The following is a 57,671-nucleotide window of genomic DNA, read 5'->3' as shown; positions in this document are numbered from 1 at the left end:
TAGCATGATCACCGCAACAAGTGTAAACAGCAACGCGGTCGACATCGTTCCCCGGTAGCCGAGCCGTTCAGCTATCCAGCCCGCCGGTGCCCGGAACGCATTGTCACCAAAATACTGGAGCGAAAAGGCCAGACCGATGATTCCGGCTGACAGTCCGAGCGTTTCTCCCATATATACCGGCAGGATAGCTACCAGAAGAGATCCCTTCATAAATTCAACCAGAAATACCAGTACCCATAATTCCGCAAAAAAGGGAGACCATAACCGCCGAGGATTTTTTTCTCTTCCGATTTGTTTCATCTGTCCCACATCCTCTACCTTCGTTTTTTCGTCATAAAGTCCGGGTTGTCTCCATGCTCCTCTCATTCACAAATAAAAGCACCGTCAACCGCTTGCATTCCTACTTCAAACTGCTATACTCAATTTTGTTCTATTATCACTTGCCAGGATTGTCGAAATCCTGCACGAAAGGTTGTGACAACACTAATGAATCAAAGCAACACCCCGCTTTTTACTGCTTTGAAAAAGCACGCTCAGAGCAACCCGGTTCAATTTCACATCCCAGGTCATAAAAAGGGAGTGGGGGCAGATCCGGAATTTCGCGAATTTATGGGGGATAATGCCTTTTCCATAGATATGATCAACATCGCTCCATTGGACGATCTGCATCAACCTACGGGTGTCATCGAAGAAGCCCAAAAGCTTGCGGCAGAAGCCTATGGAGCAGATTATACTTACTACAGTGTACAGGGTACAAGTGGAGCTATCATTACTATGATTATGTCCATCTGCTTGCCAGGTGATAAAATTATTGTACCCCGAAATGTACACAAATCTATAATGTCTGCCATTATATTGTCTGGAGCAAAGCCTGTATTCGTATCTCCGGTCAGTGATGAAAATCTTGGTATTCACCACGGGATTACAACCAAGTCCGTACGCCGGGCACTGGAACGCCATCCTGACGCCAAGGGCGTCCTCGTCATCAACCCGACATATTACGGTGTGTGCGCCGATTTGAAAGAAATTGTTGATCTCGCTCACAGCTATAATGTGCCGGTCCTGGTCGATGAGGCCCACGGTGTACTCATTCATTTTCATCCTGATCTGCCGATGTCCGCCATGGAAGCGGGAGCAGATATGTCAGCTACAAGCGTCCATAAGCTAGGCGGCTCCTTGACACAAAGCTCGATTCTGAATGTGAATACCAAAAACGGATACGTCAATCCGCAGCGTGTGCAGACGATTTTCAGTATGCTGACAACGACTTCCACTTCCTATATCCTGCTGGCTTCTCTGGACACATCACGCCGCAATCTGGCTCTCAATGGCTATGAAATAGCGCAACGTGCGCTTGATTTGGCCGAATATTGCCGTGCAGAGGTCAACAAGATTGAAGGATTATATTGCTTTGGCAGTGAAATTCTCGGTACGGAGGCAACCTATAATTATGACGCGACCAAAATCACCATTCATATTCGTCATCTAGGCCTTACTGGGTACGACGTGGAAAATTGGCTGAGAGAAAACTACAATATCGAGGTTGAGCTTAGCGATATGTACAATATTCTCTGTCTGGTGACTCCCGGGGATACGAAAGAGGATATTGAGATTTTATTGAAGGCTCTGCGTGAGCTGGCTGCTATACATTATTCTACAGGTCAGCAGCATGAACTGGATGTAAAAATACAGGAAATCCCGCAGCTCTCCCTGATTCCGAGAGACGCTTTTTACGGAGATACGGAAGTGGTACCATTCAAGGAATCTGCTGGACGCATTATTGCAGAATTCATTTATGTATATCCGCCAGGTATTCCGATCCTACTGCCGGGCGAAGTGATCTCACAGGACAATATTGATTATATTGTCGATCATGTGGAAGTAGGCCTGCCTGTAAAAGGACCGGAGGACCGTACCGTACATCAAGTGAAGGTTATTGTTGAAACGGACGCCATTTCCTAATCCTTCCTGAACCTTAACAAGCCTGGAAAGTCTTACAAGCACCCTAAAAAGCTTAACAAAAAAAGCCCCCAAACGGGGGCTTTTTCATTACCTTACAAAGCTGTAACAACCGTTAGGTCCAATACTATTCGTATTGGGCAACCAGCTCGCTGTAAGCCTCTTCAACACGTTTCCATTCATCTTCATCCTCGATATTGTAAAGCACCATTTCTTCGTTTTCTTCTTCCATACGAAGAATAATGCCATCTGCTTCAGGATTGCCGCGCTCCAACAGGAGAGCGTAAACGTGATTTTCTACGTCAAAGGTCTCTACCAGCACCATTTCTACATCTTTGCCATTTTCATCAGTTAGCGTAAGAACCATTTCTTCATGTTCGTGGTCATGATCGTGGTTGCAGGCTTCACCGTGTTCATGTTTGTGATCACTCATGGAAATACCTACCTTCAAATTGTTTTATTTTCCCCCGTATCGTAACATGATCAAGGGTACAGGTCAATTTGTGGTATGCCTAATTTATCGCTGTAATGACTTTTTCCGACACCAGGGTATAGCTGCTGTCTTTGCTTTCTTTAATGTAGAAACCGACCCGGTAATTCCCTGCTGTTTTGAAATCATACGTAAAGTCGTTTGTACGGAACCAGAAGTTATCCTTTTGTGCTCCGCTGATATCCTGAGACTGAATATCCTTTACGTTACCCGCAGGATCGGTGATCGCTACCTTCACTCCGGAGATATCCGCTTTCAACGTATCAATCTGACTGAATACATTGAATTTCACTTTGTTACCTTTATTCACGTTGCCAAACACCGTATCGCCCTTGAACAAGAACATGTGTACATTCGGTTGGTCGAAAACAACTTTTCCACCGGACGGATCAAAACTGACAATCCCGTTAAAATCTCGAATGGGCACATACGTTTTGCCGTCAATGACAACCGCGCCATCCTTCGACACCTCACCGTTAATAATCAGCTTCACTTGGTCCTTGGCGGATTCCGCCGAAATAACGGTCCCTCCCATTATCGAAAAGGCCATCACTAGGGCCATAACTTTTCTCCACTTCATCGCTAGATATCCCTCCATCATCATCTGTTAAATACTTCTGTCTTACATTTATACCTAGCTCAGTTCCACAAGTTGCGCTGGGCTTCACAAATTGTCCAAAGTTTTTGAAATAGGGTGTAATCTTTAGTTTCAATAGCATCAATGGTAAGATACGACTGTAGAGGATTTATACACATTTGAGTCTGGAGGGTGAAATACGAATGAGCCTGACAATACAAATGCTGGGCACAGGCAGTGCCTTTGCCAAAAACTATTACAACAATAATGCACTGCTGGACAGCGGAGCAGGCAAGCTATTGATCGACTGCGGAACAACCGCTTCTCTGGCTCTGCACCGAATGGGCATTCAATTGCGTGAAATTGACGCCATTCTAATTACCCATATTCACGCGGATCATGTCGGAGGCCTGGAAGAGTTTGGATTCCAAATGAACATCCTTTATGGTCGTAAACCCGTGCTTTTTATCGCAAAACCGCTAATTCATCCATTATGGGAAAATACGCTCAAGGGCGGCATGTCACAGCAAGGCATGATTGACAAGCTGGAGGATGTGTTTGAGGTAAACGTGCTGACGCCTGGGGAATCCACCAGCTTGGTATCCGGCATCAAAGTTGAACTCATTTCTACCCGTCATATCCCCGGTAAAGACAGCTACTCCCTGTTCATTAATGAGCGTCTTTTTTATAGTGCGGATATGACCTTTGATCCCGGCCTGCTGAATCAACTGGTACATGAGCGGGGCTGTCGCAGCATTTTGCATGAGGTTCAATTACAAGGTGCCGGAGAAGTTCATACGACGTTGGACGAGCTACTCAGCTTGCCAATCCCACTTCAAGAGCGGATTCGTCTCATGCACTATAGTGACGACATGGAGCGATTCAGGGAAAAAGCTGGAGTCATGTCCTTTCTGGAGCAACAGCGCGTATACAACATTGTGGAGCTGGAACGCACGGAGCAATAATAATACTGGATACAAAGTGAAATAACAAAAAGCCGCCGGGTTTCCAACTGGAAAAAGAGCCCGGCGGCTTTGGCATATACTTGCGTGTAGTTATGTGCTTAGCGATAGATGCTTGAAATGAACGTCAGAACAACGGCAACTGATCCAAATTATTCGTAGGATCTCCATCAGCATCTCCGCGAATCCGTTTGCTTCCATCCTTGGCTTTGAATACATTGACCCCGGCAATCGAGCCTGCTTCAATTTCATTCAGAGCCTGACTGTAATCCAAAACCCGTCCGGTAGACGTCTGAAATGACATCAGATCACCATCACCGTTTTTACGTACTGCCGTAATTTGTTCCCGTTCTGCATTAGCCATGCTGCATCGCTCCTTATCCATAGTTTTGTGGAGGAACTTTTACTAGCATGCACCCTCTGCAAAATTATATGCATCCTTGTGCCACGAGCTACAGCTTTTTGCGCATGCGAACATGTGGAATCCCGGCATCGTCAAAAGGTTCTTTCGAAATCGTCTCGTAACCGAGCTTCTCGTAAAACTTTTCAGCTTGACATTGAGCATCCAGTAACGAATATCGCAGCCCCAGCTCACGTGCGCGTTCCTCCAGAGCCAGCAGCAATATACGTCCGTAACCCCCGGAGCGATGCTCCTTGAGAACCGCAATGCGTTGCATTTTAGCTGTTTCTTCCTCATAATAGGTCAAGCGTCCCGTTGCCACCATCTCACCATGATCAGAGATCAGCAAATGATGTGCAGTATCCCCCAGCTTGTCATAATGGTCAATTTCAATATCGATAGGAACTTTCTGCTCCTCGACAAACACCTTCGTACGGATCAATAGCGCTGCCTGTAGCTGTTCTTCTGTCGTTACACTAATAATCTCTGCGGCCATCATCCGCTCCCCCTTATCATTGCTTCCATTTGGAAACCCACTAAATTTGAATTATATATAAAACGGTAATGAAGTACAATCTAATTTCTATTTTTCTACTTTACATTTATGGTTAATACATGATATTATCTAATAACCGAAGGACGGTAGCTCAGCGGGAGAGCATTATCTTGACAGGGTAAGGGTCATGGGTTCGATCCCCATCCGTCCTATATGTTGAAAGCCTTGATGATCAAGGCTTTTTTGTTTGCCTGAAAATAAAACAAAGTCTCATTGCTAGAAACAAAACAGGTCTTTGGTCAAAATTTGGCCAAATATCTGTTTTTAGTTATTCCAAAAAACACCGCTCCAAGTGACTTATTGTGTATATCCTCCCCTCTCTTCTTCATTCACTTTATCCAGCTGTTATAAAAATCTCTTCCTGACTATGAAAAGAAATAAATTCTAAAACTTACATTTAATAAAAGTTTCACGAAAATATAATGAAAATTAAATGAAATTTTCAGAGAAAAATAATTGAAAAACGTTTTCATTTTCATAAAATTTCATATGTAAACACTTATATAACCATTTTTCACACAACATACTTGTTCACTTGGTTTAAAATAAGGCGTATACTTGTTCACGAAATGTTCAAGGTTTAACTAAATGTAATTTTTTAGAAAGAAGGAATTAGAAATGCGTGCTTTTCAATTGACTGAAGATGGTTCTATCGAAACCAAATTAACGGGAAAGGAATTGCTGGCTAATCCACTGCTGAATAAAGGAGTGGCTTTTACTCTTGAAGAACGGCAACAGCTTGGACTCGACGGTCTCCTTCCTCCTACCATATTGACTATTGAAGAACAGGTTCAACGGGTTTACGAGCAATTTCGGAGCCAACCGGATAATTTGCGCAAAAATATTGCGTTAAACGACCTTTTTAACCGAAACACGGTTCTTTACTATCGACTGCTTTCTGAACATCTGAGCGAGATGCTTCCGATTGTTTATACGCCAACGGTTGGTCAGGCTATACAGGAATACAGTCATGAGTACCACAAACCCGGCGGTATGTATTTATCTATCGGTAACCTTTCCGCCATTGAAGAAGCTTTTAAAAATTTGAATCTGGGCCCTGAGGATATTGACCTCATCGTAGCCACGGATTCCGAAAGTATTCTGGGAATTGGGGACTGGGGAGTTGGCGGAATTAATATCTCCATTGGTAAATTGGCCGTTTATACAGCCGCCGCTGGTATTGATCCTAGCCGGGTGTTGGCTGTTGTTCTTGATGCGGGTACGAACAACGAGAAGCTGCTGCAAGATCCTTTATATATGGGGAACCGTCACAAACGTGTTCGCGGAGAACAATATGACCAATTTATTGATACTTATGTTCAAACTGCACTGTCTTATTTCCCGAATGCGCTACTGCACTGGGAAGACCTGGGCAATATCAACGCCCGGAACATTATCAATAAATACGGAAGCAGTATCTTGACATTTAATGACGATATTCAAGGTACTGGTGCAGTTACGCTGGCAGGCGTTATGTCTGGTGTTACACTGTCCGGAGTCGCACTGAGCAAACATCGAGTTTTGGTATTTGGTCCAGGAGCCGCCGGTATCGGAAACGCAGATCAAATTAGTGCAGCCATGATGCTGGAAGGACTATCGGAAACCGAAGCAAGAAGTAACTTCTGGGCTTATGATTACAGAGGTCTGCTTACGAATGAAACAGAGGGTCTTTTCCCATTCCAGGTTCCTTATGTACGGGATGCCGCAGAATGCCGTGATTGGGAGCGTGCGGAAGACGGCAAAATCCCGCTTCTCGAAGTCATTCGCCAGGTGAAACCTACCATTATGATCGGAACCTCCGGTGTCACCGGGGCATTTAGCGAGGAAATCGTTAAAGAAATGGCCAAGCATACAGAACGTCCAATTATTATGCCTATGTCCAATCCGACTCCACTGGCTGAAGCAACTCCGGAGGACTTGATCCGCTGGACTGAAGGAAAAGCACTGATTGCAACAGGCAGCCCTTTTGAACCGGTAACCTATAATCATGTGAAGTTTGAAATTGGACAATCCAATAATGCTTTCGTGTTCCCTGGTCTTGGTCTTGGCGCGATTGTAGTGAAATCCAAGATCATCACAGACAGCATGTTTGCCGCCGCTGCCCATGCAGTAGCCGATAGGGTTGATTTGTCACAGCCTGGAGCTTCCCTGCTGCCGAAAATCAGCGAGCTGCGTGAAGTGTCTGAAGCTGTAGCTGTAGCAGTTGCAGAGGCTGCGGTTCAGGACGGCGTCGCACGTCACCAGCCCGATGATATCCGCCAAGCGGTTCGGGATGCAATGTGGGACTGCAAGTATAGACCGATCAAACAGAATGGCAAAGAAACTGTCCTGGTTTAAGATTAGCGAACAACGTCAGGTTGTATTTGCATACAAGCAAAGTAATTATTGATTACCCGATGTCCGCCAGCCATTTGGCGGACATCTTCATTGGAGGCGACATTATGGCTACGGGTCATATTTTTATCATTTTAATTCCTATTTTCTTTGTCATTTTAATTGGTTATTTTGCAGGTTTGTTCAAAGCATTTAATCCTGCTTCTTCCAAAGGACTGAATACACTGGTAACCAAATTTGCGTTACCTGCACACTTATTTATTGGTATTACGACGACACCAAGGGAAACATTGATTCAAAAATGGCCTTTTCTGGTCGCCCTGCTTCTTGGGGTTATCGGCTTTTATATCGTCTTGCTCGTAGGATATCGCTTAATCGCCAAAAAATCTCTGACCGAATCCTCCATGTTCGCTTTGAATTCAACTCAGCCTTCTTTTGCGTTTATGGGAATCCCGGTTCTGGGCAGCTTGTTCGGGAGCGCGGCTGTCGCCATCCCGATTGCGATCACTGGCATCGTCGTTAATGCGATTCTTGATCCGCTTGCAAGTATTTTAGGAACAGTCGGTCAGCGCAAAACAACAGGAGCGGATGCTAAAGGCAACTTGTTTAAAGCCACTATGAAATCAGTTCTTCACGGACTAAGCGAGCCACTTGCCTGCGTACCGCTGATCGGTGTCGTACTTACCCTATGCGGATTTCAAGCTCCGAAACTGCTACAATCCATGTTTGATCAACTTGGCAATATCACTTCCGGTACAGCCCTGTTTGCCATCGGGGTAACCATCGGTATCAAAAAGATTACGTTCAGTCCAAAAGCACTTAGCATTGCTGTACTGAAAGCCATCGTCATGCCTATCGTCATGCTAGGTATCGCTGTACTCGTAGGACTGTCCCATGAAGATGTAACCAAAGCTGTACTGCTTGTTGCATTTCCCGGTTCGGCGGTTGCCGCTATGATTGCTACCCGTTATGAAACGCTGGAAACGGAAGCCGCATCTGCTTTTGTCATTAGCTCAGTATTGTCACTTATTTCACTCCCCCTGCTCATTTCACTTCTTATATAAGTGACAGGAATTTTAGAATCCTCGATGTGATGCAGACCTATACATGATCTTAGGGTGCTCATTTGTTCCCTAATATCTTATTTTTTAAATATTGTCCAAACAATAAAATAATATAGTCATGCCGACAAGCGGTGGTTTCACAACGTTATTTCGTTGTAAGCTACCGCTTGTTATTCTGTAACCTCCCATTTTCTTTTCTCCTCCAAGCCCTATTTTTCCCATATGAAAGTGACAAGAATCTTTGTCGGTTTTTGTCACTATATTTCACCAATATGTAACCGATATTCTCCAAATTTAATAAATACCTAACATTTTGAAAGCAAATTGACGAAATATATAAGGGATAGGTTGTATATTAAAAATATATTTTAACTTAAAGGAGAAGAAGCACGTGAAAAACTTGAAGTGGAGCACTATGTCCTTTTTTGGTAAAAATTTATTGATTTCATTCATTAACATCGTATTAATCGGTGCGATTCTCATCACATCCAGCTACATACTTCAAAAGAATATTCTCACCACACAGCTGCAAGACCAGGTTAAGGTGTTAACCAAAAAATGGGCACAAGATGTCGATAAAACACAAGTGCAACAAGCCTTGACCGAAAAAGATTATAATGGCACTGTTCAGCAAGATTTACGCAAATTTCTCGACTCCATTCACACGTTTTATCCTAACGTTGCCCAAGCTTACATATTTGGTACAGAGTTAAAGGAAGGAGACCAAACCTCCATTATTGGCGTTCCCACAAATCTAGTTCAATCATTCCAAGATTCCAAAATGAACATAGGGGATATGTATGCTCTTCCTACTGCAAACGTAAATGCTGTAAATGAAATGTTAAAATCGAAAGAATCGGCGTTGAGCAGCTTTTACACCGACGATTATGGTACATGGACTACCATTGTTTATCCCATTACAGATGCAAGCGGTAAAATTACGAGCGCAATCTACTTTGACGTAGACGCAAGCTCGGTACCTGCCGGACTTCAAAAACTGCTTTTATACGGTGTATCCCTGCTCATTCTGTTCCTTGCTATTTTCTTAACCATTCAATATTTGCTTGTAAAACGTACCCTTTCCCCGATTCGCAGCTTGATGAAGGGCATCGAGGAAGTAAGCGAGGGCAATCTGAATGTTAGCATCAAAACAGGTCTGGATGACCTTGGCATTATCAACCAAAAGTTTAATACCATGATCAGACGTATTAACGATACGATGGTAAAAGTACAAGATACGACGCAAGAAGTTACGGAATCGGCTCAGGAGCTGCTAAGCATTAGCGAACAGAACAGTAACAATACGAATGTTATTAACAGCAATATTCAGGAAATAACCCAGGGACTTGAATCCCAAGATCACGCAGCACTTGAAAGCTCCAGAGCTATGAATGAAATGTCTACGGTTATCCAAACCATTGCCGAAAGTTCCTCCTCCGTAGCAGATCAAGCTTATTCCATGGAAAAACGTTCGGTTGAAGGCAATCAGGTAGCCCAAAAGCTATCAACTCAAATGGATTCTATCTCCACTACAATAGAAAGTACCGTTGATTCCGTTAATGCACTACAAAACCGATCTAACGAAATCAGTAATATCGTAAGCATCATTACAGGTATTGCCAGCCAAACTAACCTGCTTGCACTGAATGCTTCTATTGAAGCCGCCAGAGTCGGTGAAGAAGGCAAGGGTTTTGCAGTAGTAGCGGGAGAAGTGCGTAATTTGGCTGAGCAATCTCAAGAGTCCGCCAAACAAATTGCAGAGCTTATTGAAGAAATTCAAAAGGAAATTGAACAAACCGTAAAAGGCATGAGTCTTGGTACAAAAGAAGTTCACATCGGGCTGGAAGTTACGAAGCAGACAGGCGAAATGTTCTCTGAAATTTTAAATGCGGCTAATAAAGTATCGTCACAAATTCAGGAGGTATCCAGTGCGACGGAGCAGATTTCAGCCAGTACGCAGGAAATGTCAGCAACCTCTGACGAGCTGTCATCCACGGTAAGCAAAACAGCAGACAGCAGCAAACAGATTGAGAACACCATTGGAGAACAGGCTGAGTCGATGGCTTCTATCGTCAAAGCTTCCGACAAGCTTACATTGATGTCCGGGGAGTTGGAAGAGCTTATTTCATTCTTCAAGGTAAACCGGAAATCCTAACAATCTACCTTAAATAAGCCAACGAAAACAAAGAACCTCTATTCTGCATATTGTGCGGATTAGAGGTTCTTTGGCAACTCGTACGTACTTAGTTTATAAAGCCTTCCAGCGCTGAGGTCGGCTTACCGTCAGCCTGCCAAGCACCTTTGTTATAACCCTGATTATAACCTGGGGTTGCAGCCGGTTCCCAATAAAATACCCCCAAGCCTTTGCCGCCCGCGATACTACGAACCTTCGTTTTGATATCGGCAATAAATGCCTTGGAAGTTGCAGGTTCATTATATTCCATTCCGATTTCACTGATGACAATGCCTTTACCATATTTTGCAATGAGGTTATTGGCATTGGTAATCGTCTGATCCACCTTGCCCTGCCAGTCAGAAGGAGACGGGTATAGAGACAGCCCAATGAGGTCGAACTGAGCTCCATTTTCAATCAGTCCACCAATATTCCAGTTTAAAACGGAACTGTTATCCCCGTTAGCTAAATGTACGATCGTCTTGGTACTGCTGCTTACCGATTTTACAGCGTTATTCCCCGTATTGACGAGCCATGCATAGTTTTTCATATTCACCGAGGCTTTGCCGTCATCCCAGAGCATTCCGTTGTTCGTCTCATTGCCGATTTGCACCCAGTCCGGTGTCACACCCTTGCTTTTCATTGTATTCATAACATAGACTGTATGGGACCAGACCGCATCCATGAGTTGTGTAAATGTAAAATTGCGCCATGCATAAGGCTTATTCTGCTGTCCGGGATCTGCCCAGGAATCGCTATAATGCAGGGTTAGCATAACGCTCATGCCCAATTTTTTAGCTCGCTGCGCCAGTTCTGCTGCCTTTTCGGCATTCATGTATCCGCTTGCATAATCCTTCATGTCAGGATTCACCCAAACCCGGATACGCACCGAGTTGATCTGATAATCATCCCGAAAAATTTGCAGTACATCCCGACGAACACCCTTTTTATCCTTCCAGTTCATACCTTGCGCTTCCATTCCTGCTACCCAGCTTATATCTGCTCCTTTGGTAAAAGCAGGGGCGGCCGAAGCCGCACCACCTCCCACAGAGCCAAATGGATACAAAAAGCTGGATAACAAGATCAACATCGCAAATACCATAGTCCGTTTACTTGTTTTCATAAGTCATCCCCCATCTGAATTGTGTACTCCTCATTGCCTCTGACAAATCTACCAGATCCCTCATTCGGGAAAACGTCAGCTATCACACTCTATACTCTTTCCGATTTACACCGCTCTGTCTTTAGTACCTTAACAGCATAGGCATCCAATCGAACCTTGCCGTCTTCTATCACATGATTTTCGAGCATATCCGCATAAATTCGTCCATCTAGCCTAATCTCTTGCGGCTCATGAGTGAAATTCAGTATGAAAATATAATCGTGAACTCCATCAGTACGAATCGCTGTATTCACTCCATGCGGCAACTGAACATCAAGTGCTTTACTAATTCCTGCGCCATCAATCAAACTTCTGTAAAAATGACTGTTGAACGATCCCGTGTTGCGTGAAGCGATGTAATAAGCTTTTCCCTGTCCCAAGCGGTTCACCGTCAAGGCTGGGCGTCCTGCATAAAAGTCTGAACCGTATACAGCCAGTACCTCTGCACCTTCCGTATGAATGAGATCGCACAATTCCACAGCCTCATACTCACCGTGCATATCCAACTCATTGCCTTCAACTGGCAAAATATGATTACGGTCGTGATCATGCAACCCGTCAATCTCTTCCGACCAGATCCCAAGCGTCTTACGAAGCGGCCCAGGAAAGCCTCCAAGAAAGCACAAATCATGTTCATCCACGATACCTGACCAATAGGTTGCTACAAAAATGCCACCGCTTTCAACAAACTTTTGTATTCGCTCACCTACACCGCTACGCACCATATATAGCATTGGAGCTACCACAAGTTTGTATTTGGAGAAATCAGCATCCATATGAATGACATCTACAGGCACGCCCTGCTCCCATAGTGCCAAATAATGCGCCTGGGCTGTCTCCTCATATTTTACACCTTTATTACGTGGCCCCTGTGAGTCATTGACCGCCCAGCGATTCTCCCAGTCAAAAATAACTGCCGCCTCTGCTGGTACAGATGTGCCGATAACCTCCTCCAGTTTTTCCAGCGCGTTGCCCACATTTGTCACATCCCCGAACACCCGAGTATGCTCATGCCCCACATGATCGACGACTGCACCATGCAATTTTTCACTCGAACCGCGGCTTTTCCGCCACTGGAAATACTGGACTGTATCTGATCCGTGTGCCACAGCCTGTAAAGACGATAGCAGATGCATACCCGGCCGCTTCAGCTTGCTAATCTCCTGCCAATTCGTCAAGCTTGGCGTACTCTCCATCAGCATCCAAGGCTTCCCGCCCTTGATTGAACGGATAATATCATGCATCATGGCCACTTTGGCAGCCTGACGGCTATCATCTCCCCCACGGTCATGCCACGTTGGATAGCTGTCCCAGGATACAACATCGAGCAGATCGGCAAACTTCCAGTAATTCAATCCTTCAAAAAACTCCATCAGATTTGTGGTGACCGGAAGCGCCGGGTTTGCAGCCTTGAGCGGTATAATCTCATTTTTGATAAAATCTGCGGTCTGATCGGTCACAAACCGTCTCCAATCCAAATTCATAGCATGGACCTGTGTTTCACCGTGGGGTGCCGGGGACTCAACTTGGCTCCAATCCGTAATCGTATGACTCCAAAAGGTCGTCCACCATGCGTGATTAAGCTTATCCAGCGTGCCGTATTTATCCTTCACCCAGGTACGAAATGCCTCCTGACAATAATCACAGTGGCAATCCCCACCAAATTCATTGGAAATATGCCAACCAATGACAGCCGGATGATTCGCATAGCGCTCGGCCAGCTTTGTATTCATGATGCCTACTTTTTCCCGGTATACAGGCGACGTAGAACAGTGATTATGGCGAAACCCGTGCAGGTTACGGACACGGTTAGCCTCCACACGCAGCACCTCTGGATATTTTTGTGACATCCAGGCAGGTCTAGCTCCACTAGGAGTAGCTAAAAACGCATATATTCCGTTCTCGGCAAACGAATCCAGGATACGGTCCAGCCATTCAAACGTAAATACATCTTCCTCTGGCTCCAATGAAACCCATGAGAATATGCCGACGGACATCACGTTACATTTAGCCAGTTTCATTAACCGGATATCCTCTTTTAGCACCTCGGGATAATGCTCCCATTGCTCCGGGTTATAATCTGCTCCATGCAGCATACGTGGAACTCGCTCACTGATTGGTGGGTATTTGATTATGTTTTGATGCGACACTGTAAATCATCTCCTTTAAATCAATATGGTTTACTCTTTGACAGAGCCGAGGGTCATACCTTTAACAAAAAACTTTTGTAAAAATGGATACACAATAAGAATAGGCGCTGCACCAATAAAAATTTGTGCTGCATTCACTGTCGTTTGTGAAAGTAATTCCATCTCTTTGGGACTCATACTCATGGAGCTCATGTCCTTCTGAATGATTACCGTTTGCAAGAATGTCGCCAATGGATAATCCTTAGCATTGCTCAGATAGAGCAGGCCATCAAACCATGAGTTCCAGTGAAATACCATACTAAACAACGCAATCGTCGCAATAGATGGCATGGATATCGGCAAAAATATACTAAACAAAGTCCGAAAATGGCCTGCCCCGTCAATCAGCGCGGCCTCCTCCATCTCTTTGGGTATTCCTCTAAAAAAGTTCAACATGAGGATTACCAAAAATGTATTGACCGCTCCCGGCAAAACAAGTACCCAAAAGCTGTCCATGAGATGAATCTTTTGAATAACCATATAGAATGGAACCAAACCGCCGTTAAAAATCATACTGAATACGAACAGCCATGAATAGACGTTTCGGCTTCTGAATACAGATGTCTCTTTTGAAAGTGGATAAGCAGCCAAGAAGGTAATCAGCAGCGTTAAGCCAGTTCCCAGCACGGTCCGGAGAACAGAAATCCAGATAGAGTGCAGAAAAATAGGATTATTCATCGTCTTTTTGTAGGCTTCTAATGAAAATTGCACCGGCCACAGTCCAACCAGATTGGCGTCTGCTGCTGATTTGGCGCTAAATGATACCGCCAATACATGAATCAGCGGAACGATACACATGATGGATAAAAATACAAGCAAGCAAATATTAAACACATTAAAGATGCGGTATCCCGTTGTTTTATGATACATGACTCTCCCTCTTTCAGCCTTGTGGAATCAAAATATGCGGTAGCCTGCCCATTTGTATGCAAGTCGATAGGAAATCAGAATGAGAATCATACTGATAACAGATTTAAACAATCCGATAGCGGTAGCAAAGCCCATCTCTCCGTTAATTAGCGCTGTCCGATAAACGAACGTGTCAATAATATCGCCTTTTTGGTATACAAGTGGGTTGTAAAGGTTGAAAATCTGATCGAAGCCGGCATTCAGAACATTGCCGAGTGCAAGTGTACCCACAACCACTACCATCGGAATCAGTGATGGTACAGTAATGTGCAGCGTCTGTCTCCAGCGGCTTGCCCCGTCCATCTCTGCTGCTTCATACAACGAAGGATTGATCCCCGCCAGTGCGGCGAGAAACACGATGGTGTTGTAGCCAAACTCCTTCCATATATCTGATGCAATAACCGTAAAGCGAAACCAGTTATTGTCTCCCAAAAAAAAGATGGGCTGGATCCCAAAATTCCCAAGAATGCGGTTCATAAAACCATCTGTAGCCAACAGGTCAACCAGAATTCCGCCCAAGATTACCCACGACAGAAAGTGTGGCAGGTAAACCAGCGTCTGAATGGAGCGCTGAAGTGCGACCTTGCGAATTTCATTCAGCAGAATAGCGAAAACAAACGGAATCAGCAGATTGAAAAACATCTTTAGTACCGCGATAATTAGCGTATTCCAGACGACTTGAAGACTGTCCTCCCGTTGGAACAAGAAGCGGAAATTATCCAGTCCAACCCACTCGGAGCCGGTTATACCCAACCAAGGTTTGTAATTTTGAAAGGCCATCACGATGCCGCCCATTGGAATGTAGCTGAATACAATTAAAAAAATGATGGCTGGCAGCAGCATGATATGAAATGGCCACGTACGTTGCAGACTTCTCATTGCAGTTCCTCCTGTAACTCTCATGGTATACTTCAATTATAGAAGCGTTCCTACGATCCCAACAGTTCAAAAAACCAATATACATGGCACAAAAGCAATCATTTTTCAATCTCGCCATGCGAATGAAAGTCTATCTCACAAACATAATAATATAACATTTATTTCCAATTCAATCTGATGGTTTGTATTAAAAAGGCTGCCCGTTCGGGACAGCCTGTCTATCAGTTTCAACTGTTTTTACTTTTCAACGCTCTTATACCATTCGTTCACTTCTTTTGTAATTTGTTCACCTCCGGCATTCTTCCACGTCTGTACGAAGGTATCAAAGGCCGAAATCGGCTGTTTACCATAAATAATTTCATTGAAGGTTTGGTTTTCAATCTTGTCCAGATAGTCCTTTTTGGCCTTCATCGTTGGCGTAGTAGGCCCCGTGAACTGATCCTTCATGGAGATATCCTTTTGTTCCATCAATACCTTGGCAGCCGCAGGAGTACCTTTCCCGTAATTAACCATTACATCCTTCTCCAGACGGGTCTTCGCTTCCCCGCCGTTAGCCAAGCTTAACAAAGCTTTCATTTGGGCATCAGGTATACGCGCACCATCACGAACCAGCAAATAACGAACAGAGTTTACATAACCTCCTGCTATTTTGTCGATCGGCAACAGCTGTCCGTTCGCATCCAAATCATAGTCGTAGCCCTTAAACATCCCGTTCGCCAAATCCCCTTCCGATTTGGCATTTGCAAAGTGATCAAACAGGTAATTTTGATAGGTGAAAAAAGCTTCAGGATGCTGCATTTGTTTGTTGATCAGTACGACACCATTCGTATATTGAGTCCCATGGCGCATGGCTTTGTTGTCAGGCCCCACTGGGATCTTGATCGGCTTCCATACAGCGCTCTTCACATTTTTCACCGTATCCTGGAGGGGCCAGCCACTCATCCAGTATGGCCCCGGAATCATACCTGCTGTTCCTGCGACTGTGGGTTCTGCCGTCTTATTCTCATCCCACAATGCTGCTTCCTGCGGAATGTATCCCTTTTTGAGCCACTCGCTAAGCTTTTGCAAACCCGGCTTCATGCCAGGCTGCACGGAGCCATATTCCAGACTGCCGTTCGTGCCTGTGTTCCACTGTTGCGGGAGTGTACCGTATGCCCCAAAAATCCAGGACGGGTCACCCATCCAAGTGTTCATGGACGTTTTGAAACCGATGCTGAGCGGAATAACTTTGTCCGGAGACAATCCGTCCGGATTTTTATTTTTAAAGGCATCCATCACTTTTTCCAGCTCATCCATCGTCTGCGGGGCCTTCATGCCCAGCTTGTCCAGCCAATCCTGTCGTACCCACAACACATAGTCATGGTTATAGGCAAAATCAAGTACAGGAATACCCATTTTTTTGCCATCCCGACTATACTGATTCCATACGTTCGTATCCTGATTCATCGCCTGCTTCCAGGAATCCGAAGCGTACTTGTCAAACAACGGACCCACCTCTGCAAACATACCGGAATCGATCATGTCCTGTGCCAGTTGCTCATTCTCCGTCCCCAGTACAACGACGTCTGGCATCTCCTGACCGGAGGACATAGCCAAACGCAGCTTCGTGGCAAATGCACCATTCGTATCTGTGACGGACCAGAGTGATTTGATATTAATACCGAATTTCTCTTCAGCCCATTTTGTCGCAATGTTATTTTCGATAGATTCGCCATTTTTAAATTTTAAGGCGGGATCTACGCCCCATACCGTGGAAATTGTGACTTCCGGATTGTATTTTTCTTTGTATACGTTTTCAGTTTTAGCTGTGCTATTGGTATCTCCACCACTCCCCGTACCAGAGCAGCCCACAAGGCCAACTCCTAATACCATAGTTGCGGCGAGCAACGACAACAGCTTTTTTTTCGAATGAACTCGCATATTGTTCCCCCTCAAAAAATCATTTTCTACTCTTTTATTATAAGAGGGCTTTACTACGCAGCCTATGTCACAAAATAAATATTTCTGCACCTTTCCCAACTGATCTTTACTATTCTTTTCTTGGTCTCATCTTTACTGGTCCCGAAATTCATGTGGAGTCATTCCGTAATGCTTTTTGAACATCTTACTGAAATATTGGGGATTCTGATAGCCCAGTTCGGTTGTAATCTCGTATATTTTTTTGTTGGAATACTTGAGTAAATAAAGAGCTCGCTCCATTCTCATCCGGATCATATAATCTCCCAGACCTTCTCCGGTTTCAGCTTTATATATTTTCGACAAATAGACAGGATGTAGATAAACCTGATCGGCAATCGTCTTAACAGACAGCTCCTGACCTTTATCCTGGGAGATGAGCTCCTGAACTTGTTTGACCACGTAGCTTTTGGCGCTTTGCTCACTTGCGGACCATTCCGATTTAAGCTTGTTCATCATGGAAAATATCCATTTCTTAAGGTTGGAGAACGATTGAACCATTTTCTGCGCATGCAACGGGTCGAAGCCCGTTTGATCCATCTGCGTAATGAAGCGCCCTTGCTTGTGTGCCGTGTACATAAAGGCGCTCGTAACCGAGATAAACAGCTCATATAAATGTTCGCGGGTATATCCCGCTTCTTCTATCTTCCCAAATACACGGTTTATTTTCGCTTCGGCCTCCTCCCATTGTCTGGACTCCAGAAGATGGGTCAGCGTTGGGTGCACATATAGTCCCTCCAGCAACTTGGCTGAACTGTGCGGCTGTTCTGGCTGCTCATCCACAAATAGCAACGTATCCGTCTCCTTTTGTTGGTTCCAGTATAAGGATCTTATCGCTGTCTGATATGCCTTAGGCAGCTCCTCCGGGAACATAAACCAACCAGTTACCGTGACGTAAATTTCCCCTTTCAAGTAATTGCTCACATTTTTTCGAAAGGTTTCGATAGTCGCCCGCAAAATACTACTACGCTCGTTCATACTAATTTCTGTCATTCGCTTCATATCATGCTGTTCTGGGGCATAATCTGATTCTTCTTCATGATGCATACTATACTTTTCCCGATTGTTATTCGAATTTGCTTCTATTAATACAATTAAGCAATCATGTGGCGCTTTACAGTGCCACACGTGAAAATCGGGTGCGAACACTTCTTCAGCAATATTTCCAATCGCATACTCGATTAAGGATACAGAATGATAATCCATATCAGAAAAATGCTTGCCCAGCTGAATAAGTAGCATACCAGCAGGATGTCCCGTGCGTAACATAATTTCGTACTGGGATAACTTGTCCTCTATCATCTGTACAGACAAATCACGTCCAAGTACCAAGTCGTGCATTAAGTGGGTACGCAGCACACCAAAATCCGTCCTGCGGTTATATTGTAATTGATGAATCTTGTTAAAAGCTTCCCATTCTTCCTTTAGTGAATCGATGGCAGCGGATACACATTTCATAAACTCCTCATCATCCACAGGTTTTAAAATATAATCAAAAGCCTTAAGCTGGAGCGCTTTTTTAGCATATTCAAAATCGGCATAGCCTGTTAGTACCAAACATCGGATATGGGGCCATCGCTCGTTTACCTCAACAATCAACTCCAGTCCCGTCATGCCGGGCATACGAATATCCGTAACCAGAATATCAATATCGCACGCTTCCAGCACATCCACTGCTGCTAGTGCAGAAGCAGCTTGATGAATCCTCTCGATGCCCAGCGTCTCCCACGGAATGGTAGCCGCCATGCTTTCTGTAACATAGCTCTCATCATCTACTAGTAATATCTGAACCATCAGAATCCTCCAATTTAACAATATCCGAATTTGACGAAGACTCAATCAAGCCATTTTCCTGCTCCTCTGCTGTTGACAGCGGCCATTTTAAAATCACACGCAATCCTCCCAATGGAGACAACGAGAAGTCCAGTCCAGCGTCTTCCCCAAAATGTAATCGCATTCGTTGATGCACATTCCATAAGCCGTAGCCACTTTTCTCTTCTATAGGCTTGTCAAGTGCTAATGTCAGGGATGTTATAGCCTCCTTGCTCAAACCAAGTCCGTTATCATCCACAATCAAGCACATATATGAGCCGACACGCTCAGTCATAATACGGATTATGCCATCCTCCGCTTGAGGTTCTATCCCGTGCAGCACCGCATTTTCCACCAGTGGTTGTACCACAAGCGGCGGAATCAGCAAACTGCTGGCTTGCGAGGACATAACAATTGAAAACGTTAACCGTGGCATACGCATCTGCTGAATTTTTAAATAATAATGAACAAACTCGACTTCATCCGATAAAGGAACCAAATCCCGTTCCTGTCTTGTCGTATATCGATAATATTTGGACAAATTATGAGCCATGGCCACGACCGCCTCATGATTGCGCAACTTTGCCATGCTCGTAATAAAGGAAAAACAATTATAAAAAAAATGTGGATTGATTTGTGACTGGAGCTGCTTTAGACGCGCTTCCTTCACATGCAGTTTCTCAACATAAACCTTCTCGAACAGCTCCTGAATCTGTTCAACCATCAGATTGAATTGACGAGACAAGAAAGCAAACTCGTGGCTTCCCCTAGGGCTCAATCGAACAGCATAGTCTCCATCCTTTAATCTCCGAAATGCCCGCACAAGCTGGAGAATCGGCACTTGTACCTGTGAATGAAGAAGATAAGCACCAATGAAGCCTACCAGTAGCGAGCCAGCAACAGTTATATAAAATAGTCGATTAGAGGAGTAAATCGGAGACATCATATCGGACAAAGGTATGTAGTCAATCAAATACCAACCAGTCGTTTGCGAAAGAACGGCGTGAACAAGATAGCTCTCTTCTCCAATTTTCACGGTCAGATTATCAACTTCATGCAGTCCCAATTTCTCCAGTTTCATAATCAGCTTGCCTGACAGCTCTTCATTTGCAGTGCGATTATAAATCACTCCTACGTCTTTTTTATAATAAAAAGGTTCCTTTCGTCCATCTCCTTTGAAGCGGTCAAGCATGTCCTGAATATTGCTGCTGTCAAATTCAACCTTAATAATCGTGTTAGCGGTTTCCGGATTAACAAGTGAAGAAAACGGGGATAATGTATACATTGAAAATATAAATTGATCCTTCCCGTACATTCTTTTTTTGGATACCTGCCAGCCGTTTTTAATCGATTGGTTTAATTCTTTCTGATTATAAAAAACGGCTCCATTCTCTGATACAACACGTCCGAGCGAAGGTGAATAAATACTCAGACCGGTTCTCCAATTAGATGAGCTTTCCTGAAGTCCAAGCTTGGTTTGGATCCGTTTGACAAGGTTAATGCCATCCAGATTGAGAACCTTGTCCTTTAAAAAAATCGCTTGAAAACTGGCTACATCAGGGTCATGAATCAGCAGGTGCGGCCAGGAGGAAATCATTTCAATATTCGTATTCACCTGATTTTGAAAAAAAGTCAACTGGCTATAATTAGACTGATTTAGTTCCTCACGTAACACGCCTGTCGTTGTCTGATTAGAATAGACATACAGGATTAGCACAGGTATAAGCAATACGATAACGATCGAGAGAATTTTAGTATAAAAATTAAATTTAAACATGAGTTCTACACATCCTCTGCACAAAAAAAACAGGCATACTTAAATGGTATGCCTGAGCCCTGACCTTCGTTGCCGTCAGTACATACTATACAATATCAATGGTTGGCGGTGATAATATGTTTGACGCTAAGCAAATGGAATGGTTCAATCAACTATCCGCTGAAGATCTGGCGATATTAGGTGCCGGCTTCACTACACTGGGAGATTTTTTTGCTTTTTTGGCATTGGTTAAAGCCAAACAGCAGCCTTCTAAGGGAAATGAAGTTGTGGCACTGATCAGGGCCACACAGGAGCCTTCTAAGGGAAAAAAAAAGTAACGATACGATCTCATAACATATTATTTGACGACAAATTTTACGCGAGTTCCATCCTTAAACTCATCCAGTTGGTGACTGACCCATGATCCTGCCCCCCGATTATCCTTAGGAGCTATGTATTTGACATTTGCACCTTTGCCACCTTCTGAGCACATCGCCATCGGCCATTCGTCACGATCGTATCCTTTACGAGTGGGAACTCCTGCAAGCGAATGCTTGCGATTTTGCTCGGCTCCTTCGCGGTCAATTGTGCATATGGATGATTTCCCCGCCTGAATGGCTTCCTTGATATGCTGCGCCGTTTCAGGATAACGACCTGACGGAAATTGCAACGTAACCTGAGCCGATGAAGGCGGGTTCTCTCCTGTCGTTTTCGTAAGAAGATTGCCACCTTCAAACCAATACACGCCAGCAGCTAGCAGCACTAGAGTTATAAAACTTAACAGCTTTTTCTTCAATTTCCCTCTTCCCTTCAAGCTATTCCAGTGGATAACCTTCAATCAAGGAAACCCCCGAACTTTATTTTTCTATAACATAACCCGACTCAATGAGATATCCAGCGGACAAACCCGAAGAAGGCACACCACAGGAGAAGACTGATCAATATTCCCCAAAATAAACCTTTAAAAAGCTTCATACCGCACTGACAACCTTTCCGACTGGGCTTTGCTCTAGTATAACATGTCAGAAAGACTGTTGTCGCAACATGCCCCGCATATAGCTTAATCATAAATATTTTAATTTTAAAACATAATAATCTGAGGATAAATTGGAATCATTCCGGAAATTAGCTCCATCTCCATTTGAAATGACAATTATGATATAAAAAAAATCACATTTTAATCAAAATTTAATGAAAATTTTCCGAAAATGATGTATAATTATTGACATAATAAAACGTACGAGGTGATCATCATGGCATTATTAAACAGAGTACAGGAGTTAAAATTGCAACTGCCTAGCGAACATCACAGCATTTCACAATACGTGGAGCATGCGCTGCATTCAATTGACAGTTTTGTTGAGCAACATCGTCAATTTATAGCCGCTCAGGCTTTGTATGGTGAAAAAATTAACGGCACGGAAGAAAGACTGTTTCGAGATACCATTTCCGAGATTAAAGCTCAACTGGTGGCCACGCTGGAAAAGACGGTTGAAGATTTTTCTCACAAAGGCGACAAGCACTGGAAGAACCATTATCAGGACGGCGTAGAATAAGTTGAAAAATAACCCTCGATCATAGACCGGGGGTTATTTTTGCATAAGTGATATATGCAATATATGAAGATTATTTTAACACTCTGACAGAGGTAGCCACTGTCTTACCGTTATAAACCACTTTAATACTTGAATTTCCGTAAGCCAGTGCTTTCACCTGGCCTCCGCTAACCTGTACGATAGAAGGCTTGGAGGAAGTCCATGCCGCTGAACTTGTCACGTTGGCAATTGTGCCTGTATCATAAACCGCATTCACGCTCAGCACCTGAGAGGAACCGTTAGGAAGCTTCAAGTTCTTGTTACTCAATACCAGCTTGAGCAGCTTAGGTGTAACCTTGATCTCAATGTTAAACGACTTGTCCTGGTATGTGCCCGTAATCGTCGCTGTTCCAATCCCAACCGCTTTGATGGCTGAGCCTTTTACAGTCGCCACGGAAGCATTGGATGTTGTCCATTTCACTTTGTTGCTGAGCGTAACTTTTTTACCATCTGTATATATACCGATGACTTTGACCGATTGACTCCCTTTCAAATTCATTTCAGCGCTTGAAAGGCTTGGCGTCAACGTAGAAATCGTTCCTTCTACAATGACAGGCACTTTCACATATTTATTTAAATACATGGCCTTGATTCCGGAGTTACCGCCGCTTACTGCTTTTACCTTGCCATTTCCCACTGTTACGGCCGCAGTAGTAGCCACCCAGCTTACCTGATTCGTAACATCAAGCGTTCCACCACCAGCCATTTGTGCTTTTACCGTGGGAACACTCACTTCTTGTCCTGCTACCAGCACATACTTTTTCTCGGAAGCGGTCAGCTTGAGCACTTTGTATTGCACGGTTACCGGGATATCCAGCTTGATGGCGCCCAATGTAGCTGTCAATGTTGCGCTACCTGGATTCACTGCAACCAGCTTACCGTCTGCGATTTTGACGACACTTTCATTGCTCAGGCTCCATTTAACATCGGATTGGACTGCTTTTTTGGCTCCATTGACCAAGTAAGCAGATATGCTCGGAAGAGCCGTTTTGCTTCCTGTTTCGAGAGATAAGCTAGCCTTGCTTGATACCAGCTTTTCAATGGTCGGCAATACGTTGACCTTCAAGGTCTTGCTCAAACCGTGATAGGAGACTGTAATTACCGAATTTCCTGCGTCCAGCGGGCTGATTTTCCCTTGCTCCACTGTGGCAACCAGCGGATTGGAGGAAGTCCATTCTGCAGTGCTGGTAACATCAGTTTTACCTCCGGTAAGGTTCACATCAGTCGCATTGACCTGAATTGGTGAACTACCCAGGAAGGCCGATTGGGAAGCGGATGGACTCAAAATCAATGCTTGGGAAGAGGAACGTACATACACGATCGTTTGTGCTTTGAGTTCATCCTTGCTTGCTTTAATGTAAGTCATGCCCTTGGCAAGAGGACGAACCAGACCATTTTCTACTGTAGCCACGGACGGATTCGTGGATGTCCATTCCACACCAGATACTTTTTCTGTACCGCCCGCTGTAAGCGTACCTTGAACAGTCAATTGCTTCGAGTCTCCGCTCACCACCAGATTGATGGGACCCGATGGATCTATTTGCAGCTTGCTGTAAGGCGATTTAACCGTAATTGTTGTGCTTACCGTTTGCTGTTCATATGTGGCAACAACCTTAATCTGCCCTTTTGACACTGGAGTAATGAGTCCCTTATCTACCTTTAATATGCTTGAGTCTCCAGAGATCCATGCTGCCTTTTGGGTAACATCCTCTTTATCAGACTCTGTCACATTCCACACTTTTAATTGGGCAGGGCTTCCACCCAGATTCAATGTAGTCGTATTTTGACTGTCCCACTGTACCGTAGAGGTCTTGCTCTCCTCTGCCGCTTGGATCAAACCCGCTGGCAATGCTGCAAATAAAAACATCAGCACAGCAAGTAAGAAGGTACTCCGTTTGCTCATACGTTTCATACGTTTCATTCGTTTCTCTCCCTTAGTTTCAGCTCTATAAATAGGATATAATTAACAATCCTATTACTTTATCGGTAAACAGCTACTTGATTTGAACCCTTAGGAAGAAAAAAGGTGGATTATAACAGTTAAAGCTCTCCGTGTAGCGACCTGACCACGAACAAATGATCCTCCTTGGACAAGGTTTGTCCATCATCCAGAACGACATCGCAATCCGTGTGACTGGTCAATTTTGTGTTGTAGGCAATCAGTTGGTCTTCTTTCCAAACAGTCACCGCCGATTGAAAAAGAATGGCATTATCGAACTGCAATGGAACACTCATCACATAACCGATAGAATTTAGCTTCGCCGGATGACGGCTTCTGCGCTCACGCCCGGGAGGAAGCATCGAAATATACGTAATATTTTCAAAAGGAATAGACAACATCTTCGGGCCTAAAATAACGCACTTGTGCGTGTCATCCCATTTTTCAATCGTGCCGCGCACCTTTTGGGTATGACCGTTGTTGCCGTGATATAAAATGACCTGACGTCCCTTCCATTGACGCATGTCCTCACCTCCAGTGCTAGCGGTTAGGAATCTCCCACCGAATCGCTTCCATTCCATGCTCCAGCAAAAATGCATTGGTTTGCGAAAAAGGCTTGCTGCCGAAAAAGCCCCTATGAGCCGCCAAAGGACTCGGATGGACGGATTTTAAAACCAAATGCTTGCTCGTATTCACAAAGCTTGCTTTCTTCTGAGCATGGCTTCCCCACAAAATGAACACTACCGGCTGCTCACGTTCATTAATCGCCTCAATAACGGCATCCGTGAAACGTTCCCAGCCTATTCCCTGATGAGATTGCGGTTGTCCTTCACGCACGGTCAGCACATTGTTCAGCAGCAGCACTCCCTGCTCTGCCCAAGGAACCAGGTAGCCCTGATTGGGAATGGGAGTGCCGATATCATCACGCAACTCTTTATATATATTTTGCAGAGACGGCGGTGTACGCACCCCTGGTCTTACGGAAAAACTCAAGCCGTGGGCTTGTCCCTCTCCATGATAGGGGTCCTGTCCCAATATAACCGCTTTGGTAAGATGATATGGTGTTAATTTGAGTGCAGAAAACAAATCTTCCTTTGGAGGGTAGACTTTATGTATCTTGTATTCGCGTGCTAATGTATACCTCAATTCATTGAAATAAGGCTTTTCTACCTCTTCTCGCAAAACTTCATCCCAATCATTACCAAACATAACTCCCGTCTCCTCTCGATATATGGGTCCCGAAATGTTTAAACTGTTTATTCACAAAAAAATAAGCTGGTCTCCCTCATCCGGAGCCAGCCTATTTATTCGTTACCTGTGTTACATGCCGAAGGACCAGGATAGAAACCATACGATAACCAGCTACCGTTGGTTCTAAATTCGATTTCCTTATTATAGCATTAACGATAATGGTGTCAAGTAACTGTAAGCCCAAATCCACACGGTACCTCATAAAAATCAAGAGGTTGGCTCAGAATAATCGGTTAAGCCTTATGAGCTTTTAGATATTCTAGCGCGTTATACAACATGACTGCTGCTTCCGCACGTGTAATCTCGCTTTTTGGATTAAATTTTTTACTTGCATCCAAGGTATTGACCTTGTATATCAGCGAACGCTGGATGCTGCCTTGATACGATGGATCCAACTTACTATCATCAGCAATCGTTACAGGTACAATTTTGATCAGCGGCAGGCTACCTGCTTTTTCCATGCCCTGAATCAGCATATGGGTGAACTCTTCCTTGGTCAGCGTTTTTGAAGGATCAATATCTTTGGGAATCTCCACGCCATTATAATGCGCGTTGATAAAGGCTTCGGCATACCATGCTGTATCCTTAACATGGGTGAACAGTCCGCTGGCCTGTGGCGCCTTATTAAAATCAATAGCAGCCAAACTGAGCTGAAACCCGCCGGAGATCAACTGAATGCCTTGGGCAGCAGTCACTCTAGAGGCGGGGAGAAACTGCGTATCAGAGACCCCTTTGAGCAAACCCTGATTTTGAAGGGAAATGATTTTGTCTTTGCCGCTTATGCTGTCCAAATCCTTGAACGGATTGCCCGCCGCAAACATTTGACCTCCAAAAGAGAAGGAAAGAAGCAATACTGTGGTCATGGCTGCGAATGCGCTTTTTCTCATATTCATGTAAGTTCCACCTTGTAGTTGAATTAGGCCGCCTGGCCATTAACAACCTCTTTGACGTAGTTCAGGATGGAAAGGTTGCAAGCGATCTAACAGAGATTCGGATGAAGATTGCGGAACGCTCAATTCTTATCTTTCACGCCAATCACGATGACATCCCCCTCAAAATTATGCATATCAATAACCGTTACATTGTCCTGAAACGCTACCGAAGCTGCTGCAAATCGGCGGTATTCCAGGTCGATAATCGTAAAGTCATATTCTCTGAGATCAGCGTCTAGCTTCAGGACCGTGTTCACCGGCACATAAATAGCAATTTTTTCGAAGCCTCTGGTTGAGGCAACTCGAATCTCTTCCGTGTTCTTAAGTACTATGTTCCAAGGCTGCAAATCTACCAGTCCGTATATCTGGAACAGCCACTTCGCGAATCCATAATCCCACGCTCCCTCAAATTTAAGGGCAGCCTGCCATTCATAGGGGCTATCAAAACCTTCCCCGGTAACTCCAAAGCGTTTCCCTTTTTTGTGCCAGCTCCATATTCCATGTGCTCCGTAGGTTACGCCGGCTCCCGCACCAGACAAAAGACTTTGCCATGCAGCTTTACGAACGTCGGCACGGCCGAAACGACCGTATTCTCTCCGGCTGTATCCCATCATCTCGTAGCAAGGTTCCGAGTTTAGCACAGGCCGTGTTACCCGCTTGTTGTAGAAGTCCAACGCCAAGGTGTAGGCCTTGGACTGAAACTGCGAATTGTGACCTGATTGGTACATGTAAAAGTCCAAATTAGGATCGTTAATGAACTCATCCGGCACCTCCGCCAGTCTCCCCTGAATGTGCAGAGTAGTCAAGCACTCTGGACTATGCGTCTTCACAACGTGAAGTGCGGTGCGGTAATACTCGTTCGCTCGCTCTGACGGGAAGTCGGTATCCCCGCTCACGATATAGATAGGGTGATACTTTGAGAATCGGTCTGCCGCGTAACGCACATACGGTTCTACCGCCTCCAGAGGCATCTTTTTCTCATCACGAAGCTTGGCCGCCCATGTATCCGGGATGTAATTGCACCAAAGCAAAACAAGCGCGGGTACAAATCCCTTGCTCACCGCCATCTCGACCATTGTCTCCACCCTGTCAAAATAGTCTGGATTCAGCGAATAAAAATCGTAGCTCCCGTCCTCAATCCGTTCGAACGGTTCGTAATCCAAATCACTGCCGCTGGCATCCCACTGACGCAGCAAATTGATTTGCAGAACATTAAACCCCTGGCTACTTCTGTAGTCAAGATAATCAGCCCATTCCTCCAGTGAGATGTTGGTAAATGCGCTCCAGACGGTATCCGCCAGATAAAAAAATGGAACTCCTTCATTGATAAAGTAACGTTTGTTCTCCGCTATGCCAAGCTTTATCATACGGCATCCCCCTTATTGCTGTAATGACAGAAAACGGCGAACAGTTCGCCGCTTTCCGTTTTATTGCTCATTTATGAAGTAACGATACTAGCTTGGGCTCCAGCCGTTCCCTCCTGCTCTGACTTCTCCTGTGCTTCGCGTTCCCTGTTCAACGCTTGTTTATCAAGCGTTCTAAAGAACGGATAGTAAATCAACATACAAACGGGAATGAGCAAAAGCTGTGCAGCTGCAAGTCTCCAGCTCCCCTCAATAAAGCCCAGAGCAAAAATAGGAGTGCCAAATGCCGGGTAAATTCCGATGGGTGCAGGCAGCAAGCCCGCAGTTGTCGCAAAATAACCGAGGACCGCGCAGACGATAGGAGCAACGATAAACGGAATAGCCAGGAGCGGATTCAAAACAACTGGAATTCCGAAAATGAGTGGCTCGTGAATCGAGAAAAAAGTCCCCGGAAGACCGAGCTTGCCAATTGTGCGTAATTGCTTACTCTTGGCCAAGAAGACCAGCAGGAGAGCGAAGCCCAGCATCGGCGCATAGTTTGAGAAAATGTACCAGAAAGCCAGCCCGATAATGTTCGGAAGCGGAGCTCCCGCCTGGAAAGCGTCGAGATTGGCAAGATCCAGACTCATCCAGATCGGTTTGACGATGGCAAGCGTTACAATTGCGCCGTGGATTCCGAACATCCAGAGCACCTGCATAATGATGAGGGCGACAATCATAGCCCCCAGTGATCCACCCAGTCCTTCCAGTGGCACTTGCAGATAGGTATAAATAAACTCATGGACCGTACCGAATGACGTATGCATGAACAGACCGGAAACAATAACGAATACCATAGCTACGAGTATCGCCGGAATTAATCCTGAGAATGTTTTGACAACGGTAGGCGGTACTCCTTCGGGCATTTTAATGGTCCAGTTGCGATCGACAATCCAGATATACAATCGGGAAGCGAGCAAGCCAACCAACATGGCGACAAACAAACCCTGCGCACCGAGCCACTGAAGTGGAAGCGCCCGGACTTTATCGAATGTTTGAATCGGCGTCAAAATAAGAAACGAGAGCAGTGCCGTTGCTGCGGGAACCAGCGGGTCCTTGTCAAAAGCTTGCGCCAGTCTGTAGGCGATGAAGAAGACTGCATAGAGGGCGATGATGCCAGTTGTCATCGTCGATCCTAATCCGATAATACCCTTAATGGGTGCGATGAGGTTCTGGTAAGGCTCCCAGGCAAGTGCGGAGAAAAGCGTCGAAAATGCTCCAATAATCAAAAAAGGAAGGGTGGACATCAGTCCATTTGATATAGCGCTCATATAGCGATTTTGCTGAATTTTCCCAGCGTATCTTTGTAATTTATGCGATAGTTTTTTTTCGTTAGCCATATTCCTTCAACTCCTGCTTTAGAGTTTCATCTGTTGTACTATAATCTAGAGAACGCTTCCATTTGAGGAAATCACATTTTTGTACCAATGGAAGCTGTTCTTGCGAATCCGCCGCAATTGTCTCAGGTTGAACTCATCCCGGTCAACATAGACGAATCCGTAACGTTTGCTTACTCCCTGGTGGGTGCTGACCAGATCAATTGCAGACCAAGGACAATAACCAAACAGCTCCACCCCGTCCGTAATAGCCAGCTGGCATTGCTCGATATGTTTGCGCAAGTAATCGATGCGGTAATCATCTCTTACGACATCGCCCTCTTCCAAGGAATCAAAAGCCCCCAGTCCATTCTCGGTAATGATCAGCGGTAGCTGGTAGCGGTCATAGATCTTCCTAAGAGTAACACGCAAGCCTGCCGGATCAATTCCCCAGCCGAACTCCGTTCGTTCCAGGTACTCATTTCCACTCCCAGCAAAAACACCCACTTCTCCAACTGAGATTTGCTGATCCCCCATCCCGCCTTTTTCTGCCGAATTCTGGGTACTGGCTTTGACCGTTGCAGAGCTGTAATAATTAAAAGCGATAAAGTCTGGCTTCGCGGCGGACAGAATACTCATATCACCTTCTTGAATCTCAGGCGTATAGCCTTTTTCCTCGAAGTAGCTCCAGACCAGCGTATTGTAACGGCCAAACACCGCCATATCAAGGTATAACCAATTGCGGATTGCGTTGAAGTTATCAGCCGCCAGCACATCTTCCGGACGCGAAGACGCTGGATATACGCACGAGATGTTAGGGGCCGGTGCCACTTTAGCTTCAGGTAACATTTCTTTGCACAGAATCATCGCCCTGGCTTGAGCCAGAAGCATATGATGATTTTGCTGATACAATTCCTTTTTCGGATTCTTCAGGTTCGGGTCCAACGTTCCCAAAGCGGAACCGTGCAAAATCATCATGTTTTGTTCGTTAATAGTTAACCAATATTTCACCCGGTCCCCAAAGTGTTCGAACAATGTCTTCGCATACGTTTCAAATGCATTGATTGTACTACGGTTCGACCATCCGCCTTCTTTTTCCAAGGCTGCCGGAAGATCAAAATGATACATGGTCACGATCGGTTCGATCCCGTATTTTAATAACTCATCAATTAAATGGTTGTAAAACTGTATGCCTTTCGGATTCAATTCCCCTGTTCCCTGCGGATAAATGCGGGTCCAGGCCACCGAGAAGCGATAAGCCTTGAAGCCCATTTCCGCCAGTAAGGCAATGTCTTCCTTATAGTGATGGTAATGATCGCTTGCCACCTTATAATCAGTGATCCCTTGCCGGGGCGGACGGGTGTCAATAACAGACGGCCCTTTTCCGTCCTCGTTCCATGCTCCTTCAAACTGATAGGCGGAGGTCGATCCACCCCATAGAAAATTGGAGTCAAACGCTTTCAATTTATGATATTTCATTTTGACCACCTTCAATGAAAAAGTGTTGATCTATTTGTACAGACGATTATAGATTTAAGGCTTCGGCAAGTACCTTTTCGCCATTCATCATGCCATAATCCATTCTGTCGATTACGCTTACCTTGATGCCTTTAGGCTCGTATTTGGTTTTAAAATCGTCTTCCAAATAGCTGACCTGCGGTCCAATCAGCAGTACATCCGTTTTGTCCGCATACTCTTTAAAGGAGCTTTCGGAAGTAGCTCTGATCTCAACCTCAACATTTTGAGCCTGTGCAGCCTTCTGCATTTTCTGCACCAGCATACTTGTAGACATTCCCGCTGCACATACGAGCGTAATTTGTTTCATTGGTTATTCCCTCCCCGATAATGGTGTGATGGATACTGATGCTTCGTAACGGTTCAATCTGCTGTAAAGTTCCACGATATGTCTCGCCAGATCCTTGGTCGTAATGGCAGACATGAGATGGTCTTGTGCATGCACCATTAGCAGTGTCACTTCATGAGTTGTCCCACCCGCTTCCTGCTGGATCAGTCGCGTCTGCGATTTATGCGCTTGGACCAGTTCGTTCTTGCATTCTTCAAGACATTCTGCTGCCTGCTCCGCATTACCCTTCTCGGCAAAGCTGATGGCTTCCATAGCTTTACTCTTCGCAATACCCGAATTTGTTATAAGTCCCATTATGATTTCCTGATACTCATCCATTGAATTCACCCCATGCATTTCATCTCTTTAGCTTACAGATTCAGTGTATACGATTCTTGCCGACTTCTAAACGCAACCCTTTTCCACTAGTAGCGGAAATGCTTACAATGGAAAAAATAGCAAAACTCCGCACGATGCTTGTTCAAAATCCAAGCAGATGTCGTGCAGAGCTTTATTTTAATACAGTTTATGTTTGACAATAATTTGAGCAAAATCCCCGTAGGTTTTGCATTCCAGCATTTGCTGGATAATATCGGAGTCGTCGACTAGCCCCATCAGATGCTTATACATTTTCGCCGGAGGCTCGTCGCCATTTTTGTTAATACTGAGCAGGCAGACGAATTGCACGGGCTTACCGGACCAATCTATGGGAGATTTCAGTGTACAGACCGCCCATACCGTCCGGTTGCTTTGCGGAATAATGGGATGAGGAATGGCTACCAGATTTCCGTAAGCCGTAGGAGCAGCATTTTCCCTTTCCAGCACCAATCCGATGAATCCCTCGGAAGAGCGGATCAATCCGGAAGCATGCATTCTTTCTCCCAAAAAAGTAATAATCTCTTCTTTTGTAGTGAAGTTCTGTCTCAGAAATACAAGCTCTTCCATAATGTAGCGGAAAGTAAATTCGCCTTCATCCGTCAGCAGCTCTTCAATCTTATCGATGTCACCGCCGCCAAGCAGAGTCTGAACTACCACGACCGGAACGGATAATGTCTGCGGGATTGGAACTGTGCTTACCACAAAATCAATGCCATGCAAAGGAACCTGCTGCAACTTGTAATACTCGGTCGTGCCAGCAACCTCAAGCCTTTCACCGAACTTGCTACGTAACTTGTAATACAGCAAGCGGGCACTTCCAACACCCGAAGTGCATACGACAAGGCAGCGTTTAGGTCTGTTGTTCATCTGCTGCCTTTCCATGGCGGCCCCGATATGAATCGCCAAATAACCCATTTCCGTCTCTGGTATAGCCAAATTCAGTTTGCTCTCGATCAACTTGGCACCTATGACCCCCGCCTGAAAAGCCAAAGGATAATTATTCTTCACATGATCCAGCATCGGATTACGGATATTCATCCCATATTTTACGCGGTTTAGCGCCGATTTCAGATGAAGACATATGCCCATTAACAGTTCTTGATCCCAGCTTATATTCAGGTTAAAGTCCCTGTCAATTTCATCCAGCATTTCTCTGCCAAGCTCATAAATTCCCCAATCCAAGAGCTTCTGAGGTCCCGCCTCTTCTGTCTGTTGCTCCGTAACTTCCTCAAACCACTTGTTCCCGGCCAGATGCATGGCGATATAAGCAACCTCATCCTCCGGAAAGGTCAAATCCATTTGCTTTTCAATGTGGCTAACAATATGTTCAGCGGCTCGAAATTCCTCGGTAGCCCGAAAATCTTCCCTTTCATCGGAAAGCATCGCAACCCGGTTCCCATCGCGAATACGCTTGCAAGCTATAGCAATATGAATGGACAGGTTGTTGAAAGCAACATCCGACAAAGTGACCCCGTGGTTCTGGATTTGCTCCAGAATAATACCGTGAATGAGTGTCATTTCCCAAGGGGTAACCATTCTCGATGCGGCCTCCACGCCCCCAGTCCTTTCTTCTTCAGAACGGTTGACGATGAATTCAGACATGCAGAAACGTAAGCGAACCTCGTCGCCCCTCAGCTTGACACCGTAATTCGGGCGCTTATCAATGCCGATTCCGTAAGCCTGTAGCATATGCTTAACCTCTTTGAAATCATTTTGTACGGTGGATTTGCTAATGTATAACTCATCCGCCAACTCTTCCAGCTTCAAATAATTTTCTGTAAGCAGGAGGCGCGAGATTAAATAACGCTGTCGGTATTCAGGAGAATTGGGATCATCCGGTTCGTTATACAGGAACAACTGCTGTAGGAGCGTACGAAAGCTGCGGTCGTCCGTGATTTTCAGTTCATACCCCCTTGAACGAACAGGTTGAATCGATGCTCCATGCTTGGCCAGAAATTCATCCAGTTCTCTGATATCGCTACGTACGGTACGTGAAGTAACCTGGATCAACTTTGCCAGATGCTCGCTCTTGACAGGAGTGTCCGCAGCCAGCAAATGCTGTAGAATCGAAACCATTCGCGTATTCATTCAAGGTGACCCCCCGTTCTTTTGTCCAAATCTATCCTCTACTCAGGCCTGCTCGGTTAGCTTGCCTTTAGGTACGAAAGTGGCAGGAGCAGCACAGGAATTGCGCTCTACAAATTTCGTATCCACTGTGATTTTTGCTGTAACCTGCGTTCCCTGCTCAATAGAATCGGTCAGGAGATCGACAGCCAGAACGGCCATTCTTTCTTTTTCTACATGAATCGTTGTTAGCTCCGGCGTAACAATGACCGATTCCGTAATGTTGTCAAAGCCGATAATTGAAGTATCCTGCGGCACCCGGATGCCAAGCTCGCTCATGGTCTTCATAGCGCTGATAGCAATATAGTCGCATTCGCAGAACCAGGCCGTTGGCAAAGTTTTCCCGCTCTCCAGATAAACGGTTAACTGCCGATTCAGATCCTCCTGCGAAGTAAGAATGGTTGGCGCTACAGCCAGCATTTGTGCCTCCGGAATCTTCAGCCCCCGTTCCATGAGTGCCGACAAAAATCCGCGTTTACGTTCCTCAAAATTATGAATTCGTACATTTGAAGCAATATAACCGATTGAGGTATGACCCATGTCGCATAAATAAGCTCCTGCCTGATAAGCACCCATAACATTATTAATCTGGATAAATTGTACGGGAAGCGTATCAAAGCAGGTATCCAGCACAATCAGATTCGGCAGCTTGGCATGAATATCACTGATCTGCTCACGGGTCAGATTGGTTCCCAGAACAATGGTGCCTGCGCTGCGTTTCTCCTCTGCAACCATCTGGATATCCCTCTGGAAAAATTCTACATCGACCGTCGAGAAGATCAACGAATACCCTTTTTGTCGGCAACGTTCCTCAATAAACTGGATTAATTCTTTGAAAAATGGCTGCTGATAGTATTCCTCAAGGACAATGCCCGAATTTGTACACACGAGAAAAAGCAAGGACTTATCACTTCTTGAAGCCGTTATCGTCTTGCTTTTGGGACTGTATCCTGCCTCGTGGGCTACCTGGAGAATACGTTCACGCGTATCCGGGCCAATACCCGGCTTGCCGCTGAAGGCCAGTGAAACAGCTGATTTGGATACGTTGGCCAGCTTAGCGATGTCTTCCATTTTCATGCCCTAATTCTCCATTCTAAATAAGATGAACACAGCAGTGAAGTGAATAAGTGAAGTTTACATCGAATTGAGATGCGATGCAATGATTAGCTGAATTTATTTATATTTGTTTAGTTATTTGTTTAGATTTTCGCAACTAAATATCACCGAATAATTCATTGACACCGTTTTAATTCGATGTTACTATGGCCTCGACATAGAAATAGTCATTGAATTTAGTTTTTACAACTAAACTAATTTAATTTTGTTTAGTTTATTTATTCTATTTTGTTCAGCAAATGTTGTTTATTCAAGTACAAAGGAGACATGATCATGAAGAAATTAAAGTTGGGTTATGCTCCGACGCGCCGATTTACGTTCAGCGCCGACGATGCCTTTAAGTACAAAGTGGAAATTCGCAAGAAAATTGAGAGCTTTGGCATGGATATCGACATTGTAGACCTGGAGGGCCTTAATGAGGAAGGCTTGCTGTATGACGACCATATAAACGCGGATTTAATTGCAAAGCGATTCAAAGAGGAAGAAGTCGACGCAGTTTTTTTCCCACATTGCAACTTTGGTACAGAAGATACTGTAGCTCGTGTAGGCAAGGCGCTCGGCAAGCCTGTCCTGCTGTGGGGACCGCGGGATGAAGCGCCGCTTGCGGACGGCATGCGCCTTCGCGACACCCAATGCGGTATTTTCGCCACAGGTAAAGTGCTGCGAAGATTCAACGTTCCCTTTACCTATGTAACGAACAGTTGGGTGAATGATCCGGTTTTCGAAAGAGGCTTTACCAACTTTGTGGCGGCCGCCAACGTCGTGCGCCAATTCAAGAGCTTACGCATTCTCCAGATTGGCCCCCGCCCTACTTCGTTCTGGACGATGATGTGCAATGAAGGCGAACTGCTGGAACGCTTCGGTATTGAGATTCATCCCATTACCATTGTCGACATTCAGCTTAGAACCAAAAAAATCGCCTCCAGCAATAGCTCCGAGCTTCTGGAAACGATGGATTACATTAAAGAAAAACTCGATTACAGTGAAGTGACCGAAGATGACGTAAGACGGATAGCTGCTTTAAAGGTCGCCATGAAATCCTTCGCCCGTGAGACAGGAAGCAGCGCTATCGCAATCCAGTGCTGGTCCTCTTTGCAGGATGCCATATCCATTATGCCGTGTCTGGCCAACGCAATCCTGACTGACGAACAAATTCCGGTTACTTGTGAAACAGATATCCATGGAGCCATTACTTCCATTATGGTGCAGGCTGCCTCCATGAACACAATGCCAACCTTCTTCGCAGATATTACTGTTCGACATCCTGAGAATGATAACGGCGAACTTCTCTTCCACTGTGGCAATTTCCCGGTCTCGCTCTCTGTAGAGAACAAACCGAAGTTACGCAAGCATTTTCTCTTCGACGACCATTCTCCCGGAACGCATGAAGGCGAAATCCGCGGTGGCGGTATGACCATTGCCCGATTTGACGGCGACCACGGTGAGTACTCCATGTTCCTCGGGCGTGCCCGGGGTATTGAAGGTCCTTATACCCGCGGCTCCTACGTATGGGTGGAAGTAAACGATTGGCCGCTGTGGGAGGAAAAACTCGTAAAAGGGCCTTACGTCCATCATTCCGTAGGTATCCACGCCAATGTGATCCCGGCCATTTATGAGGCCTGCAATTATATACCCGGCCTGACGCCTGATCCGGTCGATCCCACAGAACAGGAAATTCAAAGCTGGCTTAGAGGATCCGATCTCGCCCGTAATAAGCGCCCGAACATTCACGTTTGAGACGTCTAAAGCGACAAAGCCCATCCCTATAATATCTATCTTGAGGAGGACATTATGGAAATCCAGGAACTGAAAGTCAAAGCCGCACAAATCCGCATGGACCTGCTGACCATCATTCACCGCGCCAAAACGGGACATACGGGGGGATCGCTGAGCAATACAGACATTTTAACGGCTTTATATTATGAAATCATGAACGTTGACCCTGCTAATCCAAAATGGGATGACCGTGATCGCTTTATCGCCAGCAAAGGGCATTCCGTAGAATCTCTATGGTGTATTTTGGCCGACCGGGGCTTTTTCCCAAAAGAAGAGCTGGAGACCTATAGCCAGTTCGGTACCCGGCTCATTGGCCACCCGAACAACAAGGTTCCAGGGATTGAAATGAATACCGGGGCCCTCGGCCACGGTCTGCCCATTTCCGTAGGCATGGCACTAGCTGCCAAGCGGGATGACCGTCCTTACCGTGTATTTTGTCTAATGGGAGACGGCGAACAGGCCGAAGGCTCCAACTGGGAAGCCGCTATGGCAGGCTCTCATTATAAGCTGGATAACCTGATCGGCATTATCGACCGCAACCGACTCCAGATCAGCGGTTCTACCGAAGAAGTCATGGGACTGGAGCCGCTGGAAGAGAAGTGGACTGCCTTCGGCTGGAACGTCGTCTCTATCAACGGCAACAATATGGAAGAATTGCTTAAGGCATTCAGGTCCGTCCCTGAAGTAGCGGGAAAGCCAACGTTAATTATGGCCAATACCACCAAGGGCAAAGGCGTATCGTTCGCCGAAAATGTCCCGGCATGGCATCACCATGTGCCTAATGATAAAGAGTTGGAGCTGGCTCTCACAGAGCTAAAGGCAACGATCGAAGAATTGACGCAGAAAGGGCAGGTGCATTAAGCATGAATAAAATTCCTAATCGCCAAGTAATCTGTGACACACTGCTGGAGTTGGCCAAAGACGACCGTGATATCATGGTACTGGCCAGCGATTCGCGTGGTTCTGCTGCAATGGCTCCCTTTGCCAATACGTTCCCGGAGCAGTTCGTCGAGGTCGGCATTGCCGAACAGAATATCGTAGGCATGTCTGCAGGCCTGGCCCACAGCGGCAAAAAACCGTTTGTGACTTCACCAGCCTGCTTTCTCAGTATGCGCAGTATTGAACAAGTCAAAGTTGACGTTGCTTATTCGCGGACAAATGTGAAGCTCATCGGCATTAGCGGGGGGGTCAGCTACGGGGCGCTTGGCATGTCACACCACTCCGTGCAAGATATCGCAGTAGCCCGGGCAATTCCGGGACTGGCGATTGTCCTGCCTGCTGATCGTCACGAAACGAAGAAACTGACCGAAGCGCTTGTAAAATATGACGGCGGCGTATACGTGCGAATCGGGCGTAATCCCGTTGAGGACGTTTACGAAACCGATGATTACCCATTTGAAATAGGCAAAGCTATAACTGTGAGAGAAGGCAAAGACGTTACAATTATTGGTGTCGGTGAAACCGTGCGAATCGCACTCGATGCCGCCAAGGCACTCAACGACGAAGGCATATCCGCCCGGGTAATCAATATGCATACAATCAAGCCGCTGGATGAAGAGGCGATCATTACCGCTGCACGTGAAACTGGACGCATCATTACCGTTGAGGAACATAGCATTTACGGCGGTCTCGGCGCTGCCGTGGCAGAAGTTGTTGTGCAGAATCACCCGGTTCCTATGAGAGTGCTCGGCATCCCGGATGAGCCGGCGATTGCCGGTAAATCGGCGGAAGTTTTCCACCACTACGGCATTACGGGTGACAATATCAAACAAATTGCATTCGAATTGATTAATAAGTAGAGGGCGAAGCATATGGAGCACAATCAACAATATATATTGGCCATCGACCAGAGTACTTCAGGCACCAAAGCACTCCTTGTAGACCATCAGGGTACAGTAATCGCCCGCAGCGGGATGGAGCATAAGCAATATTACCCCCATCCCGGCTGGGTAGAGCATGATCCGCTCGAAATTTATGAAAATGTCAAAATAACGGCCCGCAGCGTATTGGAGCAAGCCTGCGTCCACCCGTCCGCACTAGCTGCGCTGACAATCACCAATCAACGCGAAACGGCACTGGTGTGGGATAAGACGACTGGTCAGCCAATATATAATGCTGTTGTCTGGCAATGCCAGCGTACGGCGGACCTGTGCGCCGAGCTGAAGCAAGCTGGCCACGAGAGCACCATCCACGCCAAAACAGGGCTTATGCTTGACCCTTATTTCTCCGCTGCCAAGTTCAAGTGGATCATTGAACATGCGGAAGGAGCTGCCAACCTGCTGGCCGAAGGGAGGCTACTTGCAGGGAACATGGACAGTTGGCTAGTCTGGAAGCTTACCGGCGGCAAAAAACATGCAACCGACTATACAAATGCCAGCCGTACATCGCTGTTCAATATCCACACGCTGGAGTGGGATGAAGAGCTTGCTCAGTTGTTCTCCGTTCCTTCTTCCCTGCTGCCCGAGGTTAAACCATCCGACGCTATTTTCGGATATACGGCAGATTGCGACCTTTTCAATGAGAAAATACCGATTTCGGGCGTCATTGGGGATTCACAAGGGGCATTGTATGGGCATCTGTGTTTCAAGCCCGGAACAGCCAAAGCAACCTTTGGCACGGGCACCTCTGTATTAATGAACGTAGGGAATCATCCGGTGGATGGCGGTGACGGACTTGTAACCGCTATCGCCTGGGGGGCCGGCGGAACTGTTACGTATGCACTTGAAGCCATCATCCGGACAACAGGTGACAGCATCAAATGGACGCAGGACAACTTAGGACTGTTCTCTACCTTTGAGGAAATGCAGCGCTTAGTCGAAAGTGTTCCTGCAAACGATGGCGTCTATCTTGTGCCTGCCTTTGTCGGAATGGGCGCTCCCTATTGGAATCCCTACGCCCGAGCGGCAATTATCGGTATGAATCGTGGAACTGGCAAAGGACACATTGTCCGGGCTGCGCTGGAGAGCATCGCTTACCAAGTACGGGACGCTATAGAGTTTATTCAGGAACAGTCCGGGATTGAGTTGGTCGGCCTGCGCACGGACGGCGGGGCTTCATCCAACACTTGGCTGATGCAATTTCAGGCCGATATTCTGGGCAACCTTGTGAGCCGATCCACATGTGCCGAGCTGTCGGCCATGGGTTCAGTCTATCTCGGTGGGCTCGGCACAGGCTTTTGGTCCGATCCAGATCAAATCGCTTCCAATCTTAAAATGTATGAAGCATATGAACCAAAGATGGATGACGCTACCAGAGAGAAATATTATACTGGCTGGCAGCGGGCTGTTCAGTCTGTAGTGCAACAACAGCATGAATCTCCCGTTTTATAAATAATCTCTATACTTCATTCCTCATATCTCCCCAAAACAAACCATACAACAGGGCCCTTGCTTTTGCAAAGGCCCTGTTATTAAATTACTCACTCGAACGATATAACTGACTCAACACTTTTACAAATTCACGGGCTGCCGGGGTCGCTTCATCAAAGGAATGCGCGATAATTCCGATATCCCGCGTAATCCGGGGAATAATCTCTTTAACGATTAGTGAATGGGACACCGAGGAAAGCGTAAATTTCGATATAATGCCGATGCCCAGCTTTTTTTGGACCATATGGACTAACGTTTCGGCTGTTTGGACCGTGAGACTCTCCTGGAAAGGAATTTGCTGCTCATGCAAGGTGTTTAATACAGCAGATTCATGTCCTCCTTTACAGAAGATAAGGTCGTTCCTGTTCTGTTTCAGAGAAACCTCGTGTTCTGCTTGCAATGGATGATTCTCCGGTATGATGGCAACCATGGAATCGTGTTCAAGAATGCGGACGTTATAATGATCAAATGGGGAAGCTACTATTCCAATTTCAACAGTGCGATCCTCCACCCATTGTTTAATTTGATTCGAGTTTCCTTCCATCAGTTCAATGGTGACTTCCGGATATTGGGAGCGGAATAAGCAGATCGCTTCTGGAAGCAAGTTCGTAGAGGCCGCCGGGAAGGAGCCTATTTTCACTTTACCGCGCAAAAGCTTATTCTCCTGACACGCAAGCTGAACCATTTTATGTTCGATCTCCTTCATTTGTCTGGCCAGACTCAGCATTTCTTTTCCCACTTCGGTCAGTACGAGCCCATTCTGCTTGTCGCGAATAAACAATTTCACCTGCAAAGTATTTTCAAATTGGATCAAAGCCTTGCTAACCGCAGGCTGAGAAATAAACAGTGCTTTGGCAGCCTCCGTCATATTCATTTTCTCCGCAACCTTCATAAACACTTCAAGATGATTCATATTCACAGACACACACCCTTATAACCATACGGTTATTCCCTATATGAAATAATAGTATTTCAGTTATATCAAAACATACCTTATGATAAAAAACAACTCCTGCTCCTTTTGAGCAGATGTAATGCTTGATTAGAAGGGGATTGGAATATGAATTCAAATCTGAATTTTACCGAACACACTACCAGAGATACAGCTTCATCTAAAGGACTTCCATGGGGCGGGTTACTGGCGCTAGCTATGACCGGATTTATTTGTATACTCACCGAAACGCTTCCCGCTGGTCTATTGTCACAAATCAGCAAAGGACTGGGAATATCGGAAGCTTTGGCTGGCCAATTGGTCACGTTGTATGCTCTCGGTTCGCTCGCTGCCGCAATCCCTTTGACTGCCGCAACACGGGGCTGGCGACGACGGCCTTTATTATTGCTCTGTATCATTGGATTTCTCATGTTTAATACCATTACGGCACTGTCTTCTTACTATATCTTGACGCTGGCTGCCCGTTTCCTTGCAGGCGTAGCCGCTGGTGTGTTATGGGGAATGCTTGCTAGCTATGCCCGGCGAATGGTTCCGGATTCATTAAAAGGACGCGCCATGGCTGTCGCCATGTCAGGAACCCCGCTGGCTCTTGCCCTCGGCGTTCCGTTAGGAACGTTCCTCGGTGCGCTTGTTGGCTGGAGAACGGTTTTTGGTACCATGTCCTTTCTTGCGGTAGTCTTATTCGTCTGGGTACTCTGGAAACTTCCGGATTTTCCCGGACAGGCTTCCCATCAGCGACTCCCGCTGAGTAAGGTTTTCACGATTGCCGGTGTTCGTTCCATTTTACTTGTCGTTTTGGTTTGGGTACTTGCGCATAATATTCTGTACACCTATATCGCTCCTTATTTGAGTCAGGCTGGACTGGCCTCCCGAACGGATGTGGTGCTGCTTATTTTCGGGATAACTTCGGTTGCCGGAATTGGATTAGTCGGGGCATTGATCGACCGCTGGTTGCGTCTATTGGTACTCATGAGTACCCTTGGCTTTGCTGTAACTGCTGTGGCACTAGGAATCGGAAGTCACCAACCTGCCATCGTGTATTTAAGTGTTGCCCTGTGGGGACTGACCTTCGGCGGTGCCGCTACCTTATTACAGACCGCATTGGCCGAAGCGGTAGGCGAGAGTGCAGATGTAGCTCAGTCTATGCTTGTAACCGCTTGGAATCTGGCCATTGGCGGAGGCGGCTTGCTTGGCGGAATTCTTTTAGAGACGCTTGGGGTTCACTCTTTTCCGTGGACGTTGCTTATCCTTATGCTTCTTGCCTTCGTCATTTCGTGGGTTGCCAAGGAACACGGGTTTTCTGCAAGAAGATATGAGTAGACCTGAAACTCAAGAAAAGGTATGGATGGAAGAAAAAAATTGTTTAGAGGTCTGCAGGTGATGGTAGCTTGAAAGTTGCATCATGAGATATGCAGAAGCCAAACAAAACATGGGTTAAGTTACAAAGAACCTTCCAATCCATCTTGATGGACCGGAAGGTTCTTTTACTGGGACCGAGTCCTCTAATATAGCACCTTCTCCAAGCAGCATGCCAATTCATCATCGGGTAGCGGCTTGCGATGCGTATTTTCCAGGTAGATATGTTTCTCTGTTTCCGGCATTACATATTGTTTGTACCACAGGAACATATCGGGACTATCTCCCTGAATCCGGAGAAATCTCCGCATCGTGTCCGCATGAGAAATGGTGTTATCGAGATTGGTCAACCAATCCGCCCGGTAGAAATGCTCCCATCTTCCAGTTCCTGCGAGCAAGAGCGCTTCTTTACCCATCTGGTAGCTCCAAACTGCATGCGAAGCTTGTACAAATGCTCGTGGATAATCTTCTTCAAGAAATAACCCGTAAGCAATGCAGATGTCAGCCAGCCCACGGGAGCCGCTCAGATGCAATTCAATCTGCACAAGAAGCTGATTATAAAGCCTGCGACATTCGTCTTCAGGCAATTGTTTCATAATTCGCAGACACCTCTCTCGCAGTTCAGCCCAGCCGGGGATTGCCGATTCGGCTTTTTCCTTGAACCAGCGTACCTGCTCAGGAAAAGGTCCTTCTCCAGCAGCCCAGCACAGCCGTTCATCACTGCCTTCTTTACCTTGCAGCCAAAAGCCCATCATTTGCCGTGCTGGATGGTGATAGAATTCCTCCCCTGCCCGATCATCCTTGTGCGGACCATAAACGATAGTGCAACGGGAATAATCCTGGTACAATCGGGAAATCTCTTGATGCTGACGACTGTACAAGCGCCCGATAAAATCAGTAAGCTGCTGTTCAGCATCCACGTTACCATACGTCCATAAATTCGCTGCCAAATCCAGAGTATATAAATGTGGCAAAATATTACCTGAATTGACCAACAGATACTCGTCTGCTCCTGCGGCAAATGCTGCCGTTAATTCGTTCACAATCAGCTCGGCTGAGGAGGGAAATTGCGTAAGATGGTTTGACGCCTGCAAGTCGTGGAAGGTCACATGATAATATACACCGTTCTTGCCTTCATCCTCCACCTCGGGCAATGCGGGTACACGATAGTTGAGATTCCCATGGCGCCGGGATACCATTTTACCGTAACCATTGTCCGCCCATATTTTAATTACTCCTTCGGGGACTTCAATGTGACCCTGCTTGTATAACTCGGCAATCTCGCCATACATCGCCATACTGCAAACGGGCTGCTCCACAAATTCGCAGATCATACTGTACTGCTTGCGAACCACATAAGATATTAATTGTCCACGTTTCTCCGGCGTATTAAAGGAAGGATCATTTTCCCAAAAAGGCTTGTCTCCCTGGCCACGAAAAGACAATACCCATACAATTTTCTCTCCCTTTTGCCGTTCAATCGCTTCCTGCCATAGCTGTTCAAACAGTTCGGGATGCTCTTTGTAGCTGGCCTGTTTACCCGGAAAAACACGCAAAAACATCTCCGCACCCAGCGGCTCGGCATGATGGTGAGTAATCCATAATCCCATTTCTGCTGCAAGCTTATGATGGATACCTGTACGCGGTAAATCCGTCCCCGGAATTACCATGTTGCCACCGCAGCGTAGCAATGCTTCAAAAACGGGCTCCCACACCTGTTCCGTCGGCGGATAATCATCCTTCCAGCCAATCAAGCAGACCTCATCATTGACGAACCAGCCCCGATAGCGAACCTTGGACGGTGCACTATCATAATCCTGGCTCGGCAGAACTATAGCATCCCGTCTGTTCGGAGAGAGTTCCGCCCAGAACCAGAATGGCTCCACACCCAAAACGAAGCGACTGTAATGAAGCAACCCATAAATGATTCCCAGCTCATCACGGCCTATGATATGTAGTACCGTTCCCTTCTCACCAGCAACAAAACGCAGACAATAGCCCTCTGGCCACTGTGGGCAATCATCCTCTTCCTGCGCATAACGAATAATGATTGCGGCCTCTTCTTCTGTTTGTAGTGGCTCTCTGCCAAACACTTGCTTATGGTCTCGCACAATCATTCTCCAAGCGTGGGCAATCGGTACACTTCCAACAGCCTGAAAATTGTATCCGCTTTCATTTGAAATGATCAGAGGTTCACAGGGTTTCATGTATTATCATCTCCTATTCAACAATGAAGACTCTTCTTACTTTTATTTTATAGGTCGGTAACATACTTAGATAGTCTTGATATTACTAATATTGCTCAATCATATAAAAGGATCAGACTATGATTACATTTTCCATCATAGCCTGTGATCCAACGGGACATGAAGATTGGTTAGAGTATTGCTTATCCTATTAGAATACACTCCATCTCAAAACAAGCGGATCAAGAGAAGCAGTAAACAAGGGATTTTTAAGATAAATTATCTCGCTACAGCTTCTAACGTTATATGTACAGGTTTGGCATGTATAACCGGTTCAGTAGTAGACCCGTAAAACCGTATCCTCCAAAGGCCTCCAGACGGTACTGTCCACTTCAACTCGCTTGACATTGTCCTGACCATTCGGAACAATGATAGGCGTCACGGTAGAGTATCCGGCCTGACGAATCCTGTCTATGTCGAATTCCAGCAGCAACTGTCCTTTTTTGACCCGATCCCCGTTTTTGACATGCGTTTTGAAGCCTTCGCCTTTAAGAGAAACCGTATTCATACCCACATGAATCAATAGTTGCGTGCCCGTTTGGTGCTGAATTAAAATAGCGTGTTTACTTTTCTCCATAATATGGGCGATTATGCCGTCAAACGGAGCAATAACCTTACCCGTGTCCGGGAGGATTGCAAACCCTTCTCCCATAGCCTTTGTGGAAAACGCCTCATCTTCAACGTTATCAAGAGGCACAAATTGGCCAGATACTGGAGATGATATTTCCAAGAAAGACAAATCTGTATTTTTTTTCTTGCGTTCGAACATCTGAAATTCCTCCTACCTCTATCTCATAATTAATATGATCACTTGATAATAGTTGCTATAACAGTATGATAAAAATATCAATGAACCAACGACTAGGGGGCTTATTAGTGAACAAAAAGGAATTTGTAATACACGATTTATTGAGCAAAATCTATCAAAATCATTATCCTGACTGGAAACTGCCGACGGAAAGAGAACTCGCGAAGCAATATAATGTTTCACGATACACCATCCATGAATCAATCAAAAAATTAAAATACATGGGCTTGGTTAAAGTCGTTCAAGGATCAGGCATCTTCATAGGAAAGAATATTCAGACCAGTCCACTCATCTATAACTCTTTAACTGAGAACCCATACTCCAACATAAAATCCAAAGTAATCGAGTTGCAAAAGCAACCCGCTACTCCCGAGGACCAACAGATTTTTGGAATAACAAGCAGCGATGAGGTATGGGTATATCAACGTCTAAGAATCGTTAACTATCAAACGATGCAGTTAGAGTTGTCCCGATTACCTGTTATTTTATTCCCAATCCTTACGCACACGGATGCCGAACACTCCATTCAATCCTATGTGAAAAAACATAAATATACGATTTCTCATTACCTAAATACCTATGAGGCAATCGCACTTAATAAAGAACAGGCTATGCTCTTGCAACAAAAGAGAAAGAGCCCAGCGATGAAAATATCAAGCCGCGGCATACTTAATAATGGGATTATCTTTGAGATAAGCGAAATCATAGCCATTGACTATAAATGTACGTATTTGACAGCCTTCAATAACGAGCATCACAAAAGAAGGAATTTATAGAAGCATTCACCTAAATAGGCAACTTCTCCAGCATAAGGGTTCCTATATGCTGGAGTATTTTTGTTTTAAGGGGTCATAAGTGTTCCATCTGGCAATCTCGCCTGCGTCCATTCGTGCATCCTGTATTCCACCGGATAATTTTTCGCCTGTTCTTCATTGAAGTCCACGCCGATGCCCGGAAGTTCAAGAGGGTAAATGTATCCGTTTTTAGCGTCTATGATGGGCGTAAAGATGCTGCGTGTGTTCTCCTTAATCGGAATATTCTCTTGGATTGCGGCACTGTGTAGGTGAATATTAAGATGAGTGTTAACGGCGATTCCAATAGGAGTAATGTCTGACGGTGTATGCCAAGCAATTCTAACTCCGAATGCCTCACATAAGGCTCCGAGCTTAAGAGCAGGCGTGATCCCTCCAATTTGAGATACATGGCAGCGAATAAAATCAATCTGTCTGTTGACAATAAGGCTTCTCCATTCTAAAGGATTATTGAACAGTTCCCCGGTGGCTATTGCAGTTGAAGTTTGGGAACGTATCTGACTTAACCATTCATTTTGATCCGGCGGTAAAATGTCCTCAACAAAGTACGGTTTATAGCATTCGAGGTCTTTTGCAAACTGTACGGCTTGATTGGGGAAAAGTCGTTCATGCACGTCATGCAGGATATGAAACTGGTCATTATATTTTGACCTTAATAGAGCAAACATCTTGGTGGTGGTTTGCATATATTCGTCTTGGTCATAATAGGACCCCTTGGTAGGGTAATCCGGAGCGTGCAAGTGCGAAGGATTCCCCCCATAGAAGCCAAGTTGGCACCGGATATGTTTATATCCTTGCTCAAGAATACCATCAATCTCTCGGTACAAATCCTCGATGTTGTCCGCAACCGCATGAGTATATGCAGGTATCGCATCCCTCGATTTGCCTCCAAACAGCTGGTACAAGGGCATGCCGGCAATTTTACCCTTAATGTCCCACAAAGCCATATCCACTCCAGAAATAGCGTTATTCAGTACGGGGCCATTACGCCAATAAGAGTTGACCATCATCATATGCCATAAGTCCTCTATATTATTGGCATCTCTTCCAATCAATATAGGTTTGAGGTACTCCTCGACGATGAGCTGAACGGCTTTCGGGCGCTGCTGAAAAGTGGCGCAGCCATACCCCGTAATTTGATTCTCTGTAGTTACTTTGACAACCACCAGATTATGTCGATCAGGTTTAAGCACAAAACATTCCACATTAGTGATGATGGAAGGGTTCATATTTCTCCTCTTTTCTAAGAATTTCTAGGTTTATTGAAACATGTTTGAAATACAGAATCAATTTGGCTGGGTAAATTGTCTGATTATTAAAAAAAACCAGACCAATTTATCAGAAAAAGTTCAATAAATCCTTATATATCAAGGTTTTTTCACAAAACAAAGCTTATTTTGGACTGCTTTTATTCGACAGACCTTTGTGATACCATTCAGAATGTAAACGGAACCAATACTTCATATTCCAAGGACAGGAGAATTTTTAATGAACAAAATGAAAGCGGTACACGACATGATTTACGGGGTCGGAGGAGAAAGCAATATTCAAAACGCTTGGCATTGCATGACCAGACTCAGGTTTGATCTAAAAGATAAAAACAAAGTGGATATAGAGAAAATTAAGGAATTGGACCCGGTTTTGGGCGCGCAGTTTAATAATGACCAATTCCAAATCATTCTTGGTCCTAAAGTCGCGGAATATTTTAATATTTTGGCCAGTGAATTAAAGCTAACGGATGTTCAAAAGGAAGATGAGGCAAGCGCTGAAAAAAAGAAAGGGTTTGTTACACTCTTCATGAATATTGTATCCGGCGTGTTTGGGCCTATCGTTCCAGCTATTGCCGGGGCAGGATTGATCAAAGGACTTATCGCAGGGTTGACCGCCCTCCATATCATCTCGGATCAAAGCGAAACCATTCAGATCATTAACATGATGGCGAGCGGAGTATTTACGTTTTTACCGTTTTTCTTGGCAGCCTCGGCGGCTAAAATTTTCAAAACCAACGAATATTTAGCGATAGCAATCGCTGCTACCATTATGTTTCCAACGATGGTGGATGCGGCCAAGGCCGGGGAACTTTCCTCATTTCAGTTTTTAGGCTTTATACCTATCCCAGTGTTTAACTACACCGGTACAGTAATCCCGATTATCTTTGCCGTATGGGCGATGAGCCATATTCATAAAATTGTTAACAGGTTTATGCCAGAAGTGTTAAAAACCGTAGTTACGCCAACGTTAACCTTGTTTATTTCGGGCTTCCTGGCATTATCCGTTATCGGTCCCATTGGCATTCACCTAGGCAATGGCTTGGCTTGGCTTGTTCAAGGCTTATTCAGTATCTCTCCCATCCTTGCTGGCGTTGTTGTTGGTGCGATTCGACCTTTGGCTGTCTTTACTGGCATGCATCATGCAATGACTCCGATTGCTTTGCAGAATTTCGCAACACAAGGTTACGATATGTTAATGCCTATGATGTGTATGGCTAACTTTTCAATCGTAGGCGCAACATTTGCAGTGTATTACAAGGTAAACACACCTAAAGAAAAATCTATTATTGTTTCAGCCGCCGTCTCCGGTCTTTTGGGAATTACTGAACCTGCTTTATTCGGTGTACTGGCTAAGTACAAAAAAGCTTTTCTAGCCGCCATCATTGCAAGTTCAGTTGCTTCGGCTTTTATCAGCTTTTTCGGTGTCCGATTGTATGGATATGTGTTATCCAGTATATTTAGCATTCCCGCTTACTTTGGGCCTTACTTTATCTATGCCATCTCCGGAATGATCATTGCTGTCGCGCTCTCCTTTACAATTTGTTATCTGTTTCTAAGCAAAGTAGATGTTGCGAGAGCAAATGAACCTACGCAGCTCAAATAATCGTTTGTCACGGCTTCCAAGCTTTTTTAAGCTCAATGAATCGATTTAAAGTATCTAAGATAATGAGTGGAGCCTGACTACTTGTATAAGTGTTGTCAGGCCCTTCAGTTAGCGATTATTGGGGGATCTGTGCCAATCAAAAGAAGGAGAGGCATGGTTACATTCTTCGTTGCCCGTATTCGGTTTTTTGCGCCCTCCATTGGACGTGTGCCAGTATCCAGCGTCACGAGCATGGGCGTTTAGTTGCGAAGATCAACAAACGTTTTTTCGTTAGGTGCAGCTAATATCACAGTCAGCACATCAACATCGACCGAACTGCCAGCACTCTGTCTTTTGTTTCTTTACAGTAACGAGTTAGCGGCCATTCTAAATCACTATAATCAACTGCTTACGAAATGCTCTTTTCCATATGAAATTGTTTTTGGAACGTTATGGAGAAACCTATATAATCGTAAGTAGGGAACCATCAACGCCGCCGCTCATTCTTTTTGCATGGCTCCGATTCAAATTCGCCCAACTGGCCTACATCTCGTTAGTGAAATGATTCAATAACCCGGATACCACTAAAAAGCCACTCCTATGAGTTGGGGGAGGTATGTCCTGATTCTTGGGCTTATCCACTTATGGTATTCCCCAACATAGAGAGGTTCAACTGCAGTTACCGTATGAGAACCGTCCGGATGGAGAATAGTTGCCCAAGCACTTTCGTTTCCGATATTCGAATCCACAAATCCCCATAGACTGATGGCATCCCCATTATCCAAATTCAGGTCTATACAGCTCCATTTCTTGCCTGCAAGAAATCCCGATTCAAGTCCCCGTTTTATCTACCATTGGCGGTCAGACCAGGAAGTTCCGTTTCCCTCGTACGCTCTTTCTATCGTTATAGCTCCTGGAGTTTTCAATGCCGCCAAACCCGTAATTTTGTATAAAACATCATCTGATATTAGAATGTGACCGTTCTGCTCATTTCCAGTCATATAATTCTCTCCTTTGGTACCATTTAAAATCTGTTTAGACCGCTTTTGATGAGTAATACACGCATACTTCATTGTATTGCGCCAGCAAAAGAAAAAATCGTACATTAGGGCAAACAGCCTAATGTACGATCGGGTAATATTCGAGCACACCATAATCTGTCTATCTTTTATAACAGCTACAAAGACAATGAGCTATCGTTATTTATTTTCATTTCCTTCTTATGCTTCCGTTTCAATTTCAGATTAGCTACGACCATATAAAGAGTCGGAACCACAAACAATGTTAAAATGGTTGAAAAGATCAGTCCGAATATAATGGTCGTTGCCAACGGTTTGAACAAGATCTCGCCTATTGTGGCAATAGGGATCATACCCACAATCGCAGTTAGTGAAGTAAGCAGGATCGGACGAAAACGGGCAGAGCATGCCATTAAGATAGCTTCTGTTAATTCAGCGCCTTCACGCCGCGCGTCTTCAATAAACTCTATCAACACGATACCGTTACGTACGACGATACCGGCAAGAGAAATAATCCCCATAATACTCATGAATCCGATTGGCATACCTGAGATAAAACTCCCTAGGACTCCTCCTGCCGCTGCCAGATATACAGTGGTCATAATAATCAGTGGTGTGGAGACCGAGTAAAACTGCATTGTGATCAGGAGCAGAATGAGAAAAATAACTATAACGGCTAATTTGCCCAAATCCTTAAATATATCGGACTGCGCGGATGTTTCCCCTCCCATCTCCCAGGTGTAGCCTTGTTCAAACTGTGTATTGGTAAGTTTGCTACGGATGTCCTGGGTGAGCTCCGTAGCCGTACGCCCATTTGCATTGGCTGAAATTGTTACCGTCCGTTCCAAATCATAACGGTGGATTTGCTGGATGGAAAAGTCCGGTTTCATCGTGACTAATTGGGATAAGGGTATTTGCTCTTTTGACGCATTGGTCACACTTAATTGTTGGAACAATACCTCAGGATCATTGTTTGGTTTCTCCATGTATATATTTATATCCAGCAATTCCTTACCCGTATCAAAATCCGTTACATTGACCCCGTCACCCATTAATAGCAAAGTACGCGTTAAATTGGAATAGCTAACCCGATATTTATCCAAGGCTTGTTGATTGACTTGGAAATTCAGATTATAGCTTTGCATACCCATATTATCGGTCACATCTACAGCTCCGGGGGTCCCCGCAACAATTTCTTTTACTTTAGCTGTCATGTTTTGCAGTTTTCCGATGTCTTCCCCCTTAATACGGATAGACACCGCACTGCCGACCGGGATACCTAATTGAGGAACCCGAATGCTTATCAATGCAGATGGATATTTAGCTTGTAGCGTATGGGTCCAATTATCCACTGTTTTTTTGAGATCAAATAGCCCCTCTTTTCCAACGACAGCAAGTTGGCCATTTACCGCTCCCCCAGAGCCGTGACCACCTGCAACATCGCTGTACATCTGAGGCGCTCCTCCACCTGCCGTTGCCGACAACCTCTCTGTTTCCGGCTGTTTTTTGACCCAGTTCCCAATCTCGTTTACAACCTGATTGGTTGCCTGCAACGACGTTCCTTCTGGCATCGTTACGCTGATCGTGGCATCCGCTTGATCGGATTCCGGAAATAATTCAATGGGAACAATAACAAGCAGTCCGTAGGCTGCTGTACCAATCATAAGACCTATAAGCGCTGTGAATAGCGGACGCCGCAATATTCTCGGCATCCAGTTTTTAGAGTACGCATTGGAGAGAGACTGTATTTGATTACCAAGAAGCCCCGGGGGCTTGGTCGTTTTGCTACGTTCTTTACCCTTACGACGGCTATCGTACCATTGACGGAAAATAGGAATGATCGTTAGCGACATAATCATGGAGGCCAACATCGTTAACGAAATAACGGTAGGAATCGGCTTAATAAAGTCTCCAATATTGCCCGGCAGAAATAAAAGCGGGGCAAATGCTGCAATCGTAGCTAACGTGGCTGTAATGATTGATAAGGAGACCTCTTTCGTTCCTTTAATTGCCGCCTCCGTAGCATCTTCTCCAAATTCAGAGCGTCGGCGTTCAATGTTGTCATTGACCACGACGGCATCATCAACCAATATACCTAGTACGATGATTAATCCGATAACTGAAATTTGATTCAGCGTTGTCCCTGTTGTGGGCAAGACAATAAAGCTGATAGCAATAGAAACAGGAATAGCCAAGGCAACAAATGCAGAAGTCAGCAAATTTAATCCTAATGTACAAATAACAATGACCGATATAATAGCGATGATCATCTCTTTGGTGAGATTACCAAACATCTCACTTACTCGATCATTTTGTGCAAAGAGCTTTTCAAAATGTACATCCTTAGGCAAGCTACTTGCAAGTTCATCGATTTTGGCTGTTGCCGCTTTAGATACCGTTGGCACGTCTGTGCCTGTATCTCCACTCAAACTGATCGAAATAGCAGGCTTGGTATTCACATACGTATAACTACCCGCTTTTTTAAAAACAAGCGAGGCTGTACCTACATCCTTCAAAGATATCGGAAACCCATCTTCGTTGCTTGAAATCTGAACGTTATTTAGGATAGATGGATCAGTTGAGGCATTTACCGTCATCTGATAAGTACGCTGATTGAAATCTAAACTTCCTGTAGGAACTCTATCATTCTCATCTTTGATTGCTTGAACAACCTGTTCCCAGGAAATATTATATTGCTGCATTTTTTGTGTATTTAAACTGATACGTATTTCTTGATCTGGTATACCTTGAATATTAACTTTCGAAATACCTGAAACCGTTTTTAATTGATCTTTCCATTTGTTCATCAATTCATTTAACGAGTATAAATTCTCAACTTTATCAGAAGTAATCGCATATGAACCAATGAAAGAGCTTGCCATGCTATCATTGATAATGGGCTGTTTGGCATCTGTTGGAAGCTCAGACTGTGCATCCTGCACCTTTGTACGAAGATCAGCCCACACTTTTGTCGGATCCGCATCATTTAAAGCTTCTATACTTATGCTGGATTGGCCTTTAGACGAAGTGGAAGAAATCGTTTTGACACCTTGCACTTCTTTAATTTTCTGTTCCAATATCTTAGTAATGGTTTGCTCAATTCTTTCAGGTGAGGCGCCCGGATAGACGGTTGTAACACTGGCTGACATGGGAATAACATCAGGCTGCTCCTGTTTAGGTAGCGATGTAAAATTGTAGAGCCCTAGCACAATACACATACCAAAGAAAATAAGTGTAATTTTCTGTTTTTTAACGATGTATTTAATCATTGGACGATTCCTCCGATTTCCCAAGTACATCATTCCCGAGTAAATCGCCATTAAATAAAGTTCCTGCTCCTTGCGTAACGATTTGATCGCCTGCTTGTAGTCCAGAGACAACTTCGAGCTGATTATTAGTCACTTTTCCCAGTTTAATCGCTGTTTTAACGGCCTTGCCATTTACAGCTTTAAAGACATAAGGGTCAACTCCGGTGCTAATTACAGCCTCTACTGGCACTAACAATGCTTCGGATTGATTCATGCTTTTAGATGCGCTGATGACTTGACCAGGCTTCCAATTTAGCTCAGGATTAGGAATGCTGACTTCCACATTGATGCTTCCCGTTTTGGAATTAGTCGATGGATAGATCTGGGTAACGGTTCCTGTTCTTATTTCATTATATAGAGATATATTTACTTTTTGATCTGTCTTCCACGATAAGATTTCACTGTCCGGTACAGGCAGGAGAACTTTTAAAGTGCTGATGTTTCCAACAATAAACGCTTCACTCCCGCTGGAGCCCAGTTGACCATCAGCTACCTTTTTCTCAATTACAACACCAGATATGGGGGAGGTTAAAGTGGCTTTCTTAAGTGCTAAAGCCGTTTGCTCATAAGCAGCTACCGCATCCTCGTAGGAAGCCTGTGCCTGAGCTTTACTGGCTAGCCCTTGTTGCTGAGTAGCCATAGCCGATTCCAGCCCTGCCCTGGCCTGATCTACACCATCCGAAGCTTGTGCACGCTGTTCCTGGGAAGCCCCTGCAAGCAAAAGGGACAATTGCTCTTGCGCATCACTTAAACTTTTTTGTGCGTTCGTTACTTCCAACTGCGCATTTTCATTTTCCGTTAATGATACGGCCCCTGCCTGAAATAGACTTTGGGTCCGGGCGGCATCTGCCTTTTTCTTGTTGTACATATTGGTTGCCGCAGTAACCGCATTTTTCGCCTGTGCAATTTCTTGTTTTTTGGCTCCATTGTTCAATTCCTGCAATTTGGATTGGGCTGAATTAATCTGGGATTGTGCATTACGAATGCTTGCATGTGCCGATTGAACAGAAGCGTCTGCTTGGCTAACACCGGCTTTCGCCTTCTCCATAGTTGCCTTGGCCTGAGCAAGCTGCAACTGATAAGTGGTTGTGTCCAATTTTGCGAGGACTGCCCCTTTATGTACCTGATCCCCCACTTCAACCGTCGTATTTAAAATACGTCCATTCGCTTCAAAGGAAACAGTGGTTTGATTGCTTGCCTGCAATGTTCCTGCCAGATTAAATTCATTAGCCAAAGGCTTCATCGTTACTTTTTGAATGTGTACCGGTTGACCGGATTTTACAGTGGTATCCTCCGAAGCACTTGAGCAACCGGAAACCACCATAGCGAAAGTTATTCCCGTGACTAGCATTTTGATTCGTGTCCTATTCAACAATTTCATCCTCCTCGACTTCCTTTAAGCAGTTTGAGCAATCTATAATATTAAACTGCATACCTTTTTTTTCATAGTACAGCAGTTTATAATAAAAAAAATCGTACATAAGGGCAGGCTCCTTATGTACGAAAGGGCAAATTCGAACTGAATATGTTTTTATTTACCATTTTAACGATGCAGAATACCTCGTTCCAGAGACACGGCTACCGCTTCGGATCGAGAATCGACACCGAGTTTATTGTAAATGTTCGTTAAATGTGCTTTCACGGTCCGCTCCGAAGTCCCCATGTCGAACGCAATTTCCTTGCTCCTAAGCCCCCGTGCAACGGACTGTAATATAATTCTTTCTTTCTCGGTCAAAATTGAAGTATCTTCACGCTGCTCACTCTTGACCTCTCTCTCACTTGTTTTAGCAAAAACTCTTGCTGTAATTTCTGGCTGAAGAAGTGTCTCTCCCCTTAATGCAGATTCAATAGTCCGAAATAGATTCTCACGGCTGGTATCTTTTAATAAATATCCTTTTGCCCCCAAAGACAGTCCCTGGATCATTAAATCATCTTCGTTATAGGTAGTCAGGATAATAACTGGTGTGTCATTTTGTCTTTCTTTTAAAGCTTTCATTGTCTCCAACCCGCTCATTTGAGGCATATATAAATCCATTAGTATGACATCCGGCTGAAGTTCCTCAATCAGGGGAATAGCTGTTGCCCCATCTTCGGCTTCACCGACAACCTCGTAGCTGTCATTTGTCTCTAGAACAAGTTTTAGCCCTTCTCTAACCACCCAATGATCATCTACGATTAGTATTTTAAATTTCATGCTATGTCTCCTTTGGTAAGAGGTGCCTCTACTTTAATAGACGCACCTTCTTGAACTGTGCTGTTGATCTGTATTGTTCCACCCAGTAGACGGGCACGCTCGTGAATGCCTATGAGTCCGTAATGTCCTGATCGTCTGGCGATGATATCCGGATTAAATCCTTTTCCATCATCACGGATCTCTATATAGATTTTACCTTGATTATCCAAAATATTGATCCCTACGTTCTTAGCATGCGAATGCTTGGCTACGTTCGTTAGACATTCACTTATGATGTGTAGCCCATGCTCAATCAACAACCTGGATACCGAAGATTTAATCTTGATGTCCAGTGCTGTTCGAATGCCGGTAGCCATCGTAAAACGCTGCGCTTCTTCCCGGACTGCATCCGCAAAGTCCACTTCCGAAGCCGATTTTGAACGCAGGTTATCTATAGCACGTCGTGAGTCAGCCAAAGCCTTGCGTGCCTGGGACATGGACTGCTGAACGATTTCATGGGCTCTCTGTGAGCTGCCTTGTGTCAGATGGGCATCTACGGCTTCCAACTGCATAATCAGGCCAGCAAGACCTTGAGCCAGTGTGTCATGCAGGTCCCGCGCCATGCGTTGCCGCTCGTTGGCTAACGTAAGCTCCTCCACTTTTTGATGTGCAAGTTCCAGCTCATTGAGAAAGTTTTGGGTACGAATCCGCGCATTGACCTGCCTGTAGAAAAGATTAGCATATGCAGCTACGATAATAGCTATGAGAATGAGCAACGTAATAAACAGCACTGAGTTTTTGCTATCGTGACTCCATATAATGTAAGAACAAAAAAGAAGATAGAAACTAAAAAACAGCAACACAATTTTTTTCGCATGATAATAAACCCCTATGGTTTGACCGATTAAAGCCGGGATTAAACCAGTCAGCACAATCGGAAAGCTTTCAGGCAGGAGAAAGACGCTCGAAAAGATGATTCCTCCTTGAATAATAAAATAAAACCATGAGCAGTAGTATAGAACTTTACGAACATACCAGTACAAAAGTACGTGCAGAATCATGACCAAAGAGAACAATATGCTTTGAAGCGGTAGTGGTGTATATATATTTTGAAAAATAATTCCCTCGCCATAGATCAGAGTGATCCATAATATAATCGGAACTCTGGATATGTTAAGCCGATCACTTTCGCTATTGTTTATCTTTAAGTCTATATCGTGTTCTTGATCATTGGATTCTTTACCCATAGTTCACCTCTTTATTACTTTGGTCCAACTCAAAATTCTGGAAATGAATAGCCATACAACTAGGGCGTGTATTCAAACTACAAAACAAAGTTAAATCGTGGTAAATTAAAAAGTATGAAGAGACGATACGAAATCCAAGATGATCAGTGGAAAAAGATTAAAGACGTGCTGCCACCGGAACGAAAAAAACAAGGAGGTCGACCTGGAACAGACAATCGGGTGATGCTCAACGCGATGTTGTGGGTCGCCCGGACAGGAGCGCCATGGCGCGATATGCCAGAGTATTATCCTTCTTGGTCCTCAGTGTACACCCGGTTCCGCCGCTGGCAAATCGCTGGCATTTGGGATCGAGTTTTAGAGCATGTTTCGATTGAACCTGACTTCGAAAGTGTAATGATTGATGCGACTATTGTTCGTGTTCATCAGCATGGAGCCGGGGCAAAAGGGGGCAGTATCTCCAGGCCATAGGAAGATCCCGAGGCGGACTGACCACTAAAATTCACGCTATTGTGGATGCTTTAGGCAATCCGTTGCGCTTAGAGTTGACGGCCGGACAACGTCACGACTCGGTCATGGGCTATGAAATGCTGAAGTCGATGGATTTAACCCAAAAGCAAGTTCTGGCCGATCGGGCATATGACACGAACCGGATTCTCCAACTCCTAGAAGAGCAAGAGG

Annotated in this window: 48 protein-coding genes and 1 tRNA gene (2 of these 49 cut by a window edge); 16 read left to right on the top strand and 33 right to left on the bottom strand. The window is 45.1% G+C overall.

Features of this window, described 5'->3' with window-relative positions; all coding sequences use genetic code 11:
- A protein-coding gene (locus ACWXW9_RS08645) for an MFS transporter (RefSeq protein ID WP_494929165.1) crosses the window boundary here: on the bottom strand, positions 1-300 show its 5' portion. It extends 984 nt beyond the left edge of the window; only the first 300 of its 1,284 coding nucleotides appear in the window; its start codon is at positions 298-300; the stop codon falls past the left edge of the window.
- Between the two features lie 186 nt (positions 301-486).
- On the opposite strand from ACWXW9_RS08645, the gene ACWXW9_RS08640 reads away from it, so the two are divergent.
- On the top strand, positions 487-1,962 hold the full coding sequence (locus ACWXW9_RS08640) for an aminotransferase class I/II-fold pyridoxal phosphate-dependent enzyme (protein WP_044648638.1): 1,476 nt from the start codon (positions 487-489) through the stop codon (positions 1,960-1,962).
- Between the two features lie 124 nt (positions 1,963-2,086).
- Here the strand turns inward: ACWXW9_RS08640 and ACWXW9_RS08635 are convergent, their stop codons facing one another.
- Positions 2,087-2,392, bottom strand: coding sequence for a DUF1292 domain-containing protein (locus ACWXW9_RS08635; RefSeq protein ID WP_025684269.1), 306 nt, complete (start codon positions 2,390-2,392; stop codon positions 2,087-2,089).
- 79 nt (positions 2,393-2,471) lie between these two features.
- Complete coding sequence (locus ACWXW9_RS08630; protein ID WP_044648639.1) at positions 2,472-3,029, bottom strand: hypothetical protein; 558 nt, start codon at positions 3,027-3,029, stop codon at positions 2,472-2,474.
- Positions 3,030-3,229: 200 nt separating this feature from the next.
- On the opposite strand from ACWXW9_RS08630, the gene ACWXW9_RS08625 reads away from it, so the two are divergent.
- Positions 3,230-3,991: an MBL fold metallo-hydrolase gene (locus ACWXW9_RS08625; RefSeq protein ID WP_494929074.1), complete on the top strand. Its 762-nt coding sequence runs from the start codon at positions 3,230-3,232 to the stop codon at positions 3,989-3,991.
- A 124-nt stretch (positions 3,992-4,115) separates the two neighbouring features.
- Here ACWXW9_RS08625 and ACWXW9_RS08620 read toward each other — a convergent pair whose 3' ends face one another.
- Together ACWXW9_RS08620 and ACWXW9_RS08615 are read right to left on the bottom strand one after the other, a co-directional pair.
- On the bottom strand, positions 4,116-4,352 hold the full coding sequence (locus ACWXW9_RS08620) for a DUF3892 domain-containing protein (RefSeq protein ID WP_025684272.1): 237 nt from the start codon (positions 4,350-4,352) through the stop codon (positions 4,116-4,118).
- Positions 4,353-4,440: 88 nt separating this feature from the next.
- Positions 4,441-4,884 (bottom strand): GNAT family N-acetyltransferase, encoded by a 444-nt coding sequence (locus tag ACWXW9_RS08615; protein WP_494929164.1) that lies wholly within the window; start codon positions 4,882-4,884, stop codon positions 4,441-4,443.
- 140 nt (positions 4,885-5,024) lie between these two features.
- Between ACWXW9_RS08615 and ACWXW9_RS08610 the strand changes: the two genes are divergently transcribed.
- From ACWXW9_RS08610 to ACWXW9_RS08595, 4 genes are all read left to right on the top strand, one after another.
- Positions 5,025-5,096 (top strand) — tRNA-Val (locus ACWXW9_RS08610).
- Positions 5,097-5,562: 466 nt separating this feature from the next.
- Positions 5,563-7,281, top strand: coding sequence for an NAD-dependent malic enzyme (locus ACWXW9_RS08605; protein ID WP_494929073.1), 1,719 nt, complete (start codon positions 5,563-5,565; stop codon positions 7,279-7,281).
- 104 nt (positions 7,282-7,385) lie between these two features.
- Positions 7,386-8,342 (top strand): AEC family transporter, encoded by a 957-nt coding sequence (locus ACWXW9_RS08600; RefSeq protein ID WP_494929163.1) that lies wholly within the window; start codon positions 7,386-7,388, stop codon positions 8,340-8,342.
- A 391-nt stretch (positions 8,343-8,733) separates the two neighbouring features.
- Positions 8,734-10,497 (top strand): methyl-accepting chemotaxis protein, encoded by a 1,764-nt coding sequence (locus tag ACWXW9_RS08595; RefSeq protein ID WP_494929072.1) that lies wholly within the window; start codon positions 8,734-8,736, stop codon positions 10,495-10,497.
- A gap of 88 nt (positions 10,498-10,585) precedes the next feature.
- Here the strand turns inward: ACWXW9_RS08595 and ACWXW9_RS08590 are convergent, their stop codons facing one another.
- The 7 genes from ACWXW9_RS08590 to ACWXW9_RS08560 form a co-directional block, all read right to left on the bottom strand.
- Positions 10,586-11,638, bottom strand: a complete 1,053-nt coding sequence (locus tag ACWXW9_RS08590; RefSeq protein ID WP_494929071.1) for a glycoside hydrolase family 53 protein — start codon at positions 11,636-11,638, stop codon at positions 10,586-10,588.
- A gap of 89 nt (positions 11,639-11,727) precedes the next feature.
- The gene (locus ACWXW9_RS08585) at positions 11,728-13,773 is read right to left on the bottom strand and encodes a beta-galactosidase (protein WP_494929162.1); all 2,046 of its coding nucleotides are present in this window, start codon (positions 13,771-13,773) and stop codon (positions 11,728-11,730) included.
- Between the two features lie 84 nt (positions 13,774-13,857).
- On the bottom strand, positions 13,858-14,736 hold the full coding sequence (locus ACWXW9_RS08580; protein WP_431087945.1) for a carbohydrate ABC transporter permease: 879 nt from the start codon (positions 14,734-14,736) through the stop codon (positions 13,858-13,860).
- Positions 14,737-14,763: 27 nt separating this feature from the next.
- Complete coding sequence (locus ACWXW9_RS08575; protein WP_431087944.1) at positions 14,764-15,654, bottom strand: ABC transporter permease; 891 nt, start codon at positions 15,652-15,654, stop codon at positions 14,764-14,766.
- Positions 15,655-15,891: 237 nt separating this feature from the next.
- Positions 15,892-17,574 (bottom strand): type 2 periplasmic-binding domain-containing protein, encoded by a 1,683-nt coding sequence (locus tag ACWXW9_RS08570; RefSeq protein WP_494929070.1) that lies wholly within the window; start codon positions 17,572-17,574, stop codon positions 15,892-15,894.
- A 132-nt stretch (positions 17,575-17,706) separates the two neighbouring features.
- On the bottom strand, positions 17,707-19,404 hold the full coding sequence (locus tag ACWXW9_RS08565; protein ID WP_494929069.1) for a response regulator transcription factor: 1,698 nt from the start codon (positions 19,402-19,404) through the stop codon (positions 17,707-17,709).
- Positions 19,379-21,199: a sensor histidine kinase gene (locus tag ACWXW9_RS08560; RefSeq protein WP_494929068.1), complete on the bottom strand. Its 1,821-nt coding sequence runs from the start codon at positions 21,197-21,199 to the stop codon at positions 19,379-19,381. Before ACWXW9_RS08560 ends, ACWXW9_RS08565 begins: the two co-directional genes overlap by 26 nt.
- A gap of 116 nt (positions 21,200-21,315) precedes the next feature.
- On the opposite strand from ACWXW9_RS08560, the gene ACWXW9_RS08555 reads away from it, so the two are divergent.
- Positions 21,316-21,516 (top strand): hypothetical protein, encoded by a 201-nt coding sequence (locus tag ACWXW9_RS08555; RefSeq protein ID WP_494929067.1) that lies wholly within the window; start codon positions 21,316-21,318, stop codon positions 21,514-21,516.
- 20 nt (positions 21,517-21,536) lie between these two features.
- Here ACWXW9_RS08555 and ACWXW9_RS08550 read toward each other — a convergent pair whose 3' ends face one another.
- Positions 21,537-21,974 carry a NucA/NucB deoxyribonuclease domain-containing protein gene (locus tag ACWXW9_RS08550; protein ID WP_494929066.1) on the bottom strand — a complete coding sequence of 146 codons (438 nt, stop codon included), beginning with the start codon at positions 21,972-21,974 and terminating at the stop codon, positions 21,537-21,539.
- A 457-nt stretch (positions 21,975-22,431) separates the two neighbouring features.
- On the opposite strand from ACWXW9_RS08550, the gene ACWXW9_RS08545 reads away from it, so the two are divergent.
- Positions 22,432-22,734, top strand: coding sequence for a hypothetical protein (locus ACWXW9_RS08545; RefSeq protein WP_025683436.1), 303 nt, complete (start codon positions 22,432-22,434; stop codon positions 22,732-22,734).
- A gap of 70 nt (positions 22,735-22,804) precedes the next feature.
- On the opposite strand, the gene ACWXW9_RS08540 is transcribed toward ACWXW9_RS08545, so the two are convergent.
- From ACWXW9_RS08540 to ACWXW9_RS08490, 11 genes are all read right to left on the bottom strand, one after another.
- A complete protein-coding gene (locus tag ACWXW9_RS08540) occupies positions 22,805-24,694 on the bottom strand; it encodes an Ig-like domain-containing protein (protein WP_494929065.1) in 1,890 nt (629 codons plus the stop codon).
- 119 nt (positions 24,695-24,813) lie between these two features.
- A complete protein-coding gene (locus ACWXW9_RS08535) occupies positions 24,814-25,236 on the bottom strand; it encodes a YolD-like family protein (protein ID WP_342414824.1) in 423 nt (140 codons plus the stop codon).
- Positions 25,237-25,252: 16 nt separating this feature from the next.
- Positions 25,253-25,921: a uracil-DNA glycosylase gene (locus ACWXW9_RS08530; protein ID WP_137063673.1), complete on the bottom strand. Its 669-nt coding sequence runs from the start codon at positions 25,919-25,921 to the stop codon at positions 25,253-25,255.
- 275 nt (positions 25,922-26,196) lie between these two features.
- A complete protein-coding gene (locus tag ACWXW9_RS08525) occupies positions 26,197-26,856 on the bottom strand; it encodes an S-layer homology domain-containing protein (protein ID WP_494929064.1) in 660 nt (219 codons plus the stop codon).
- 119 nt (positions 26,857-26,975) lie between these two features.
- Positions 26,976-28,262, bottom strand: coding sequence for a glycoside hydrolase family 140 protein (locus tag ACWXW9_RS08520; protein ID WP_494929063.1), 1,287 nt, complete (start codon positions 28,260-28,262; stop codon positions 26,976-26,978).
- Between the two features lie 71 nt (positions 28,263-28,333).
- Positions 28,334-29,638 carry a PTS transporter subunit EIIC gene (locus tag ACWXW9_RS08515; RefSeq protein WP_316243937.1) on the bottom strand — a complete coding sequence of 435 codons (1,305 nt, stop codon included), beginning with the start codon at positions 29,636-29,638 and terminating at the stop codon, positions 28,334-28,336.
- A 45-nt stretch (positions 29,639-29,683) separates the two neighbouring features.
- Positions 29,684-31,093: a glycoside hydrolase family 1 protein gene (locus ACWXW9_RS08510; protein ID WP_137063677.1), complete on the bottom strand. Its 1,410-nt coding sequence runs from the start codon at positions 31,091-31,093 to the stop codon at positions 29,684-29,686.
- Positions 31,094-31,139: 46 nt separating this feature from the next.
- Positions 31,140-31,439 carry a PTS sugar transporter subunit IIB gene (locus tag ACWXW9_RS08505; protein ID WP_494929062.1) on the bottom strand — a complete coding sequence of 100 codons (300 nt, stop codon included), beginning with the start codon at positions 31,437-31,439 and terminating at the stop codon, positions 31,140-31,142.
- A gap of 3 nt (positions 31,440-31,442) precedes the next feature.
- Positions 31,443-31,796 (bottom strand): PTS sugar transporter subunit IIA, encoded by a 354-nt coding sequence (locus ACWXW9_RS08500; RefSeq protein WP_494929061.1) that lies wholly within the window; start codon positions 31,794-31,796, stop codon positions 31,443-31,445.
- 177 nt (positions 31,797-31,973) lie between these two features.
- Complete coding sequence (locus ACWXW9_RS08495) at positions 31,974-33,923, bottom strand: BglG family transcription antiterminator (protein ID WP_494929060.1); 1,950 nt, start codon at positions 33,921-33,923, stop codon at positions 31,974-31,976.
- A 42-nt stretch (positions 33,924-33,965) separates the two neighbouring features.
- Entirely contained in the window at positions 33,966-35,036 is a 1,071-nt protein-coding gene (locus tag ACWXW9_RS08490; RefSeq protein ID WP_494929059.1) for a LacI family DNA-binding transcriptional regulator, read from the bottom strand.
- Between the two features lie 312 nt (positions 35,037-35,348).
- On the opposite strand from ACWXW9_RS08490, the gene ACWXW9_RS08485 reads away from it, so the two are divergent.
- The 4 genes from ACWXW9_RS08485 to glpK are packed head-to-tail and all read left to right on the top strand — an operon-like array spanning position 35,349 to position 40,180.
- The gene (locus ACWXW9_RS08485; RefSeq protein ID WP_494929161.1) at positions 35,349-36,812 is read left to right on the top strand and encodes an L-fucose/L-arabinose isomerase family protein; all 1,464 of its coding nucleotides are present in this window, start codon (positions 35,349-35,351) and stop codon (positions 36,810-36,812) included.
- A gap of 54 nt (positions 36,813-36,866) precedes the next feature.
- The gene (locus ACWXW9_RS08480) at positions 36,867-37,712 is read left to right on the top strand and encodes a transketolase (RefSeq protein ID WP_494929058.1); all 846 of its coding nucleotides are present in this window, start codon (positions 36,867-36,869) and stop codon (positions 37,710-37,712) included.
- Between the two features lie 2 nt (positions 37,713-37,714).
- Positions 37,715-38,650 (top strand): transketolase family protein, encoded by a 936-nt coding sequence (locus ACWXW9_RS08475; RefSeq protein ID WP_494929057.1) that lies wholly within the window; start codon positions 37,715-37,717, stop codon positions 38,648-38,650.
- A 12-nt stretch (positions 38,651-38,662) separates the two neighbouring features.
- Positions 38,663-40,180, top strand: a complete 1,518-nt coding sequence (gene glpK, locus ACWXW9_RS08470; RefSeq protein ID WP_494929056.1) for a glycerol kinase GlpK — start codon at positions 38,663-38,665, stop codon at positions 40,178-40,180.
- Positions 40,181-40,265: 85 nt separating this feature from the next.
- Here the strand turns inward: glpK and ACWXW9_RS08465 are convergent, their stop codons facing one another.
- Positions 40,266-41,132 (bottom strand): LysR family transcriptional regulator, encoded by an 867-nt coding sequence (locus tag ACWXW9_RS08465; protein ID WP_494929160.1) that lies wholly within the window; start codon positions 41,130-41,132, stop codon positions 40,266-40,268.
- A 147-nt stretch (positions 41,133-41,279) separates the two neighbouring features.
- On the opposite strand from ACWXW9_RS08465, the gene ACWXW9_RS08460 reads away from it, so the two are divergent.
- Entirely contained in the window at positions 41,280-42,491 is a 1,212-nt protein-coding gene (locus tag ACWXW9_RS08460; RefSeq protein WP_494929055.1) for an MFS transporter, read from the top strand.
- 182 nt (positions 42,492-42,673) lie between these two features.
- Here the strand turns inward: ACWXW9_RS08460 and ACWXW9_RS08455 are convergent, their stop codons facing one another.
- Together ACWXW9_RS08455 and ACWXW9_RS08450 are read right to left on the bottom strand one after the other, a co-directional pair.
- Positions 42,674-44,734, bottom strand: coding sequence for a glycosyl hydrolase 115 family protein (locus tag ACWXW9_RS08455; RefSeq protein WP_494929054.1), 2,061 nt, complete (start codon positions 44,732-44,734; stop codon positions 42,674-42,676).
- A gap of 313 nt (positions 44,735-45,047) precedes the next feature.
- Positions 45,048-45,542 (bottom strand): PTS sugar transporter subunit IIA, encoded by a 495-nt coding sequence (locus ACWXW9_RS08450; RefSeq protein ID WP_494929053.1) that lies wholly within the window; start codon positions 45,540-45,542, stop codon positions 45,048-45,050.
- Between the two features lie 107 nt (positions 45,543-45,649).
- Between ACWXW9_RS08450 and ACWXW9_RS08445 the strand changes: the two genes are divergently transcribed.
- A complete protein-coding gene (locus tag ACWXW9_RS08445) occupies positions 45,650-46,357 on the top strand; it encodes a GntR family transcriptional regulator (protein WP_494929052.1) in 708 nt (235 codons plus the stop codon).
- A gap of 65 nt (positions 46,358-46,422) precedes the next feature.
- Here the strand turns inward: ACWXW9_RS08445 and ACWXW9_RS08440 are convergent, their stop codons facing one another.
- Positions 46,423-47,622, bottom strand: coding sequence for an enolase C-terminal domain-like protein (locus ACWXW9_RS08440; RefSeq protein WP_494929051.1), 1,200 nt, complete (start codon positions 47,620-47,622; stop codon positions 46,423-46,425).
- A gap of 259 nt (positions 47,623-47,881) precedes the next feature.
- On the opposite strand from ACWXW9_RS08440, the gene ACWXW9_RS08435 reads away from it, so the two are divergent.
- On the top strand, positions 47,882-49,267 hold the full coding sequence (locus ACWXW9_RS08435; RefSeq protein WP_494929050.1) for a PTS transporter subunit EIIC: 1,386 nt from the start codon (positions 47,882-47,884) through the stop codon (positions 49,265-49,267).
- An 827-nt stretch (positions 49,268-50,094) separates the two neighbouring features.
- On the opposite strand, the gene ACWXW9_RS08430 is transcribed toward ACWXW9_RS08435, so the two are convergent.
- The 5 genes from ACWXW9_RS08430 to ACWXW9_RS08410 all read right to left on the bottom strand — a co-directional run bounded on the left by ACWXW9_RS08430 (position 50,095) and on the right by ACWXW9_RS08410 (position 56,993).
- Positions 50,095-50,247 carry a hypothetical protein gene (locus ACWXW9_RS08430; RefSeq protein ID WP_494929049.1) on the bottom strand — a complete coding sequence of 51 codons (153 nt, stop codon included), beginning with the start codon at positions 50,245-50,247 and terminating at the stop codon, positions 50,095-50,097.
- Positions 50,248-50,423: 176 nt separating this feature from the next.
- The gene (locus ACWXW9_RS08425) at positions 50,424-53,534 is read right to left on the bottom strand and encodes an efflux RND transporter permease subunit (RefSeq protein WP_494929048.1); all 3,111 of its coding nucleotides are present in this window, start codon (positions 53,532-53,534) and stop codon (positions 50,424-50,426) included.
- Positions 53,527-54,954: an efflux RND transporter periplasmic adaptor subunit gene (locus tag ACWXW9_RS08420; RefSeq protein ID WP_494929047.1), complete on the bottom strand. Its 1,428-nt coding sequence runs from the start codon at positions 54,952-54,954 to the stop codon at positions 53,527-53,529. Before ACWXW9_RS08420 ends, ACWXW9_RS08425 begins: the two co-directional genes overlap by 8 nt.
- Positions 54,955-55,116: 162 nt before the next feature.
- Positions 55,117-55,767, bottom strand: a complete 651-nt coding sequence (locus ACWXW9_RS08415) for a response regulator (RefSeq protein WP_431087907.1) — start codon at positions 55,765-55,767, stop codon at positions 55,117-55,119.
- Entirely contained in the window at positions 55,764-56,993 is a 1,230-nt protein-coding gene (locus tag ACWXW9_RS08410; RefSeq protein ID WP_494929046.1) for a sensor histidine kinase, read from the bottom strand. Before ACWXW9_RS08410 ends, ACWXW9_RS08415 begins: the two co-directional genes overlap by 4 nt.
- Positions 56,994-57,107: 114 nt before the next feature.
- Between ACWXW9_RS08410 and ACWXW9_RS08405 the strand changes: the two genes are divergently transcribed.
- Positions 57,108-57,671 (top strand): IS5 family transposase gene (locus ACWXW9_RS08405; protein ID WP_148267433.1). Its coding sequence is split into 2 segments (ribosomal slippage): positions 57,108-57,447 and positions 57,447-57,671, totalling 765 coding nucleotides; it runs 200 nt beyond the window's last position; the frame shifts between segments, so codons are not numbered across the junction.

The sequence above is a fragment of the Paenibacillus sp. LT-B23 genome (assembly GCF_059417685.1).
Note: the sequence above shows the minus strand (reverse complement) of the source record. Positions and strands in the feature narration are given on the sequence as shown.

What these genes read in the sequence shown, in the direction of transcription:
- ACWXW9_RS08640 (WP_044648638.1), top strand. Translation starts at nt 487, where the DNA reads ATGAATCAAAGCAACACCCCGCTTTTTACTGCTTTGAAAAAGCACGCT.
- ACWXW9_RS08635 (WP_025684269.1), bottom strand. Translation starts at nt 2,392, where the DNA reads ATGAGTGATCACAAACATGAACACGGTGAAGCCTGCAACCACGATCAT.
- ACWXW9_RS08630 (WP_044648639.1), bottom strand. Translation starts at nt 3,029, where the DNA reads ATGAAGTGGAGAAAAGTTATGGCCCTAGTGATGGCCTTTTCGATAATG.
- ACWXW9_RS08625 (WP_494929074.1), top strand. Translation starts at nt 3,230, where the DNA reads ATGAGCCTGACAATACAAATGCTGGGCACAGGCAGTGCCTTTGCCAAA.
- ACWXW9_RS08620 (WP_025684272.1), bottom strand. Translation starts at nt 4,352, where the DNA reads ATGGCTAATGCAGAACGGGAACAAATTACGGCAGTACGTAAAAACGGT.
- ACWXW9_RS08615 (WP_494929164.1), bottom strand. Translation starts at nt 4,884, where the DNA reads ATGGCCGCAGAGATTATTAGTGTAACGACAGAAGAACAGCTACAGGCA.
- ACWXW9_RS08605 (WP_494929073.1), top strand. Translation starts at nt 5,563, where the DNA reads ATGCGTGCTTTTCAATTGACTGAAGATGGTTCTATCGAAACCAAATTA.
- ACWXW9_RS08600 (WP_494929163.1), top strand. Translation starts at nt 7,386, where the DNA reads ATGGCTACGGGTCATATTTTTATCATTTTAATTCCTATTTTCTTTGTC.
- ACWXW9_RS08590 (WP_494929071.1), bottom strand. Translation starts at nt 11,638, where the DNA reads ATGAAAACAAGTAAACGGACTATGGTATTTGCGATGTTGATCTTGTTA.
- ACWXW9_RS08585 (WP_494929162.1), bottom strand. Translation starts at nt 13,773, where the DNA reads ATGCTGCATGGAGCAGATTATAACCCGGAGCAATGGGAGCATTATCCC.
- ACWXW9_RS08580 (WP_431087945.1), bottom strand. Translation starts at nt 14,736, where the DNA reads ATGTATCATAAAACAACGGGATACCGCATCTTTAATGTGTTTAATATT.
- ACWXW9_RS08575 (WP_431087944.1), bottom strand. Translation starts at nt 15,654, where the DNA reads ATGAGAAGTCTGCAACGTACGTGGCCATTTCATATCATGCTGCTGCCA.
- ACWXW9_RS08570 (WP_494929070.1), bottom strand. Translation starts at nt 17,574, where the DNA reads ATGCGAGTTCATTCGAAAAAAAAGCTGTTGTCGTTGCTCGCCGCAACT.
- ACWXW9_RS08565 (WP_494929069.1), bottom strand. Translation starts at nt 19,404, where the DNA reads ATGGTTCAGATATTACTAGTAGATGATGAGAGCTATGTTACAGAAAGC.
- ACWXW9_RS08560 (WP_494929068.1), bottom strand. Translation starts at nt 21,199, where the DNA reads ATGTTTAAATTTAATTTTTATACTAAAATTCTCTCGATCGTTATCGTA.
- ACWXW9_RS08555 (WP_494929067.1), top strand. Translation starts at nt 21,316, where the DNA reads ATGTTTGACGCTAAGCAAATGGAATGGTTCAATCAACTATCCGCTGAA.
- ACWXW9_RS08545 (WP_025683436.1), top strand. Translation starts at nt 22,432, where the DNA reads ATGGCATTATTAAACAGAGTACAGGAGTTAAAATTGCAACTGCCTAGC.
- ACWXW9_RS08540 (WP_494929065.1), bottom strand. Translation starts at nt 24,694, where the DNA reads ATGAAACGTATGAAACGTATGAGCAAACGGAGTACCTTCTTACTTGCT.
- ACWXW9_RS08535 (WP_342414824.1), bottom strand. Translation starts at nt 25,236, where the DNA reads ATGCGTCAATGGAAGGGACGTCAGGTCATTTTATATCACGGCAACAAC.
- ACWXW9_RS08530 (WP_137063673.1), bottom strand. Translation starts at nt 25,921, where the DNA reads ATGTTTGGTAATGATTGGGATGAAGTTTTGCGAGAAGAGGTAGAAAAG.
- ACWXW9_RS08525 (WP_494929064.1), bottom strand. Translation starts at nt 26,856, where the DNA reads ATGAATATGAGAAAAAGCGCATTCGCAGCCATGACCACAGTATTGCTT.
- ACWXW9_RS08520 (WP_494929063.1), bottom strand. Translation starts at nt 28,262, where the DNA reads ATGATAAAGCTTGGCATAGCGGAGAACAAACGTTACTTTATCAATGAA.
- ACWXW9_RS08515 (WP_316243937.1), bottom strand. Translation starts at nt 29,638, where the DNA reads ATGGCTAACGAAAAAAAACTATCGCATAAATTACAAAGATACGCTGGG.
- ACWXW9_RS08510 (WP_137063677.1), bottom strand. Translation starts at nt 31,093, where the DNA reads ATGAAATATCATAAATTGAAAGCGTTTGACTCCAATTTTCTATGGGGT.
- ACWXW9_RS08505 (WP_494929062.1), bottom strand. Translation starts at nt 31,439, where the DNA reads ATGAAACAAATTACGCTCGTATGTGCAGCGGGAATGTCTACAAGTATG.
- ACWXW9_RS08500 (WP_494929061.1), bottom strand. Translation starts at nt 31,796, where the DNA reads ATGGATGAGTATCAGGAAATCATAATGGGACTTATAACAAATTCGGGT.
- ACWXW9_RS08495 (WP_494929060.1), bottom strand. Translation starts at nt 33,923, where the DNA reads ATGAATACGCGAATGGTTTCGATTCTACAGCATTTGCTGGCTGCGGAC.
- ACWXW9_RS08490 (WP_494929059.1), bottom strand. Translation starts at nt 35,036, where the DNA reads ATGAAAATGGAAGACATCGCTAAGCTGGCCAACGTATCCAAATCAGCT.
- ACWXW9_RS08485 (WP_494929161.1), top strand. Translation starts at nt 35,349, where the DNA reads ATGAAGAAATTAAAGTTGGGTTATGCTCCGACGCGCCGATTTACGTTC.
- ACWXW9_RS08480 (WP_494929058.1), top strand. Translation starts at nt 36,867, where the DNA reads ATGGAAATCCAGGAACTGAAAGTCAAAGCCGCACAAATCCGCATGGAC.
- ACWXW9_RS08475 (WP_494929057.1), top strand. Translation starts at nt 37,715, where the DNA reads ATGAATAAAATTCCTAATCGCCAAGTAATCTGTGACACACTGCTGGAG.
- glpK (WP_494929056.1), top strand. Translation starts at nt 38,663, where the DNA reads ATGGAGCACAATCAACAATATATATTGGCCATCGACCAGAGTACTTCA.
- ACWXW9_RS08465 (WP_494929160.1), bottom strand. Translation starts at nt 41,132, where the DNA reads ATGAATCATCTTGAAGTGTTTATGAAGGTTGCGGAGAAAATGAATATG.
- ACWXW9_RS08460 (WP_494929055.1), top strand. Translation starts at nt 41,280, where the DNA reads ATGAATTCAAATCTGAATTTTACCGAACACACTACCAGAGATACAGCT.
- ACWXW9_RS08455 (WP_494929054.1), bottom strand. Translation starts at nt 44,734, where the DNA reads ATGAAACCCTGTGAACCTCTGATCATTTCAAATGAAAGCGGATACAAT.
- ACWXW9_RS08450 (WP_494929053.1), bottom strand. Translation starts at nt 45,542, where the DNA reads ATGTTCGAACGCAAGAAAAAAAATACAGATTTGTCTTTCTTGGAAATA.
- ACWXW9_RS08440 (WP_494929051.1), bottom strand. Translation starts at nt 47,622, where the DNA reads ATGAACCCTTCCATCATCACTAATGTGGAATGTTTTGTGCTTAAACCT.
- ACWXW9_RS08435 (WP_494929050.1), top strand. Translation starts at nt 47,882, where the DNA reads ATGAACAAAATGAAAGCGGTACACGACATGATTTACGGGGTCGGAGGA.
- ACWXW9_RS08430 (WP_494929049.1), bottom strand. Translation starts at nt 50,247, where the DNA reads ATGACTGGAAATGAGCAGAACGGTCACATTCTAATATCAGATGATGTT.
- ACWXW9_RS08425 (WP_494929048.1), bottom strand. Translation starts at nt 53,534, where the DNA reads ATGATTAAATACATCGTTAAAAAACAGAAAATTACACTTATTTTCTTT.
- ACWXW9_RS08420 (WP_494929047.1), bottom strand. Translation starts at nt 54,954, where the DNA reads ATGAAATTGTTGAATAGGACACGAATCAAAATGCTAGTCACGGGAATA.
- ACWXW9_RS08415 (WP_431087907.1), bottom strand. Translation starts at nt 55,767, where the DNA reads ATGAAATTTAAAATACTAATCGTAGATGATCATTGGGTGGTTAGAGAA.
- ACWXW9_RS08410 (WP_494929046.1), bottom strand. Translation starts at nt 56,993, where the DNA reads ATGGGTAAAGAATCCAATGATCAAGAACACGATATAGACTTAAAGATA.